Annotated in this window: 45 protein-coding genes (2 of these 45 cut by a window edge); 28 read left to right on the top strand and 17 right to left on the bottom strand. The window is 67.7% G+C overall.

Features of this window, described 5'->3' with window-relative positions; genetic code table 11:
* The 12 genes from cpaB to AC07O3_RS03915 form a co-directional block, all read right to left on the bottom strand.
* On the bottom strand, positions 1–742 hold the 5' portion of the coding sequence (gene cpaB, locus AC07O3_RS03970) for a Flp pilus assembly protein CpaB (protein ID WP_093058368.1). Its footprint begins 101 nt before the window's first position; only the first 742 of its 843 coding nucleotides appear in the window; it begins with the start codon at positions 740–742; its stop codon lies beyond the left edge, outside the window.
* A 33-nt stretch (positions 743–775) separates the two neighbouring features.
* A complete protein-coding gene (locus tag AC07O3_RS03965) occupies positions 776–1,360 on the bottom strand; it encodes an A24 family peptidase (RefSeq protein ID WP_489012872.1) in 585 nt (194 codons plus the stop codon).
* Positions 1,361–1,375: 15 nt separating this feature from the next.
* The gene (locus tag AC07O3_RS03960; RefSeq protein WP_176928961.1) at positions 1,376–1,522 is read right to left on the bottom strand and encodes a hypothetical protein; all 147 of its coding nucleotides are present in this window, start codon (positions 1,520–1,522) and stop codon (positions 1,376–1,378) included.
* Positions 1,523–1,732: 210 nt separating this feature from the next.
* Positions 1,733–3,475, bottom strand: a complete 1,743-nt coding sequence (locus AC07O3_RS03955) for a Mur ligase (protein WP_495338630.1) — start codon at positions 3,473–3,475, stop codon at positions 1,733–1,735.
* Positions 3,472–4,497 carry a hypothetical protein gene (locus tag AC07O3_RS03950; RefSeq protein WP_495338629.1) on the bottom strand — a complete coding sequence of 342 codons (1,026 nt, stop codon included), beginning with the start codon at positions 4,495–4,497 and terminating at the stop codon, positions 3,472–3,474. Before AC07O3_RS03950 ends, AC07O3_RS03955 begins: the two co-directional genes overlap by 4 nt.
* A 6-nt stretch (positions 4,498–4,503) precedes the next feature.
* The gene (locus AC07O3_RS03945) at positions 4,504–5,169 is read right to left on the bottom strand and encodes an aspartyl/asparaginyl beta-hydroxylase domain-containing protein (RefSeq protein WP_307614184.1); all 666 of its coding nucleotides are present in this window, start codon (positions 5,167–5,169) and stop codon (positions 4,504–4,506) included.
* A gap of 77 nt (positions 5,170–5,246) precedes the next feature.
* Positions 5,247–5,525, bottom strand: coding sequence for a hypothetical protein (locus AC07O3_RS03940; protein ID WP_495338628.1), 279 nt, complete (start codon positions 5,523–5,525; stop codon positions 5,247–5,249).
* Positions 5,526–5,658: 133 nt separating this feature from the next.
* On the bottom strand, positions 5,659–8,286 hold the full coding sequence (locus AC07O3_RS03935) for an AAA family ATPase (protein WP_495338627.1): 2,628 nt from the start codon (positions 8,284–8,286) through the stop codon (positions 5,659–5,661).
* A complete protein-coding gene (locus tag AC07O3_RS03930) occupies positions 8,283–9,395 on the bottom strand; it encodes a metallophosphoesterase family protein (protein ID WP_495338626.1) in 1,113 nt (370 codons plus the stop codon). The genes AC07O3_RS03935 and AC07O3_RS03930 overlap by 4 nt, the downstream gene beginning before the upstream one ends.
* A 99-nt stretch (positions 9,396–9,494) precedes the next feature.
* Complete coding sequence (locus tag AC07O3_RS03925) at positions 9,495–9,677, bottom strand: hypothetical protein (RefSeq protein ID WP_495338625.1); 183 nt, start codon at positions 9,675–9,677, stop codon at positions 9,495–9,497.
* 105 nt (positions 9,678–9,782) lie between these two features.
* Positions 9,783–10,517, bottom strand: coding sequence for a peptidoglycan DD-metalloendopeptidase family protein (locus tag AC07O3_RS03920; RefSeq protein ID WP_307614180.1), 735 nt, complete (start codon positions 10,515–10,517; stop codon positions 9,783–9,785).
* A 96-nt stretch (positions 10,518–10,613) separates the two neighbouring features.
* On the bottom strand, positions 10,614–11,411 hold the full coding sequence (locus AC07O3_RS03915; protein WP_495338624.1) for a class I SAM-dependent methyltransferase: 798 nt from the start codon (positions 11,409–11,411) through the stop codon (positions 10,614–10,616).
* Between the two features lie 629 nt (positions 11,412–12,040).
* Between AC07O3_RS03915 and AC07O3_RS03910 the strand changes: the two genes are divergently transcribed.
* The 19 genes from AC07O3_RS03910 to AC07O3_RS03820 all read left to right on the top strand — a co-directional run bounded on the left by AC07O3_RS03910 (position 12,041) and on the right by AC07O3_RS03820 (position 43,740).
* Complete coding sequence (locus tag AC07O3_RS03910; protein WP_495338623.1) at positions 12,041–19,357, top strand: hybrid non-ribosomal peptide synthetase/type I polyketide synthase; 7,317 nt, start codon at positions 12,041–12,043, stop codon at positions 19,355–19,357.
* Positions 19,354–24,351, top strand: coding sequence for an amino acid adenylation domain-containing protein (locus AC07O3_RS03905; protein WP_495338622.1), 4,998 nt, complete (start codon positions 19,354–19,356; stop codon positions 24,349–24,351). Before AC07O3_RS03910 ends, AC07O3_RS03905 begins: the two co-directional genes overlap by 4 nt.
* Positions 24,352–24,356: 5 nt before the next feature.
* Positions 24,357–25,130: a 4'-phosphopantetheinyl transferase family protein gene (locus tag AC07O3_RS03900; RefSeq protein ID WP_256330727.1), complete on the top strand. Its 774-nt coding sequence runs from the start codon at positions 24,357–24,359 to the stop codon at positions 25,128–25,130.
* Positions 25,127–25,948, top strand: a complete 822-nt coding sequence (locus AC07O3_RS03895) for a serine aminopeptidase domain-containing protein (RefSeq protein ID WP_495338621.1) — start codon at positions 25,127–25,129, stop codon at positions 25,946–25,948. The genes AC07O3_RS03900 and AC07O3_RS03895 overlap by 4 nt, the downstream gene beginning before the upstream one ends.
* Before the next feature lies 1 nt (position 25,949).
* On the top strand, positions 25,950–26,882 hold the full coding sequence (locus AC07O3_RS03890) for an alpha/beta hydrolase family protein (protein ID WP_495338620.1): 933 nt from the start codon (positions 25,950–25,952) through the stop codon (positions 26,880–26,882).
* A 67-nt stretch (positions 26,883–26,949) separates the two neighbouring features.
* Complete coding sequence (locus AC07O3_RS03885) at positions 26,950–28,161, top strand: polysaccharide biosynthesis/export family protein (protein WP_426393096.1); 1,212 nt, start codon at positions 26,950–26,952, stop codon at positions 28,159–28,161.
* 36 nt (positions 28,162–28,197) lie between these two features.
* Positions 28,198–30,531 carry a polysaccharide biosynthesis tyrosine autokinase gene (locus AC07O3_RS03880; RefSeq protein WP_495338619.1) on the top strand — a complete coding sequence of 778 codons (2,334 nt, stop codon included), beginning with the start codon at positions 28,198–28,200 and terminating at the stop codon, positions 30,529–30,531.
* Positions 30,528–31,232: a sugar transferase gene (locus AC07O3_RS03875; protein WP_440531494.1), complete on the top strand. Its 705-nt coding sequence runs from the start codon at positions 30,528–30,530 to the stop codon at positions 31,230–31,232. Before AC07O3_RS03880 ends, AC07O3_RS03875 begins: the two co-directional genes overlap by 4 nt.
* Before the next feature lie 29 nt (positions 31,233–31,261).
* Positions 31,262–32,239, top strand: a complete 978-nt coding sequence (locus AC07O3_RS03870) for a GDP-L-fucose synthase family protein (protein WP_495338618.1) — start codon at positions 31,262–31,264, stop codon at positions 32,237–32,239.
* Positions 32,232–33,356, top strand: a complete 1,125-nt coding sequence (gene gmd / locus AC07O3_RS03865) for a GDP-mannose 4,6-dehydratase (protein ID WP_495338617.1) — start codon at positions 32,232–32,234, stop codon at positions 33,354–33,356. Before AC07O3_RS03870 ends, gmd begins: the two co-directional genes overlap by 8 nt.
* 41 nt (positions 33,357–33,397) lie before the next feature.
* Complete coding sequence (locus tag AC07O3_RS03860; RefSeq protein ID WP_495338616.1) at positions 33,398–34,723, top strand: hypothetical protein; 1,326 nt, start codon at positions 33,398–33,400, stop codon at positions 34,721–34,723.
* Between the two features lie 11 nt (positions 34,724–34,734).
* Positions 34,735–35,832, top strand: coding sequence for a glycosyltransferase (locus AC07O3_RS03855; protein WP_495338615.1), 1,098 nt, complete (start codon positions 34,735–34,737; stop codon positions 35,830–35,832).
* Entirely contained in the window at positions 35,829–36,788 is a 960-nt protein-coding gene (locus tag AC07O3_RS03850) for a hypothetical protein (RefSeq protein WP_495338614.1), read from the top strand. Before AC07O3_RS03855 ends, AC07O3_RS03850 begins: the two co-directional genes overlap by 4 nt.
* A gap of 45 nt (positions 36,789–36,833) precedes the next feature.
* Positions 36,834–37,766, top strand: coding sequence for a hypothetical protein (locus AC07O3_RS03845; RefSeq protein WP_440531491.1), 933 nt, complete (start codon positions 36,834–36,836; stop codon positions 37,764–37,766).
* A 20-nt stretch (positions 37,767–37,786) separates the two neighbouring features.
* On the top strand, positions 37,787–39,046 hold the full coding sequence (locus AC07O3_RS03840) for a lipopolysaccharide biosynthesis protein (protein ID WP_426393093.1): 1,260 nt from the start codon (positions 37,787–37,789) through the stop codon (positions 39,044–39,046).
* On the top strand, positions 39,043–40,290 hold the full coding sequence (locus tag AC07O3_RS03835) for a glycosyltransferase WbuB (protein ID WP_307614170.1): 1,248 nt from the start codon (positions 39,043–39,045) through the stop codon (positions 40,288–40,290). The genes AC07O3_RS03840 and AC07O3_RS03835 overlap by 4 nt, the downstream gene beginning before the upstream one ends.
* Before the next feature lie 28 nt (positions 40,291–40,318).
* The gene (gene galE / locus AC07O3_RS03830) at positions 40,319–41,443 is read left to right on the top strand and encodes a UDP-glucose 4-epimerase GalE (protein WP_495338613.1); all 1,125 of its coding nucleotides are present in this window, start codon (positions 40,319–40,321) and stop codon (positions 41,441–41,443) included.
* Entirely contained in the window at positions 41,436–42,215 is a 780-nt protein-coding gene (locus tag AC07O3_RS03825) for a LuxR C-terminal-related transcriptional regulator (RefSeq protein ID WP_093058343.1), read from the top strand. Before galE ends, AC07O3_RS03825 begins: the two co-directional genes overlap by 8 nt.
* Before the next feature lie 28 nt (positions 42,216–42,243).
* Positions 42,244–43,740, top strand: a complete 1,497-nt coding sequence (locus tag AC07O3_RS03820; protein ID WP_093058342.1) for a mannose-1-phosphate guanylyltransferase/mannose-6-phosphate isomerase — start codon at positions 42,244–42,246, stop codon at positions 43,738–43,740.
* Between the two features lie 27 nt (positions 43,741–43,767).
* Here the strand turns inward: AC07O3_RS03820 and AC07O3_RS03815 are convergent, their stop codons facing one another.
* Positions 43,768–44,370 carry a DJ-1/PfpI family protein gene (locus AC07O3_RS03815; RefSeq protein ID WP_093074436.1) on the bottom strand — a complete coding sequence of 201 codons (603 nt, stop codon included), beginning with the start codon at positions 44,368–44,370 and terminating at the stop codon, positions 43,768–43,770.
* A gap of 85 nt (positions 44,371–44,455) precedes the next feature.
* Here AC07O3_RS03815 and AC07O3_RS03810 point away from each other — a divergent pair, with 85 nt between their 5' ends.
* A complete protein-coding gene (locus AC07O3_RS03810; protein ID WP_495338690.1) occupies positions 44,456–45,790 on the top strand; it encodes an aminotransferase-like domain-containing protein in 1,335 nt (444 codons plus the stop codon).
* A 46-nt stretch (positions 45,791–45,836) separates the two neighbouring features.
* Here AC07O3_RS03810 and AC07O3_RS03805 read toward each other — a convergent pair whose 3' ends face one another.
* The 3 genes from AC07O3_RS03805 to AC07O3_RS03795 all read right to left on the bottom strand — a co-directional run bounded on the left by AC07O3_RS03805 (position 45,837) and on the right by AC07O3_RS03795 (position 48,461).
* Positions 45,837–46,493, bottom strand: coding sequence for a dihydrofolate reductase family protein (locus AC07O3_RS03805; protein WP_093058339.1), 657 nt, complete (start codon positions 46,491–46,493; stop codon positions 45,837–45,839).
* 169 nt (positions 46,494–46,662) lie between these two features.
* Positions 46,663–47,799, bottom strand: a complete 1,137-nt coding sequence (locus AC07O3_RS03800) for a DSD1 family PLP-dependent enzyme (protein WP_495338612.1) — start codon at positions 47,797–47,799, stop codon at positions 46,663–46,665.
* A gap of 11 nt (positions 47,800–47,810) precedes the next feature.
* Positions 47,811–48,461 (bottom strand): HAD family hydrolase, encoded by a 651-nt coding sequence (locus tag AC07O3_RS03795; protein WP_495338611.1) that lies wholly within the window; start codon positions 48,459–48,461, stop codon positions 47,811–47,813.
* A gap of 66 nt (positions 48,462–48,527) precedes the next feature.
* Between AC07O3_RS03795 and AC07O3_RS03790 the strand changes: the two genes are divergently transcribed.
* The 6 genes from AC07O3_RS03790 (at position 48,528) to AC07O3_RS03765 (ending at position 53,871) form a co-directional block, all read left to right on the top strand.
* The gene (locus tag AC07O3_RS03790; protein ID WP_495338610.1) at positions 48,528–49,439 is read left to right on the top strand and encodes a LysR family transcriptional regulator; all 912 of its coding nucleotides are present in this window, start codon (positions 48,528–48,530) and stop codon (positions 49,437–49,439) included.
* A gap of 95 nt (positions 49,440–49,534) precedes the next feature.
* Complete coding sequence (locus tag AC07O3_RS03785; protein ID WP_440531483.1) at positions 49,535–50,551, top strand: ABC transporter substrate-binding protein; 1,017 nt, start codon at positions 49,535–49,537, stop codon at positions 50,549–50,551.
* Positions 50,548–51,636 carry an ABC transporter permease gene (locus AC07O3_RS03780; RefSeq protein WP_495338609.1) on the top strand — a complete coding sequence of 363 codons (1,089 nt, stop codon included), beginning with the start codon at positions 50,548–50,550 and terminating at the stop codon, positions 51,634–51,636. The genes AC07O3_RS03785 and AC07O3_RS03780 overlap by 4 nt, the downstream gene beginning before the upstream one ends.
* Positions 51,630–52,433, top strand: coding sequence for an ABC transporter ATP-binding protein (locus tag AC07O3_RS03775; RefSeq protein WP_093058334.1), 804 nt, complete (start codon positions 51,630–51,632; stop codon positions 52,431–52,433). The genes AC07O3_RS03780 and AC07O3_RS03775 overlap by 7 nt, the downstream gene beginning before the upstream one ends.
* Before the next feature lies 1 nt (position 52,434).
* On the top strand, positions 52,435–53,598 hold the full coding sequence (locus AC07O3_RS03770; protein ID WP_495338608.1) for a c-type cytochrome: 1,164 nt from the start codon (positions 52,435–52,437) through the stop codon (positions 53,596–53,598).
* Positions 53,599–53,664: 66 nt separating this feature from the next.
* Entirely contained in the window at positions 53,665–53,871 is a 207-nt protein-coding gene (locus AC07O3_RS03765) for a dodecin (protein WP_093058332.1), read from the top strand.
* Between the two features lie 34 nt (positions 53,872–53,905).
* Here AC07O3_RS03765 and AC07O3_RS03760 read toward each other — a convergent pair whose 3' ends face one another.
* Positions 53,906–54,400 (bottom strand): arsenate-mycothiol transferase ArsC, encoded by a 495-nt coding sequence (locus AC07O3_RS03760; RefSeq protein WP_495338607.1) that lies wholly within the window; start codon positions 54,398–54,400, stop codon positions 53,906–53,908.
* A gap of 101 nt (positions 54,401–54,501) precedes the next feature.
* Between AC07O3_RS03760 and AC07O3_RS03755 the strand changes: the two genes are divergently transcribed.
* A complete protein-coding gene (locus AC07O3_RS03755) occupies positions 54,502–57,204 on the top strand; it encodes a bifunctional acetate--CoA ligase family protein/GNAT family N-acetyltransferase (RefSeq protein WP_495338606.1) in 2,703 nt (900 codons plus the stop codon).
* 59 nt (positions 57,205–57,263) lie between these two features.
* Positions 57,264–57,671: the 5' end (the start) of an Lnb N-terminal periplasmic domain-containing protein gene (locus tag AC07O3_RS03750; RefSeq protein ID WP_093058329.1), read on the top strand. Its footprint extends 624 nt past the window's final position; the window shows 408 of its 1,032 coding nt (coding positions 1–408); the start codon lies at positions 57,264–57,266; its stop codon lies off the right edge, out of view.

Genomic DNA, 57,671 nt, shown 5'->3' with positions numbered 1-57,671 from the left:
GGGCCGGCGCAGCAGCGGTGGAGACTTGCACGATGGCCTTCTCGCCGAACAGCTGGCCCTTGGTGATGCCGCCGGTGGCGACCGTGGTCTTGTCCATCTGGTTGCGAAGCACCAGGGACAGCGTTCCCACGCTGCGTGCCAGGTCGAGCTTTTCCGAGTCCTCGAGCGAGAGTTCGAGCGTCACGGCGCTCACGACCTTGGGCTTGGTGTCGTCGCGGTTGGCCTCCTGTGCCACCGCCAGCACCAGCACTTTCTCGAGTACGGTCTTGCTGATCTGCGACGCCTCCTCGCCACGGCCCTTGTCCTGCTGGGCGTTGACCATCACGTCGACGTAGTTGCCCGGCAGCGCGAAGCCGGCGACGCCGACCACGTCGTTTACGCGCACCGTCATGGCTCGCTTGCCACTGGCGATCACCGCCGACAACCCGCCCTGGGTGCCCACCGGCGCCAGCTTGCCTTCCATGATGGCTTCGCCGCGCAGCACGCCGACCTTCACCACGCGGTCCTCCAGCGCCTTGATGTCGCTGAACGAGCCGTGCGGCGTGGAGCCGCTGGGCCAGTCGACCGTGGACAGCATCTGCGCGTTGACGCGGCTGCCCAGTTCGATGTCGACGGCAGCCACCACGACCTTGTTGGACGCGATGCCGCTTTGCCTGGAGATCCACCCGGCCGCGTAGACCGCGGCCGCCAGCCCCGTCAGAAGGGCCAGAAGGATCAGCCCGATTGCCTTGATGTTCTTCATACGAACCTCCGTCGCAGGTAAAAGATGGGAGGGCTAGACATAGCCCAGTTGATGCGCGAGCACTTCGACCACCGTGCCCGCCGCGATGCAGATGCCGTAGGGCAGCTTTCCCACGGACTGGCTCATGTGAACGTGCCCCGTAGGGCGGATGCCCGCCATGCTCGAGATCGCCATGCCTTGCGCCGCCGTCTTGACGTTGGCCAGCATGTGCGCCAGGCGACGGCGGTGGATGGCGAACACCAGTGCCGCCACGCCTCCGGCAATGAAGGTGAAGAGCACCGCCATCAGCGTCTGCTGCGGGCCGATGAAGGCCCCGGCCATGGCCATGAGCTTCACGTCGCCCGCTCCCATCAATCCCAAGACATAGAACGGCAGCATCGCGGCGAAGCCCACGCCCAGGCCACCGAAAGCGCTCATTGCGCCTGCAGTCGGCGTGCGGGCGGCAAGCGTCCCGTAGATGAGCGCGAAGAGCGCCCCGCCGAAGGTCAGCCAGTTGGGAATGCGGTAGGAGCGCCAATCGCTGACGGCAGCCACTGCGAGCAGTGCGACGAGCGCGAGCATTCGAACGTCTGTAGCCAGCATTGCCAGCAGTTCGAGAACAGCGTCGAGGTCTTGCATGGTTGGCTCCGTGGGTCAGGCGCTGCGCCGGATGGCGAGCAACAGGAGCAGGCACACGACCATCACCAGAGCGCCGATCAGCGCGACCTCCATGAACGACATGCCTGCGTCTTCCCGCAGCAGGTTCATGAAGGTTCTTGGCAGTGGTGCGAGCAGTTCCATGCGTGTTCCCCGTTTGTCGTGACCGGCCCGAATCGCCTGTTTGCCCGGCATGGGCAGAAGCGTTCGGCCTGGGGATGACTTTAGGAATCGCGCTGTCTTCGCACATGAGCGAAGCGCCCCTTTGCAGGGGAGTCAAGCGCCCTGCCCGCTTGGGCTCGGGACCATGACAAACCGCCTACCCGGAGCGTTTCCGGGCGGCAAGAGACACCGCTACGTCTGCGCGAAGGCGGCTGGTGCCGCTTGCCTTGCCTCTTCCTGTTGCGTCAGGAAAGGCCGCCCGCCGCCCTGCAGGTACTTCCAGTACGCGACATAGCCCGACAGGTAGTGCTCCACATCGTCGATGCGCACGCGGTAGCTGTGATGGCGGATGAAGAAGCTGCCCACGATGCGCCCCGGGTTCTTGAAGAACATGGCGATCTCGGGCCAGAAGTGGCCCGTCAGCAGGTAGCGGGCACGCTGCTCCAGGGCCCGGTAGAACTTGTCGATGTCGAAGCCGCGCAGCAGGTGCTCGTGCTGCGGGTCGGCTTGCATGCGCGCGATCATCTTCTGCGCTGCCATCATCAGTTCCAGCAGCGTCGGAAAGGTGGTGATGCGCTCGAGCACGAAGTCCAGATGGTCGCGCACGTTGTCCAGGCCGAAGCGGTAGTAGCGCTCGTCCGATCTGTAGAGCGTGAGTTCGTTGACGCAGTAGCTCAGCCAATGATCGTGGGCCTGCCAGTGTCTGGCTTCGATGAAATGCCCGAATGCTTTCTCCACGGTCTGCAGCCAGCGTGGATCATTGGTCAGCCCGTACAGGCGCATGAGGCCGAAGGCGGCCTCGCCGTCGTAGTAGATGATCCGGTTCTCTTCTTTCACGCTGAGGTCGGGGTGGTTCAGCACATGCACGAAGCGGCCCGAGCCCGGGTCCTGCATGTGCACGATGCCCAGGGCCAGCTGCTCCATCAGCGGCAGGTATTGCCAGTCGCCGGTGAGTTCGGTGTACTTGACCATCGCCAGCAGGCACACGGCGTTGCCGCCCAGCTTGATTTCGTTGTCGTTGTCGACATCCACCAGGAAAGCGCCCTGCTCTCCGCCGGGCAGCGTGGCGCGCTGGATCAGCGTCTGCGTGAGGTAGGCCAGCGCCCGGTCGATCGCGGCCTTGTGCTCGGAGCGCTGCGTCAGCTCCCAGCCTTCGAGCAGCGCGTAGGTGGAACTGGCGTGCCGCAGCGCGTTGTAGGTGGGAATGGGACGGTCGAAGCAGGGAAACCAGCCGTAGTGGTACTGGCCGGTCGGCTTGACCTGCCGTGCGAGGTATGCGGTGCTGGTCGCAACGATGTCGTGCACCTGGCTCGCATCCCAGTTCGGCATGACGCGATGGCCCTTGCCCCGTCCCTGATGCTCGATGGTGTGAAGCTGCCTGCCGTCGGTGAACACTGCCCGCGTGTCGAAGACCCAGATCGGCTGCTGCGCCTGGGTCGGCCACTCCAGCTCCTGCCCGTAGCGGTACTTGCCGTAGAGCTTGAGATTGGCCGCATTGGGTGTCGCTTCTTCGAGTGCGCCGTCGTACAGCACGGCGTGCGCACCAATCTCAGGCTCGAGAATGGCCACGGAAAAATCGGGCTTGAACGCGATGCCATGGCGAAAGTAGTTGCGCTTGGTCGTCGAAAGGCCATGCTTCAGTTCCTGCCAGGACATGGCGTGCACGGTGTGCACCACGTCCACCCGCAGCCAGATTGGCGCGGCGCCCTTCTGCTTGCGCAGCCAGGCATTCAGCAACTGCGCCCCCCTGACCCATGCCTGCTCGAAATTCTTTCCGCGGATGGTGACGACATGGGCCCGCTCCTTCCCGTTGCAGACCGACATGAAGAGCACGCCCGCGGCCTCTGCGTCGATGCCGGCGCTGGCGCTCGTGCATTCATCCCACAAGGTTGCAATCGCGGGCCGGGCCGACGCCAGCAGTTCACCCAGACTCATGGCACATCCTTTTTCACAAGCGCCTCCAGCGCAAGAAATTCTTCCAGTTCGGCCGATCTACGGGCCTTCGAGCGCGCCGCTTCACTCCGCGTCGCCTGGAGCACGCCTTTGAATATCTCAGTGTCGTACGCGGAAGAGCGCTGATCCTCCTCCTTCCAGCCGAATACCGGCCAGCCATTTCGCGCCGCGACCTGCCGGTCGAGCGGGCCTAGCGCCTCCAGCAGCGCCTTGATGAAGGCCGCGCCGTGCAATTGATCGTCCTGGATGACCAGGCTGCCATCGACGTAAGTGGTCTGCACCAGGCCGGACGGCAGCCTGAGCCGGCCGTCGGGGTCGAGCATGCCCGCCAGACGGTTCCACATGCCGCTTGCCCCGTAGGTCTGCGAGAACACCTGCTCGCGCAGTACCGGCAGTGTGGCCGGCAACGGCTGCTGCGGTCCGCTTCCGGGGCGCAGCGCGTATTCCGACCAGCGCGCGGTGCCTTCCAGGAACCAGCGCGCCTTGAACATGGTGTAGCCGTACTGGTACTGATGAAAAAGCTCGTGGATCGGCGTCACGTTCTGGTTCGCGTGGCGGTTGAGCAGATCGATGCGAAGAGCACAGCCGCCGGCCGCTTCGTCGGAGCCCAGCCGGTAGTTCATCACCTCGTCGTAGGACATCCCGTTGCCCTTCTCCATCTTCAGCAGGAATACGTCGATCGAAGTGGCGCGTGCATAGCGTGGCTGGCGCATGGGGTGCGTCAGCCCCATCACATCGGTGAACAGCCTGCGCCCCACGACCAGTTGCGTTGCCACGTCCTGCACCTTGTCGGGTATGCCGTTGCGGTCGAGGTCGCGAATGTCCGGCAGCGCGTGGGCCCCCTCCAGCGTGTAGCGGATGCGGAACTCGTCGCGCACATAGACGCGGTCGAGCTGGGAGAGCGTTGCGCTGCGCTCCACCCGGCAACGGCCGGCCTCGGCTTCCTGCGCAGCGACGGGCAGCACAGCTGCCACCAGGCACACCAGCCATCGGGCATTCTTCATGAGAGCTCAAGCCACCAACTGCTGCTGGAGCACAGGCAACCAGGGCTCAGTCAACATCTCGAAGGATGGATTGGCATCCAGTCCCATCAGCAGATGAACCCGGTTGGACGGCTGCTGGCTTCGATTGACGGCCCTGTGGTTCACATCCACCCGCACCAGCCAGGCCGAGCCGTCGGCGGGCAGATGAACGCTCTCGATGCTGCCGTCGGCGCGCTGCCATTCGAAGAAGCAATTGGGGTTGGTGATGATAGGGATGTGCAGGCGCCAGGTTTCCTTGGCCGCATCGTTGTGCAGCGGCATCTCCTCGCCCTCGCTTTCGAGCTGCATGATCCGGGCCCTGAAGGGCGTCAGGCCATGGCTGCGCAGCGCATTCATCACCCGGGCCAGGTAGCCGCTGCAGGCGTCTGTCGGCGTGACGCCACGCGCATTCTTTGCGGGAATCCGCCGGATGCCGTCTTCCAGCGTGCCGTCGCGGCTTGTGACTGCCCAACCGATGTAGTCCACGCGGTTGTCGCGATATGGCGTCGACGGCAGCGGCTTCACGTGTGCCAGGAAATGCTGCCTCAGCAATTCGGCGTCGATCCTGAAATCGGCCAGCCTGGCAAACATCACGTCACTCGATTGCTCCATGGTTTTTCTCCTCTTCTTCGTCCTCTTGATGGCGATGTGCATCGGACGGCCGCCAATGCCGACGGCGCGAGCACACGCAATGAGCAGGGCCCGCAGGCCCCAGGTCGAAACTGGACGACCTATGCGAAGAAGGAGAGGAGTTGTGGCGGCCGCATGGGCCGTTCGAGAGGCGCGGACGGCAAGACCGTCACGGCAAATTCCAAGGGGGCTTCCGGTCTAAGGACCGGCAGTGAAATCTCGCGCCTTCCGGCGGCAAGGTCCACCTCGTCGGAGTCGATGCCGTTATCCAGGACCGAAGAGCCGGCGTGGCCCTGATGAGGCTCGCAGGCGCTTGCCTGATGCACCTGCGCGACGTTGGCCTGGTGCTGCCCGAAGCCCGCCATGTTCTGGGCAAGCACGGCCAACCCGTGACAGCACAGAAAGGCGATAACTGCGGACGTACAAAGCCAGCGACGCATGACGGCGCAGTTTAGCGACCGGCCGGATATTCTGGATAGTGTGATTGCCGATGGGCGTCGCGGCCCCAAGACGTCACGGGATGCTGCGCGCCACGACCCCGAGATCGCGCCAGGCCTCCGGATGGCAACTGAAGATCAATATCTGGTGCCGCGTTGCCGCGTCGTACAGCACCCGCTTCATCTGCCCCAGGCGCTCTTCGTCGGTGTTCACCAGCGCATCGTCGAGGATGAGCAAGGTCGGCTTGCGCGCTTCCTTCAACAGGTCCGCATAGGCCAGCCGGGCGACGACGCCCATCTGTTCCCGCGCGCCCACGCTGAGCTCTTCGAACGCGCCGCTCTGGGCGCCTCGCAGGCCTTGCCGCGTGATGCGGCCCGGCGAAAGATCGTCGCCGACTTCGACCTGCGCACCGGGGAAAAGAATCTGCAGATAGTGGTCGAGGTGCTTCTGCAGCGGCGCGCGCAGGCGTCGTGCCAGGGCCGAGCGCTTTTCGCGCAGCAGCTTGAGCAGGTGGTCGAGCGCCTTCGCCCGGCGTTCGAGTTCGGCGCAGCGGCGTGTTGCGTGCTCGAGTTCGCGCTGTTTTTCCGACGCAGCTTCTTCCTGGCCCAGCGCGCCCCTGGCTTCGAGTTCGGCTTCAAGTCGGGTGATCTCGTTGGCCCGCTGGCTGTGCGTGGCCTCGGCCTGCTTGACGCTTTGCTCCAGCCGTTCCACGTCCTGTGCGAGCACCGGCAGGTTCGCGGATTGCAACTGCTGCGCCAACTCAGCGATCTTGTCTTGCAGGGCCGACTGCAGCGCCAGCGCATCCGTCAATGCGGTGCCGGCTTCCGTCTTGCGGCTGGCGCGCGTCGGGTCGTTCAGCGTGGCCTTGACCGCCGCGAGTTCGTCTTCGGCGGCCTTGACCTGCTCGCGCGCATTGCCGGCGGCGACCTTGGCGTCGTTGAGCGCCGCGGACGCTGTCTCCAGCGCCGCGCGCGCGGCGCCCTCCTCCGATTCGGCCTGCGCGCTCGACGGCATCGCCGCGTCGGCCGGCGGCATGCCCTGCAGGACCTGCCTTGCTTCAGCCAGTCGGGCCTCGCGCATGGCGATGTCCGCGGCAAGCGCGCTCAGCCCCTTCGGTGCCAGCGCAGCCAGCACGGCCATCGCCGCACCGGCTTCCCCCTTGCGCAACGCCTGCAGCCGCATGCGCTCTTCGACGGCGGCCACGCTCTCCGCGCGCAGGGCCTGCAACAGCCCGGCGAGTTCGTCGCGCGCGCGGTCGCGTTCGATGGCAAGGCTTTCCAGGTCGGCCCCGCCCGGCAGCACCGTGATGCGGCCTACGCCTTCGATCTCGATGTCGGTCCGCGCGATGACGGTCTGGCGCTTCGAGCCTGAAAGCTCGGTGCCGGCGACCTGGACCCGCGCTGTGGGCTGCAGCTCGAACTCCAGGGCCGTCGCCACCGCATCGAGCCGGGCTTGCGCCGTGCGATGCGCATCGGCGCAGCGCTGAAGCCGCTTGAGCTCGCCTTCCGGCACCGCGAGAGCCTGTGCCTCGGCCTGCAGGCGAGTGACCTTGTCCTGCTCGCCCTTTGCCTTCTCGTGGCTCTGTACGAGTGTCTCAAGCTGCTCGGCCAGGCTTTCGACGGTTTTCTCCTGCGCGATGCGGGAGGCCGCCTGCCGCGCCAGGCGGAGGTTGTCGCGCGCGCCGGCATCGGCCTTCGCCGCAGCCGCGTGGCGGGGTTCCCACGCCTGCAGTTCACCTAGCGCCTTGGCCAAGCCTTCTTGTGCCGCCTGCAGATTCTTCTCGCGCAGGACGACCGTGGCTTCCTCGCGCTCCATCGCCTGGAGTTGGGTGCGCCAGGAATTCACCTGAGCGGTGATCTGCCTGAGCGCGGCGTCCTGCGCGGTCTTCCTGTCGTTCAACCCCTTGGCTTCTTCCAGCCGTTGCCGTGCGATGACGAGTTGCTCCCGCAACGCCGTCCAGGGCCGCGCGGCTTCGTCTCGTTGGTGATCGCGGCGCAGGCCTGAGAGGCGGTCCACGCCCGACTGATAGGACTCGATGTCGGCACGCAGCCGTTCGATGTCGGCTTCGAGTTCCGTGCGCAGCCTGACGGCATCCGCGAAGGCGCCGCGCGGTGTTCCGGCGGCAGGCGTGAGCAGTTCGTTGCGCTCGCTCTCAACCGCCTTCAGCACCGCATCGCCGTTGCTGGAGGCCAGCTCGCCCAGCGATTCGCCCAGTGCGTTGCGCAGGTGGTCGCTGGCAAAGCCCACGGCGCTGGCAATGTCGTGCGAGGTGCCCTGTTTGATCCACAGCAGGCCCGGAATGCCCATGTGCTCCGGCGTGCTGGCACCCTTGCCCGGAAAGCGAAAGCCCAGCAGTGCCGCCAGGTGGTCTTCGGCCACCGCACCGTCCATGGACTTGCCGTCGATGACCAGCTCGCAGCGCTTCTTGCCGAGGAAGGCCTTGGTGAGCCGGCATGGCTTGCCGTCGAGTTCGAAGTCGACCTCGACGGTGGGCGTTGCCGAGCTTTCCCCCCATGGCCGCAGATGCTCGACCGCGCTGGAGCGATGCCGCTCGAAGAAGGCGGCGCGAATGGCCTCGGCGACGGTGGACTTGCCCGACTCATTGGGCGCCGCGAAGAGATTCAGTCCGTCGGTGAAGCCGTCTATTTCGAGCGGTGCGCGGAACAGCTTGAAGTTCTCGATGCGAAGACGCTGCAACTTCATGCGGCGGCTCCCTGCGCGTCGAGGATGCGGGCGAGCGTGAGCAGCGCGTCGCGGGCGAGTTCAGCATCGGCATCGCCCTGCTGCGCGCGCAACTCCTGAAGCGCCTCGCCGACAAAGCCGTCGGCGTGCAGCGCCTGGATGTCGTCTTCCGTGGGCTCCAGCCGCAGCGCTTCGCCGTCCCACACCAGCGCACGGGCGCGAGCGCGGGCGGCGTCCAGCGCGGTGCTCAGCCTGTTGTGGCCGTTGAGGTCGCAAGTGCCCTGCGCGCGAAGTTGCAGCACGTCGCTGCTGCTCACCTGCTCCAGCTTTTCGACCAGTTCGTCGATGTCGGAAGGCACCGCAAGGCGCGGCTCCCATTGCTGCCAATCGAACTGGCCTGTGCGAAGTGCTTCGACCGTCGGCACCGCCCCGGCACCGGCGATGCCGACCAGCAGCGCCTGCCCGGAATCGTTGGCCCTGAAGCGGTCGGTCTCGGGCGTGCCCGCGTACCAGGTGCGGTCGTCGATCTGCCGCGTGCCGTGCCAGTCGCCCAACGCGAGGTAGTCGAGCCGAGCCTGCGCCGCACGCCCGGTCGCGATGGGATTGGCCGAGTCGATGTCTTCGGACAGGATGCCCTGCACGCAGCCGTGCGCCAGTCCGATGCGGGGCAGCCCCTCTTCGCTTGGCGCCGTGGCAAACCAGTCGGTGAGGTCGCCGTAGGTATGGCGCTGCGTGAGCGGTGCGGGCAGCAGCGTGAACTTGCCCGCCACCGTGTGGGGCTTCGGCTCTAGGCAGCAGACGATGTTCGGTGCAATGGCGCCCAGCCGCTGCGCACGGCTCCAGACCGATTCGCTCAGCGCCGAATCGTGGTTGCCCGGAATCAGCAGCCAGGGGCCGGAAAAGCCCTGCATGGCGTTGAACATGCGCCGGATGGTCTTGTCCGACACGGTCTGCAGGTCGAACACATCACCCGCGACCAGCACGGCATCGACCTTGCGTTCGGCCGCAATGGCGGCCAGCCGCTCGACCACCTTGAAACGCGCCTCGAACAGTGCCGCGGCGTCGTCGGGCTCGAACTGCGAGAACACGCGGCCTATCTGCCAGTCCGCGGTGTGGAGCAAAGAAATCATGCGTGGCCCTCCCTTTGCCTCTCGCGTCTTCACGTCATCCAGAAAGAGCGAGCATCTTAGAGGGCCTGCGGCGGCAGGCGGGCCGAACCGGCCGGGAGGCTAGCGCCTGGCGTCCATTCCCGATGCGCACTCTTCGAGCAGCGCGACCGACTGCGTGACCTGTTCGGTGATCTGGTCGCGCAGCGGCTTCCACTCGAGGCTGAACGGTGCAAGAAGGCACCACTGCGTGGTGAGCGCCAACGCGATGCCAAAAATGATGAACAGCCAATGCACGAGTTCCATTACCGCCCCTTTTTTTCAGACCAAGGGTGAGAGTCTGCGCATTTCACGGGCACCGCGATATCGCCAATTTGGGGGATGCCTTTCGCCAGAGGCCGCCCCGTCCGGTCACCTCGCAGGCAGGTACTGGCGCGGATCGACCGCATTGCCGCGGTAGCGGATCTCGAAGTGGAGGCTGGCGCGCCCACCGTCCGCGCCGCCGATCTCGGCGATCTTCTGGCCCTGCTTCACCTGCTGGCCCTGTTTCACCAGCACCGTACGCACATTGGTGTAGACCGACATATAAGAGCCGCCGTGGTCGACCATCAGCACGCTGCCGTAGCCGCGCAGCGTTTCCGTCACGGCCACCTTGCCGGCGCCGATGGACATCACCGGCTCACCGACGCTGCCGCCGATGTCGACGCCCTTGTTGCTGGTGCCGTTGAAGCCCGCGATGACCTGGCCTTGCGCGGGCCAGGCCCAGTCGCTGCGCCGCGACGCCGGCGGTGCGACGGGCTCGGGCGCCGCGGCCCGGGGCGGCCTTGAACGCTCGGGGCGTTCCGGACGCTCGGCACCTGAGCTCCTGGGAGGAGGCGGCTCGGACGATGCGCCGCCACCGGGCGGCACCACGCGCAGCACCTGCCCTGCTTCGAGCTTGTCGGGGTCCTGCAGATTGCTCCATCGGGCAATGTCGCCCGGCGAACGCCCGGTCTTCGACGCGATGCGATAGAGCGTGTCGCCCGGCTGGACGACGTACTCGCCCGGCCCTGCCACTGGCGCCTTGGGGGAGGTGGAGCACGCTGCCACCATCAATGCCGCGGTCAGCGCAATGCCCGCGCGCCAGTTCCTTCCTGTCACAACCACTACCGGATTCCTTCCTGGATAACTGAATCTCGCGCTCCCGGATGCCCGGGGCCGCGCTCGAAGAATCCGGGAAGGCTACCAGCAGTCGCCTGGCGTTCAGTTGGCCTGCAGTTTTTCTGCGGTCTTGCGCCTTGCAACGCACATCAGCGACAGCGCGCTCGCGGGGGCTTTCGGGTCGCGGCCCGAGAGCACATTGCCCATGCGGTATTTCCATTGCGCCGGCCCAACGTCGCCGGCCAGCGCCTGCGCTCCTATCTGGTGGTTGTGCGGGTGCACGCGAACCTCGAAGCCCAGCGGCTCCAGCGTGGATTCGAAGAGCTCCTTCGTCACGCCGTCGCCGGGCCGGTGATGCACTTCGGTTCTCAGCCCCCACAACTGCTGACTGTCCGTCTTGTGAAAACCGTGCCCCGTCGCGCGGTAGACCCACAGCCGCGCATCCCACATCAGCCTGGCCAGGCCCTTGTAGTCCCAGGCTGTGAGTTGCGGATCGTGGTCGGTAATAAGTAAGCCATTGGGCTTAACGAGGCGAGCGCCTTCCTGCAGCACCGCTTTCATGTCGTCGCAGTGGTGCAGCGATGCATTGATTGCCACGATGTCCGCAACCTGCGAGCGGAACGGCGTGTGCGCCGCATCCGCCAGTACTGCCGTGTAGCCCAGGCCCGCAGCCAGTTCCAGCGAGCCTCCGGCCACGTCGACGCCGATCAGCAGCCTGGGCCTGCCGCCCAGCGTGGCGAAGAGGTTACCCGGCCCGCAACCCAGGTCGATAACGACCTTGTCCGTCCAATCGCCCCCGGCGGCGAGCCAGCGGCTGCGGAAATGCGCATCGCGGTGGCAGTAGTCCAGATATTCCTTGGCCCACGTCGCATTGCCGAAGTATGTAGCGTTGGCTGTCAATGCATCTGAATTGTTCGGAAGAATCGATTCCAAATAGTAATCACAGCGCGTGAGAACTACATCGGGTAATAGGATGTCGCGGAGCATTTTTACCCTCGGAAGATTTGAAGCCGATAACTCTTTCAGTCTTTGCGATTTTCAGGTTTTGTACAGTTATTTTTTATACGGTTACAGACTAATCCAATTCATAACAGTCGCGCCCGGAAGGATGTTTCACTTTTCGACAGTGATGCCAGTGCGTTTTCCGCATGACTCCCCGGCGTAGCGCGCGATCCGAGGTGGTCGTGCCCAGAAAGCGGTCGACAGCGAATTTCCCCCTGTGCGCCGCCTGTTTCTCCCCAGGAGTACCCCGCTTCAGCAGGCTCTTTCGGGCGCTTGGAAGGCCCGCGCGGCGGGCTTTTTCCTCCAAATCACGCATCAGTTACCTCGAACGGGACGATTCGGGTAGTACGTTTTCGAAATAACCTTATCCAGTTGTAACCGAGGCCTAAAGTGCACACATTGGCCAAGGGAAACCTCCTAGGATGAAGACACGAAAAGAACGCAAGTCAGCTTCCTCCTCCTTAATTGGGTGAATGGAATTTCCATTCACCCAATTGCTTCCATTGTATTTCTTTTGGGATATTTACATGGAAATTCAAACTGTTTCGCAAGCACTCGGTGCTCCGGACCTCGCTCTGGAAGACCTGTTCGTGCCGCGATCCAATTCGGAGGGATCGGCCGGCCGTCGCAGCGCTGCGGTGGCACTCGAACTCCGCTTCGCCCAGCGTTGGACCCAGTGGTTCGCCACCACCGGCCAGCTGCCGGACACCCTCTTCGCGGGCGCGTGGCTGCTGCTGCAGTCGCGCTGGCTCGGAGGCCTCTGGCCCGTGCTGCATGAGGCAGGCGCCGCGCCGATGCGCTGCTCGACCACCGTCGCCTTCGACGCCACCAAGGCCGCTGGCGCCTGGCTGGCCGAGCTGGACCTCGGTCGCCGTTCGGCATCGCAAGCAACGGCACAGCCCACCTCCCTCTGGCTGCGCGAAGAAGTTGCCGCCGATGCTCCGCTGCGGCTGCGCTTCGACGCTGCTTCGGCGGCCCTCTATATAGATGCAGCCGCAAGCCTGATGGATGCCGCCGCGATCGATCAGCTGCTCGCAGCCCTCGTCGACACCGCCGAAGACCTGCTGCAGCACCCCGATGCGGCCCTGAACGACATCCACACGCTGCCGCGCGCCGACCAGGCCGCTCAGCTCGTCGAATGGAACACCGCCCTCGCCCCGGTGAGCCCTGCCCTCACGGTGCCCGGTATGTTCGCGCGCCAGGCGATGGCCACCCCCGACGCCATCGCCCTCGCGCAAGGCGACGCGCAGATGAGCTACGGCGAACTCGATCGTCGTTCCGACGAACTCGCGAAGCGCCTTCAGGGCCTGGGCGTTCGCAGCGGCGACGGCGTCGGCCTGCTGCTCGACCGCTCGATGGCGGCCATCGTCGCCCAACTCGGCATCCTCAAGGCCGGCGGCGCCTATGTGCCGGTGCCTACGGATTTCCCGCCCGAGCGCGTCGCCTACATGCTCGGCGAGGCCGGCGCGCACCACGTGCTCACGACACAGGCGCACCAGTACCTCATCCCCCCCCATCACGGCGTTTTGTTGCTCGACGAATACGAAGACAACACAAATCGCACTGCATGGAATCCTCCGGCCCTCGATGCCGAATCGGTGGCCTATGTCATGTACACCTCGGGCTCGACGGGCACGCCGAAGGGCATAGAGATCTGCCATCGCTCGATCCTGCGGCTCGTGGTGGGTGTGGACTACGTCGAGCTCGCTCCCGGCCTCGCCATGCTGCATGCGGCGCCGCTCGGCTTCGACGCGGCCACGCTCGAAATCTGGGGCCCGCTGCTCAACGGCGGCTGCTGCGTCATCCATGAAGAGCGCGTGCCGACCGGCACCGGCCTGGCGCACACCATCGCGCGCCACCACGTGCACACGGCATGGCTCACCGCCGCGCTCTTCAACGCCGTGGTCGACGACGACCCCGCCCACCTCTCGGGCCTGCGGCATCTCTTCACCGGCGGCGAAGCGCTGTCGGTGCCGCATGTGCGGCGTGCGCTGGCCGCCCTGCCTGGCCTCACGCTGAGCAACGGCTACGGCCCGACCGAGTGCACGACCTTCGCAGCCACGCATCGCATCGAGTCACCGTTGCCCGAAGACCTGCGTTCCGTCCCCCTCGGTCGCCCCATCAAGGACACCGTGCTGCGCGTGCTGAGCCCCTCGATGGCACTGCTGCCGACCGGCTTCGTGGGCGAGCTCTGCATCGGCGGCCACGGGCTGGCCCGCGGCTATCTGCGGCAGCCCGCGCTCAGCGCCGAGCGCTTCGTGCCCGATCCCTTTGGCGGCCCCGATGACCGGCTCTACCGCACCGGCGACCTCGCACGCTGGCTGCCCGACGGCACCGTCGAATTCATCGGCCGCCGCGACGGGCAGGTGAAGATCCACGGCCACCGCATCGAGACCGGCGAGGTCGAGGCGGCCATCCTCGCGCACCCTGCCGTGCAGTCCTGCGCAGTGGTCGCGCGGCCCGACGAAAGCGGGCAGCTGCGCCTGGTGGCCTATCTGGTCGCACGCTCGGAAAAGATCTCGTGGGATGCCCTGCGCGCCCACCTCGGCGCCCGCCTGCCTGCCGCGCTGATTCCCACCGCGCAGGTGTGGCTCGCACAACTCCCAGTCACGCCCAACGGCAAGCTCGACCGCAAGGCGCTGCCCGAGCCGGCCGGCGAGCGTCCCGAACTCGCTCAGCCCTTCGAAGAAGCGCGCGACACCATCGAACAGCGGGTGTGCGACGCCTTCGCCCGCGCGCTGCGCATTTCGAAGGTCGGGCGCAACGACAACTTCTTCGACCTCGGCGGCGATTCGCTGCTGGTGCTGCAGGTGCTTGCCGACCTGCAGCGCGGCACCGAACTGCCGCTGTCGACCAATCTTTTCTTCCGCAATCCCACGCCAAAAGCAATGGGCGAGCGGATGCAGCCGGCGGGCGATCAGCCCGCCATGGCCGCTGCGGCCGGTTCCAAGGATCGACCGACCGCAGCGGCCACCTTTTCGGCACGGCCAGGCAGCGGCATCGATGACGCCGTTGCCCTGGTCGGCACCGCAGGCCGCTTCCCCGGCGCAGCCGACGTGGAGCAGTTCTGGGACAACCTCGTCGCAGGCCGCGACACCATCAGCTTCTTCGACGACGCCACGCTCGACGCCGGGGTCAGCCAGGCCCTGCGCAGCGACCCGGCCTATGTGCGTGCACGCGGCGTGATCGACGGCATCGAAGACTTCGACGCCGCCTTCTTCGGCATCGGCCCGAAAGAAGCGCAGCTCATGGACCCGCAGCAACGCGTGTTCCTCGAGATCTGCTGGGAATGCCTGGAACGCGCCGGCTACGTGCCCGACGAAGCGCCGGGCCCGGTCGGCGTGTACGCCGGCATGTACAACGCCACCTACTTCCAGCGCCACGTGAGCACCCGGCCCGACCTGGTGGAGCCGGTCGGCGAGTTCCAGGTGATGCTGGCCAACGAGAAGGACTACATCACCACGCGGGTGGCGAACCGGCTCAACCTCACCGGCCCGGCCGTCAGCGTGCACACCGCCTGCTCGACCTCGCTGGTGGCCGTGGCCCAGGCCTTCCATGCGCTGCGTACGGGCCAGTGCTACATGGCGCTCGCGGGCGGCGCCTCGGTCACCTGCCCGCCGCGCAGCGGCTATCTCTACAACGAGGGCTCGATGCTCTCGCCCGACGGCCGTACGCGCAGCTTCGATGCAAAGGCCCAGGGCACCGTCTTCAGCGACGGCGCGGCCGTGGTGCTGCTCAAGCGGCTGGCCGATGCACAGGCCGACGGCGACACCATCTACGCCGTGCTGCGCAGCGCCTGCGTGAACAACGACGGCGGCTCCAAGGCCAGCTTCACGGCGCCCAGCGTCGACGGCCAGGCCGCGGTGATCCGCGCCGCGCTGGCTGCGGCCGATGTCGATGCGGGCAGCATCTCATACGTCGAGGCGCACGGCACCGCCACGCCGATGGGCGACCCGATCGAAGTCGAGGCGCTGGCCGTGGCCTACGCCGAGCACACCGATGCGCTCGGCTACTGCACGCTCGGCTCGCTGAAGAGCAACGTGGGCCACATGGTCACGGCGGCGGGCGCGGCCGGTCTCATCAAGACGGCGCTGGCACTGCACCACGAACAGATTCCGCCGACCGCGCATTTCAGCGCGCCGAACCCGTCGATCGACTTCGCGCGCACGCCCTTCCACGTTACCGCCAGCCTGCAGCCTTGGCCCCGCGCCGACCTGCCGCGCCGCGCGGGCGTCAGCTCCTTCGGCGTCGGCGGCACCAATGCGCACGTCATCGTCGAAGAGGCACCGCCGCGGCCGGCCTCGCCGTTCGCAATGGGTGACCAGCTCCTGTCGCTGTCGGCACGCTCCGAGGCCGCGCTCGCGCTGGCCACCGAGCAGCTCGCGGCGCATCTCGAAGCCCACGCCGAACTGCCGCTGGCCGACGTGGCCCACACCCTCGCGGTCGGCCGCAAGGCCCACGCCTTCCGCCGCGCTGTCGTGGCCGGCAACACCGCCGAGGCCATCGCCGCCCTGCGCAATGCCGACTCGCCCCGCCGCGTCAGCGGGCGCATCGCCTCGCGCGCACCGCAGCTCGTGCTGATGTTCCCCGGGCAAGGCGCGCAGTACGCCGGCATGGGCAAGAACCTCCGTGCGAACGACCCGGTGTTCGCGGCAGCGTTCGACGACTGCATGGCCGCCTTCGAAGGTGCGACCGATTTCGACCTGCGCGAGCGCATGTTCTCGGACGACCCGCAATCGCTGGCGCCCACCGCCGCCACGCAGCCCGCGATCTTCACGCTCGAATACGCCCTCGCGCGGCGGCTGCTGGCGCTCGGCGCGCGGCCGCATGCACTGATCGGCCACAGCGTCGGCGAATTCGTCGCGGCCGTGCTCGCTGGCGTGATGCGGCTCGAAGACGCCGCCAAGCTCGTCGCCCGCCGTGGCGCTCTCATGCAGGCCCAGCCGGCCGGCGCGATGCTGTCGGTGCGCATGGGCGCGGCAGAGTTGCTCGACAGGCTCGGCCCGCAGATTTCGCTCGCCGCCGAGAACGGCCCCACGGCCTGCGTCGCCGCCGGCTCCTTCGACGCCATTGCGGCGCTGCAGGCAGCGCTGGAAGCAGACGGCATTCCGAGCCGCCCGCTGCAGACCTCGCACGCTTTCCATTCCGCCATGATGGACGCGGCCGTCGCGCCCTTCGAGGCGCTGGTCGGCAAGGTGACGCTGCGCGCACCGCAGACGCCGATCTACTCGACGCTGACCGGCCAGCCGCTAGAAGACGCCGAAGCCACCAGCCCTGCCTACTGGGCCCGGCATCTGCGCGGCACCGTGCGCTTCTCGCCGGCCGTGCGCTGCGCGATGGAGCAGGTGACCAACCCGCTGTTCGTCGAATCAGGCCCGCGAAACATGCTCGCCACGCTGGTGCGCCAGCACGGCGCGAGCGGCGTCGTGTCGCTGCTGCAGGGTGAGCCGGTCGACGAGGCCCGCACCCTGCACCTGGCGCTGGGCCGCCTCTGGACCTGCGGCGCCGATGTCGAGCTGTCGCGCCTCGTCTCACGCATCGGCGCGCAACGCGTGCGCCTGCCCACCACGCCATTCGAGCGCAAGCGCTTCTGGGTCGACATCGCCGCCGTCCCGCCCATCGCCACCGTGGCCGCGCCCGCCGCCGCCCCGGCCCCTTCCTTCGTCCCTCTTGTTTCACCTACCGCTCTGGAGTCGATCGTGACAGCAGCAACGCCCTCGCCTCTTCATCCTCCCGCTTCGAACGTGGATGCGCGCCTGCGCAGCCTGTTCGAGGACATCTCCGGCCTAGACATGGCGCAGGCGGAGGGGCACGCGCCCTTCGGCGAACTGGGCCTGGACTCGCTCACGCTGACCCAGGCCGCCACGCAGATCAAGAAGCACTTCAAGGTCAACCTCAGTTTCCGCCAGCTGATGGAAAGCTACCGCAGCTTCGACGCGCTCTCGACCTTCCTGCGCGAAAGCCTGCCGCCCGAGGCAGCGCCTGCATCGGTACCTGCCCCTGCCGTTGTGGCCGCGCCAGTCGAAAACGCAGTCTCCGTACCGCAGGCCGCGCTGCGCCAGCAGATGCCGGTGTACATGCCGATGCAAGGCAGCAATGCGGGCGACGCCCAGCTGTCGCAGCTGATCTCGCAGCAAATGGAATTGATGCGCCAGCAGCTCGCATTGCTGTCGGGCACCGTTCCGTCCGCACCAATCGTCACGCTGCAGGCCATGCCAGCCCAGGCCGCCCCCGCGCCTGCCACACCTGCGGCCGCGGCCCCCGCTGAAGACCCCGCGCAACCCGTGCGCTACGACGTGAACAAGGCCTTCGGCGCCATCGCCCGCATCCATACGCAGCGCAACGCCGAGCCAAGCGGCCGGCAGAAGGCCCGGCTCGCCGCCTTCATCCGGCGCTATGTGGAACGCACGCAGAAGAGCAAGCAGTTCACCGAAGCCAACCGCGCCCACATGGCCGACCCGCGCGTGGTCAACGGCTTCCGTCCGGTCACCAAAGAGATCACCTACCAGATCGTCATCGAGCGCTCCAAGGGTTCGAAGATGTGGGATCTCGACGGCAACGAGTACGTCGATGCGCTCAACGGCTTCGGCATGAACATGTTCGGCTGGCAGCCCGACTTCGTGCAGGATGCCGTGCGCAAGCAGCTCGACGACGGCTACGAGATCGGCCCGCAGCACCCGCTGGCAGCCGAAGTCACGGCGCTGATCTGCGAGCTCACCGGCAGCGACCGCGCGGGCCTGTGCAACACCGGCTCCGAAGCAGTGATGGCCGCGCTGCGCATCGCGCGCACCGTCACCGGCCGCAGCACGGTGGTGGTGTTCACCGGCTCCTACCACGGCACCTTCGACGAAGTGCTGGTGCGCGCCGGCAAGGGCGGCAAGGGCCTGTCGGCTGCGCCGGGCGTGATGAGCGGCATGTTCGGCGACATCCGCGTGCTCGACTACGGCACGCCCGAGGCGCTGGACTTCATCCGCGAGAACGCAGACGACCTGGCCGCCGTGCTGGCCGAGCCAGTGCAAAGCCGCCGCCCCGACTTCCAGCCGCGCGAGTTCTTGCACGAGGTGCGCGACATCACCGCCAAGAGCGGCTGCTGCCTGATCTTCGACGAGGTCATCACCGGCTTTCGTACGGCGCTGGGCGGCGCGCAGGAGCTGTTCGGCGTGCGCGCCGACCTCGCCACCTACGGCAAGGTGATCGGCGGCGGCTTTCCGGTCGGCGTGATCGCGGGCAAGCGCGAATTCATGGACGCGCTCGACGGCGGCCCCTGGCAGTACGGCGACGACTCGATCCCGGGCGTGGGCGTGACCTACTTCGCGGGCACCTTCGTGCGTCATCCGCTGGCGCTGGCCGCAGCCAAGGCCTCGCTCACGCATCTGAAAGAGGCAGGGCCCGCGCTGCAGGCCGGGCTCACGGGCAACACCGCCGCCATGGCAGCCGAGCTTTCAGGCTGGTGCAAGGAAGTCGGCGCGCCCATCGAGATCCGCCATTTCGCTTCGCTGTGGCGCGTGAGCTGGCTCGAAGACCACCCGCTGCAGGACCTGCTGTTCGCAATGATGCGCAGCCGCGGCGTGCACATCCTGGACAACTTCCCGTGCTTCCTCACGAGCGCGCACAGCGCCGAGGACATCGCCTTCATCCAGCGCGCCTTCAAGGACTCGGTCGCCGAGATGCAGGAGTCCGGCTTCCTGCCGCGCCGCGCTCCCGCCCCCACCCGCTTCGACGTGCGCAAGCCCGTCGAGGACGGCTGCGTCCTGGCCCGCGACATCGACGGCCAGCCCTTCTGGTACGTGCCCGAGGACGCCGCCTCCCATCAACACCTCATCAATGGAAAGGCCGCAGCATGAACGCCGTCCTCAAGCCCACCGCCAGCGGTGGTGTCATCGAATGCATCATTCCGACGACGGAATCGCAGCGCGAAGTCTGGCTCGGCGCAGCCTTGAGCACAGAAGCCTCGATGGCCTACAACGAGTCGGTCGTGCTGCGCCTGCGCGGCGCGCTGGACTGCCCGGCCCTGGCGCGTGCCATGGCCCGGCTGCTCGAGCGCCACCAGGCGCTGCGCGCCACCATCTCGCCCGACGGCACCTACATGCTGGTCAGCCCTCCCGGCGAGAACCTGCTGCTGGAGCAGGACCTGGGCAGTCTCGAGCCGGAAGCCCGCGCGCAGGCACTGCGCGACGCCCACGACGATGCGGTGTGCACGCCCTTCTCGCTGGAGCATGGCCCGCTGTTCCGGGCCGCGCTGTACCGCCTGGACGACGCCGAGCACGAACTCGTGATGTCGGCGCACCACGTGGTGTGCGACGGCTGGTCGTGGGCTGTCATCACCGAGCAACTGGGCCACCTCTATGCCGAGGAAACCGGCATTGGCTTGAAGCTCAAGCCCGCGCCGCTCTTCGCCGACTTTGCCGCCGAGGAAGCCGCCGCTGCCGCGAGTGCCGACATGCAGCCGCACATCGACTACTGGCTGGGCCGCTTCTCCGGCAGCACGCTGCCGGTGCTCGACCTGCCGCTGGACCGCCCGCGTCCGGCTGTTCGCACCTTCAATTCGCGCCGCGCCGAGCGCCTGCTCGACAAGCGCCTGGTCAGTGCCGTGCGCACGGCGAGCACCAGGGCCGGCGTCAGCCTTTTCACGGGCCTGCTCAGCGGCTTCGTTGCCACGCTGCACCGCCTCACCAGTCATGAAGACATCGTCGTCGGCATTCCGGCGTCGGGCCAGCTCGCGCACGACATGCCCGGCCTGGTCGGCCACTGCGTGAACCTGCTGCCACTGCGTATCGCCACTCATTCGGGCATGCGCTTCGACGCGCTGATGGACGAATGCAGCACCGCCGTGCTCGACGCCTTCGACCACCAGGCGCTGACTTACGGCGCACTGCTGGGCCAGCTGTCGCTGGAGCGCGACCCGAGCCGGCTGCCGCTGGTGAGCGTGGCCTTCAACGTCGACCCCGACGTGGCGAGCAGCGCACAGGCATTCACGACCCTCGACGTCGTGCAGGACACGATCGCCCGCCAGTACGAGAACTTCGAACTGTTCGTCAACCTGCGCCCGCTCGATGGCGGTCTGCAAGTGGAGGTTCAGTACAACACCGACCTGTTCGACGAGGTCAGCGTGCAGCGCTGGCTCGGCATGTTCGAGTGCGTACTGCAGTCGGCCTCGCACAAGCCCGACGAAACGGTCGGCCGGCTCGAAGTGCTGTCCAGCACCGCCGCGCGTTCGCTGCTGGCGCTGCAGCCCGCGCGCGTTCCGCTGGTCGGCGAACCGCTGGCGCACGCCGGCTTTCTTGCACGCGTGCCGCGGCAACCCAACCACCCGGCTGTGCGCGACGGCGCGCGAAGCTGCAGCTACGGCGAGCTCGACGCGCAGTCCAACCGCCTGGCGCGTGCACTGCGCATGCGCGGCGTGGGCCGCGGCCAGCGCGTGGGGCTGTGCCTGGAACGCAGCCTGGAGATGGTCGTCGCGATGCTCGGCATTCTCAAGGCGGGTGCGTCCTATGTGCCGCTCGACACCGCGTTTCCGCAGGCGCGGCTGGACCACTACGCGACCGACGCCAGCCTCAGCCAGATGCTGACCACGTCGGACATCGCGGCGGCGCCGCGCGGCTGGCGTGCCGACGCGGCCCTGCGGGTCTTCGAGATCGACCGCGACACCGCCTGGCTCAAGCTGTCCGGCGATGCGCTGCCGCCGAGCACCGACGACCCGGGGCCCGAAGACGCCGCCTATGTGATCTACACCTCCGGCTCGACCGGTTTGCCCAAGGGCGTCATCGCCCATCACCGGGGCGTGGCGCACCTGCTGCAGTGGATGCAGCGCGAATCGGGCATCGGCCCGGCCGACCGCATCGCCGCCGTCACGACCCTGTCGTTCGACATGGCCGTGCCCGACCTGCTGCTGCCGTTGGCGGCGGGCGCCGAACTCGTGATGGTGAAGCGCGAAGTCGCCATGGACGGCAATCGCCTCTCAAAAGCGCTCGACGAAGAACAGATCACGCTCCTGCAAGCCACCCCCGGCATGTGGCAGCTGCTGCTTGATGCCCAGTGGGCTGGCGGCGCGCCCGGCTTTCGCGGATGGACCGGCGGCGAAGCGCTGCGCCCCAGCATGGCGCTGGCGCTGTGCGAGCGCATGGAAGGCCTGTGGAACGGCTACGGCCCGACCGAAACAACGGTGTACTCCACGGCCTGGCACGTTCGCCCCGAAGAAATCGCATCGCGCGGCGTGTCGATCGGCAAACCCGTCGACAACACCGAGATCTGGATCCTCGACGCCAACCTGCAGCCCTGCCCCATCGGTGTGCCGGGCGAAATCTGCATCGCGGGCGAAGGCGTGTCGCTGGGCTACCTCGACCGCCCCGAACTGACCGCCGAGCGCTTCGTCACGGTGCGCATCTTCGGCACCGCGAAGAAGGTGTACCGCTCGGGCGACCGCGGCCGCTGGCGCAACGACGGGCTGCTGGACCACCTCGGCCGGCTCGACTTCCAGGTGAAGGTGCGCGGCTACCGCATCGAGCCCGGCGAGATCGAGGTGCGCTGCTGCGAGGTGGCCGGCGTCTCGCGCAGCGTGGTCGTGGCCCGCGAAGACAACCCCGGCGACGTGCGCCTGGTGGCCTACCTCGCGCTCGCCCAGGGCGCCGGCTTCGACCTCGATGCGCTGATGGTGCATCTGCGCAAGCACCTGCCAGCTTTCATGCTGCCGCAGCACGTGGTGACGCTCGACGCACTGCCGACCCTGCCGAACGGAAAGATCGACCGCGTCTCGCTGCCGCCGCCGCAAGCGGTTGCGCGCAACGAGGTACGGCGCGGCGCCGCCCCGCGCAACGAGCACGAACGCAAGGTGCTCGCCGTCATGGAAAAGGTGCTGAGCCTGCCGGGCCTCGACATGCACGACAACTTCTTCACCATGGGCGGCCACTCGCTGCTGGCTGCGCGGCTCACCACGCTGCTGAGCCGCGAGTTCCAGGTCACGCTGCCGCTGCGCACCCTGTTCGAGGCGCCTACAGCCGAGAAGCTGGCCGCGGCCATCCAGGGCCTGCAGGGCGCAGGCGTCGGCCTGGAGGCGCCGATTGCCTGCCGCAGCGAGCGCCGCAGCGCGCCGCTCACGCTTGCGCAGGAACGCATCCGCTTCATGGAGCAGCTGCACCCGGGCCGCTCGGTCTACAACGCGCCCTCGGCACAGCGCCTGACCGGGCAGCTCGATGCGGCGCGCTTCGAAGGCGCGCTGCGCGAAATGATCCGCCGCCAGCCCTCGCTGCGCACTTCCATCGGCATCGATGCGCAGAGCGGCAAGCCGATGCAAATGATCGCGGAGTCTGTGGAATTCGCTCTGCCGCTGGTCGACCTGCGCGGCCTGCCCGCTGACCAGCGCGAAGCCGAGCTGGCCGAACGCATGCAAGAGCTGTCGGACCGGCCGATCGACATCCATCGCGCGCCGATGATGAACACGACGCTGTTCCAGCTCGACGACAACGAGCACGTCTTCCTGTTCGTGCCGCATCACCTGATCTGGGACGGCTGGTCTTTCGACCTGATGCAGCGCGAGCTGGGCGCGCTCTACGACGCCGCCGAACGCGGCCGTCCGCACAACCTGCCCGCGCTCGCCACCACCCACGGCGACTATGCCGAGTGGCTGGAAAAGTGGCTGACGGAGCCTGCCTGCGAAGAGCAGCTCGCGTTCTGGCGCGGCCGGCTCGAAGGCGCAAAGGCCGTGCGCCCGCCAAAGACAGACATGCCCCGTCGCGCGGGCAAGAGCGGCCAGGGCGGCGCGCACTGGATCCATGTCGACCTGCAGAGCACGCAGCATCTGCGCGAGATCGCACGCGACATGGACGTGACGCTCAGCATGCTGACCTTCGGCATCTACGCGCTGACCATGGCGCAGGTAACGGGCAACGACACCATCGTCATCGCCAACCCGGTGCGCGGACGCCAGCAGGCCGAGACGGAAGACGTCATGGGCTTCTTCAACAACGTGCTGCCGGTCTCGCTCGCGATCGACCAGTCGCTGCCGCTGCCCGCCTTCATGCGCTACGTGAAGCAGGAGCTGCTGTCGATGATGAACAACCAGCAGGTGCCGTTCGAGCGCCTGATGGCCGAGCCGGGCTACGCGGGGCAGATCAAGACTTCCGGCCCCTACCAGGCGATGTTCTCGTTCCAGGATGCGCGCGAACGCGCCCGCAGCGTCGGCAGCCTGCAGACCCGCCAGATGCACGTGATGCAGCACGGCGCCACCGACGACATCGGCGTGTGGCTGATGGACAAGCCGCACGGCCTTGAAGGCGCACTGATCTACAACGCCGACGTGTACCTGCGCGAGACCGGCGCCCAGCTGCGCGAGCGCTATCTCGAAGTGCTGCGCCGCGTTGCCGACGATCCCGCCGCCACGCTTGCGCAGATCGCCAGCACCGAAGACTCGACCAGCGCGGCCTACCTGCGCAAGCTGGCAGCCGCGGATGCCGACAAGAGCGCACCGGCCGATGCCATCAATGGCAACGGGCACAAGGCGCCACAGAGCCTGCTCAACCCCGAGCAGGCGCAGCTCGCCCAGATCTGGGCCGGCGTGATCGGCATCGACGTCAGCGACATCCGCGCCAGCGACAACTTCTTCGACCTCGGCGGCGACTCGCTGCTGGTGCTGCGCGCGGTGCAGCAGGCCGCGCAGATGCTGGGGCACCGCGTGGAGCCGCGCCGCTATCTATTCGAGAACCTCGGGCAGATCGCCTCTTCGGCCCACGCCGCGCCGCAGGGCGTGCCGTCGGACCTCGCGGAACTGGCCGCCGGCACGGCCGCGCAAGCACAGCGCGGCGGGCTGTTCGGCGCCCTCGGCCACTGGCTGCGCAAGGGGTGAAGAGCATGAACAGCTCCGCCTACGCACTTTCCATCGACGCGCCGGTCTGCCGGTACGTCGATCTGGACAGCTTCACCGACCTGCTGCCCGCCCAGGTGCTCTCCGAAGAAGAATGCGCGCGCGCCGAGAACCTGCGCTCTCCCATCGACCGCCAGCGCTTCGTGGCTGCGCACATCGCGCTGCGGCAGGCGCTCAGCGAGTACACGGGCCTGCACAACGCCGCGCTGCAACTGTCCACCGGCTCCTTCGGCAGGCCCTCGCTGTCGGGTCACACGCGCACCCAGTTCTCGCTGAGCCACAGCCAGGGCCTGGCATTGATCGCCATCGGCGGGCGCGGCCCGCTGGGCGCCGACGTCGAACTGCTGCGCCCGGTGCCGGATGCCGCGGTGCTCGCGGCGGAATACTTCACCCATCGCGAACAGGAAGCGCTGGCCGCCCTGCCCGCGCATGAACGTGACCGTGCCTTCCTGACCTGCTGGAGCCGCAAGGAGGCCTGCCTGAAGGCCATCGGCGTGGGCCTGCTGGTGTCGTCGCAGACCTTCGAGGTGGGCCTGGCGCCGGAGCGCCGCAGCGTCGAGCTGTCGGTGGCCGGCCGCATCCTGTGGCTGGTGGTGGGGCCAGCGCCCGAGCGGCTCGACTGCGTGGGCTCGCTCGCCGAATGGCGCCAGACCGAAGCCCGCGCCCAGTCGTTCGGGTCGGATGACGGCGGCACACACATGAGCCGGTCGACCGCTCCCAAGACGAGCACTGCAGCGCGCTACGCAGGGGCCACGCAATGACCCGCTTCACGCCGCTCATGTTCGGGCCGGCCTCGCGCCAGGTCTTCGGCGTGTTCCATGCCGCCGACGAAGACCGGGCGGAGAAAACCGCGGTGCTCCTGTGCCCGCCCTTCGGGCAGGAGGGCCTGCGCACCCATCGATTCTTCAAGGTGCTGGCCGAACGCCTCTCGCGCGCCGGCATCGCCACGCTGCGCTTCGATTTCTACGGATCGGGCGACTCGCCCGGCGACGAGAGCGAAGGCGAGTTCGACGGCTGGCGCCGCGACCTGTGCTCGGCGCACGAAGAACTGCGCCGGCGCGCGCCGGGCGCCTCCATCGTGTGGATCGGCGCGCGGCTCGGCGCCACGCTGGCCGTGCTGGCCGCGCGTGGCGGACGCTGCGACCCCGTACGGCTGGTGCTGTGGGAGCCGGTGATCGACGGACGCCGCTATGCGCGGCTGCTGCGCGAACAACACGTGGCCGCCATCGACACGACCTTCTGCATTCCCGACCTGGCCTGGCGCCGCGGCCTCGTGCAGGAGCCCGACGCGCTGCCCGAGGAGGCCCTGGGCACCGCGCTCTCGCCCGCGCTGCGCGCACAGCTCGCGGCGCTGGTTCCGGAGTCGCTGCCGCTCACCGCCCTGCACGACACGCTGGTGCTGGCCGAGCCCGACGACGAGCGCACCGCGCAATGGGCCGCCGACCAGCAGTCGCGCCACATGCCGGTTCGCCTCGCGTACTTCAAGCACCAGCTCGACTGGGCCTCCGACCCGTATCCCAACAGCGCGATGGTCCCGGCCGATGCGCTCAACCGCCTCCAGGGGGCTCTTCATGAATGACATGACGACAGCAAGAGCAACGCAGACGCCGATGCGCTTCGGCCCCGGCGAGGCGCTGGTGGGCATGCTCACGGCACCCGCGCAGCAGGCGCCGGGCGGCATTGCCTGCCTCATGTTCAACATGGGCGCCAACCACCGCGTGGGTCCGCGCCGCATCAACGTGAAGCTGGCGCACGTGCTGGCCGCGCGCGGCGTGAGCAGCCTGCGCTTCGACCTGGGCGGCGTGGGCGACAGCGACGCGCTCGACACCTCGCCCGACCTGCAGGCGCGTGCCGTGCACAGCCTGCAGGCGGCCATGGACATCGCCGAACGCATGCTGGGGGCCCGGCAGTTCGTGATCGTCGCCATGTGCTCGGGAGTGGAACATGCCATGTCGGCGGCCCTGGCCGACACGCGCGTGGTGGCGGTGTCGCTGTTCGACGGCTTCGCCTTCCCCGAGCGGCGCGCCCGCTGGGAGCGCAACCTGCGCCGCGCGCTGGCTGCACCCGCGCACCCGTCTTTTCCCGGCAAGGCAAGGCGCTGGCTGCAGCGCCACTTTTCGCGCAGCCACTCGACGACGGCGCTGCCTGGTTTCTTCGCGGAGAAGCGCGCGCCCGAAGTCAATGCGGCCTGGTTCGGCACTGCGCTGCAGAGCCTGGTCGAACGCAAGGTGGCGGTGCAGCTTCTGTATTCGGGCTCGCTGCATGTATGCGACCGCGGCCGCGACCAGCTCGGCGCCTTCGCCCGCCTGCCCTACACGCAGGCAGTGCAGTACGAGTTCATGGGCGAGGTCGATCACACCGTCTGCACGGAGAAGGGGCAGCGGCTGTTCCTCCAGTGTGTTGGCGATTGGGTCACCGACCGCTGCTTCGGCGCCAGCACCGAACGACGCAGCCAGAGCCGCCCGCTCGCGGGCGCCGAACACGCCATGCCCACCACCTGGGCCGCGCCCTGAGGCGCGCCTTTTCACCCTTTCATTCACCCCGAGCACCCACCTTCAACCGGCCGTCAAGGAGATCACCATGCAACGCAAAGATCCAGCGACGCAGTCATGCGGAACGCGCCCTCTCGCAGTCCGTGCCCAGGCACAGGTGGAGTCTCGCTTGCGATGGCTTGGCCTGGCCATGCTGCTTTCGCTCGGGCTGGTCGTGCTTTCGGGCTGCGCGCCGGGCTTCGGCTCGGTGGGGCCACTGGGCCTCGACAGCTCCACCGGTGACAGCACGGCCTCCGCCGGCAGCGGCAAGGTCATTGCGATCACGCCCGACCTGATCCGCGCGCAGATCGCGCAGAAGCCCAAGAGCGTGCCCGACAGCATCAAGCGCCTGTTCGCCGCGCCGCCGACCTACACCATCGGGCCGGGAGACGTGGTCGGCATCATCGTGTACGACCACCCCGAGCTGCTGCCGAACGCCGGCGCGGTGATCGCGCAGCAGTCCGACCCGACCGGCGTGACCGTCGCGCCCGGCTTCATCGTCGATGCCAAGGGCGAGATCTTCTTCCCCTACATCGGGCGTGCCAAGCTGCAGGGCCTGACGGAGAGCGGCGCGTCGGAGCTGGTCGCGAAGCGCATCAAGGCCTTCGTGAAAGACCCGCAGGTTTCGGTGCGCATCCAGTCGTTCCGCAGCCAGCGCGCCTACGTGCAAGGCGAGGTGCGCACGCCCGGCCTGCAGATCTTCACCGACGTGCCGATGACGCTGTCGGAGGCCATCAGCCGCGCCGGCAGCTTCACGCAGGCCGGAGACCGTTCGCGCATCACGCTGACGCGCGGCGGTGTCTCGACGGAGATCAACCTGCCGGCGCTCCAGGCCCTGGGCGCCGACGGCAACAACATCCCGCTACGCAACGGCGACGTGGTGAACGTCGGCACCCGCGAGGACAGCCGGGTCTACGTGATGGGCGAAGTCAAGGCCCCGTCGGCGCTGCAGATGCGCAACAACGGCCGGCTGAGCCTGAACGAGGCGCTGGGCGACGCGGGCGGACCTGACCTGGCCACCTCCGACCCCGGCCAGATCTACGTGGTGCGCAATTCGCCCGACAACCTCGACGTGCAGCAGGTCTACAACCTCAACGCGAAAAACCCGGTGGCGCTCGCGCTGGCCGACCGCTTCGAGCTGCAGCCGCGCGACGTGGTGTACGTCGACCGCGTGCCGCTGGTCAGCCTGAGCCGCGTGTTCGGCCTGATTCTGCCGGCCGCCCAGGTCATCAACCTTGCCCGCGACACCGCACGCCGGTAAGCGCCTAGCACCCCGCAACAGGAAAAGGTGAATCCCATGAACGCGCGTTGGCAACCTACGCTTCCCGCACCCGCGGCCGCACCCGTGACGGTGCTCGAGACCACCGCCTGGACCCGGGAATCCCGGTTCCATGAATACCTCGACATCCTGATCGACAGCCGCTGGCTGATTGCCATCATCGCGGCGCTGGCCCTGCTGGTGGGCGTGGGCTATGCGCTGTTCGGCCAGCGCATGTACGAGGCCAACATCCTCATCCAGGTCGAGGATCCCGATCGCTCGGGCGGCAACTTCCCTGGCGACGCCAACGGCGGCGGGGGCATCAGCGTGAAGACGTCGACCGCCGGCGAGACCGAGATCCTGCGCTCGCGCATGGTGCTCGGCCAGGCCATGGAGAACACCAAGCTCTTCATCAGCGCCAAGCCGCTCTACACGCCGGTGGTGGGCGAGTTCCTCGCGCGGCATTCGAGCCATCTCTCCACGCCCGGCATCTTCGGCATGGGCAACTACGTCTCGGGCACCGAGCAGATCGCCGTGGCGCAGATGGACGTGCCGAGCGCGTTCGAGGGCAAGAAGTTCACGCTGATCGCGGGCGAAGGCGGCAACTACACGCTGACCAACCCGGACCTGGAAACGCCGCTGACTGGCAAGGCCGGCGTGCCGCTCGACGCCACCGTGCCCGGCGGCGCACTGCACCTGCTGGTGGGCTCGTTCGAGGCCCAGCCCGGCGGCGCCTTCGAGCTGGTGCGCCATTCGAAGCAGCTCACCCTGCTGGGGCTGCAGAAAGACCTGCGCGTGGTCGAGAAAGGCAAGCAGTCCGGCGTGATGGACGTCAGCCTGCAGGCCGAGAACCGCGGCCAGCTGGCCAACGTGCTCAACGAGATCTCGCGGCTGTACGTGCGCCAGAACATCGACCAGAAGACGGTGCAGGCCGAGCGCGCGCTGTCCTTCCTGGGCACCGAGCTGCCCAAGTTCAAGCAGCAGCTGGAGCAATCGGAAGACGCCTACAACCAGTACCGCAACCAGAACGGCACCATCAACCTGGACGACGAGGCCCGCAATGCCCTGGCGCAGAACGTGGACCTGCAGGCCAAGCTGCTCGATGCAAAGCAGAAGCGGCTGGACCTGGTGGGCCGCTTCACTTCCGCGCACCCGATGGTGCAGACGCTGGATTCGCAGATCGCTTCGCTGAAGAAAGAGCTCGGCGCGGTCGACGGCCGCATCCGCCGCATGCCCATGCTGCAGCAGAACTCGCTGCGCATGCAGCGCGACATCAAGGTCAACACAGACCTCTACGCGACGCTTCTGAACAGCTCGCTGCAGATGCGGCTGGCCAAGGAAGGCAAGGTTGCCAACGTGCGCGTGCTCGACCAGGCCCTGCTGGCCGAGAAGCCCGTGCGGCCGAAGCCGCTGATCGTCATCGCACTGGCGCTGGCGGGAGGCCTGTTCCTCGGCGGCGCTGCGGCGCTGGCACGCAAGAACCTGAAGCGCTCCATCGGCAGCCCCGAGGACATCGAGGCCGTCACCGGCCTGAGCGTGTACAGCACGATTCCGCTGAGCACCCAGCAGCGCGTGCTCGACCGCGCCATCCGCACCGGCAAGCCCGGCGTCAAGGTGCTGGCGGCGCTGCACGTGGAAGACCCGGCGCTGGAAGGCCTGCGCCGCCTGCGCACCACGCTGCAGTACGCGATGCTGGGCGCGCCCAACAACCGGGTGCTCATCTCCAGCGCCACGGCCGGCGCGGGCAAGACATTCGTGTCGTCGAACTTCGCCACGCTGCTCGCATCCTCGGGCAAGCGCGTGCTGCTGATCGACGGCGACCTGCGCCGCGGCAGCCTGAGCGAGGAGTTCGGCCTGCAGCGCAAGAACGGCCTGTCCGACGTGCTCGCCGGCGGCGTGCCGCTCGAGCAGGGCATCCACCACCGCGTGCTGCTGAACCTGGACGTGATGAGCGCGGGCACGCTGCATCCCGACCCCGCCGGCCTGATGGCCAGCGATGCCTTCGAGCACACGCTGGCAACGCTGTCCGCACGCTACGACGTGGTGATCGTCGATGCGCCCCCCACCCTGCTGGCATCGGAGACCGCCGCGATGGCGCCGAACATGGGCACGCTGCTGCTGGTGGCCCGGGCTGACAGCAGCGAGATGGGCGAGCTGGTGGAAAGCGCCAAGCGCCTGGCCCACGTGGGCGCGGCCTTCCACGGTGTGGTGTTCAACGCGGTGGACACCTCGCGGCGCCAGCACCGCAGCTACGGCTACGGCTACTACGGCTATGCCCCGGCCACGACAACACGCAGCGAACCCCACTACGCGCTGGACACGGCCGACACCGTCATGCCCAAACGCATCGAACCGGAGCACGCAACATCATGAGCACGCTTCGATCGACCACCCCCGCAGGGCGAGGAACAGGCAGCGCGGCGGCCAACACTGCCGCGTACGGTCCGCTCGGCGGCTCGCCCTGGCTGCGCCATGCCAAGCGCGCGGCCGACATCCTGATGGCCGGCTCGTTCTTCGTTTTCTTCGGCTGGGCCTACGCGCTCATCTGGCTCGGCGTGCTCTACACCTCGGGCGGCCCGGCCATCTACATGCAGCCGCGCTACGGCAAGGACGGCCGCGTCTTCAAGTTCTACAAGTTCCGCTCGATGGTGGCCGACGCCGACGCAGTGCTGGCGCGCCACCTGCGCGAGAACGAGGCCGCGCGGCGCGAATGGGCCATTTACCAGAAGCTGGTGCACGACCCGCGCATCACCCGCTTCGGCGCCTTCCTGCGCAAGTACAGCATCGACGAGTTCCCGCAGTTCTGGAACGTGCTCAAGGGCGACATGAGCATGGTCGGCCCGCGCCCCTGCATGTTCACGCAGAAGGACCTGTACGGCGACTACTGGGACCACTACTGCGCCGTGCGCCCGGGCATCACGGGCCTGTGGCAGATCAGCGGGCGCAACGAGATCAGCTACCGCCGCCGCGCCGCGATGGACGCGGAGTACGTGGCCCACCTGTCGCTGTGGCGCGACTTCGCGATCCTGCTGAAGACCTTCGGCGTGGTGACCGGTGCGCGCGGGTCGCGCTAGCCAATTTCAACTTCCCATCGAAAGAACATATGCGAATCTTTGTTGCGGGGCATCTCGGCATGGTTGGCCAGACACTGGCGAGTCGTCTCGGCGGGCTGGGCCATGAAGTCGTCACCCGACATCACGCGGCACTCGACCTCCTGGACCAAGCGGCCGTCAGGCGCTTCTTCGCGGATGAGTCGATCGATCAGGTCTATCTGGCGGCCGCCCGGGTCGGCGGCATCCATGCCAACACGATCTATCCCGCGCAGTTCATCTACGAGAACCTGATGATCGCGGCGAACGTGACGCACCAGGCTTTCCTTGCAGGCATCAGGCAGATGCTTTTCCTCGGTTCGAGCTGCATCTATCCGCGGTTGGCCAAGCAACCGATCCGCGAGGAATACCTGCTCGACGGCAAGCTCGAACCGACCAACGAGCCTTACGCGATCGCGAAGATCGCGGGCCTCAAGCTCTGCGAAAGCTACAACCGGCAGTACGGAGCGACCCATGGCATCGACTACCGCAGCGTGATGCCGACAAATCTCTATGGGCCTGGCGACAACTACCACCCCGAGAACAGCCACGTCGTGCCGGCGCTGATCCGCCGCTTTCACCAGGCGAAGCTCGACAACGCGCCCAGCGTGCTGATCTGGGGCAGTGGCCAGGTACGGCGCGAATTCCTCTATGTCGACGACATGGTCGAGGGATGCATTGGCGTGATGAACCTGTCGCGTGCCGTCTACGGGCAACAGACCGATCCGATGTGCAGCCACATCAACCTCGGTACGGGTGAAGACGTATCGATCGCTGAACTCGCGGAACTCATCCGCGATGTCGTCGGCTATGCGGGCGACATCCGCTACGACCACGCAAAGCCTGACGGCACGCCACGCAAGTTGCTGGATGTGTCCCGCGCCGCCTCCATCGGCTGGAGAGCCCGGATGCCGCTCGCCGAGGGGCTTCGCCGCACCTATTCCGCCTATCAAGCATCTACCCGCCATATCAAGGAGGCCGAACATGTCTAAGCGCGCACTGATCACCGGCATCACCGGCCAGGACGGCTCCTATCTTGCCGAGCTGCTGATCGAGAAAGGCTACGAGGTGCACGGCATCAAACGCCGGACCTCGCAGTTCAGTACAGGGCGCATCGACCATCTCTATTCGGACGTCCATTCGAAATCGCATCGCCACCTGCATCTGCACCACGGCGATCTGGCTGACGGCAGCAACCTCACGCGGATCATGCAGGAGGTGCAACCCGATGAGGTCTACAACCTTGGCGCGCAAAGCCACGTCGCCGTCAGCTTCGAAAGCCCCGAATACACGGCAGACATCAACGCCCTGGGCGCGCTGCGGCTACTCGAAGCCATCCGGCTACTGGGCCTGAAATCGAAGACGCGCTTCTACCAGGCCAGCACCAGCGAACTCTACGGGCAGGTGCAGGAACCCCGACAAAGCGAATCGACGCCTTTCTATCCGCGCAGCCCGTACGGCGTGGCGAAGCTCTTTGCCTACTGGATCACCAAGAACTACCGGGAGGCCTATGGCTTCTACGCATGCAACGGGATCCTGTTCAACCACGAGAGTCCCCGGCGTGGCGAGACCTTCGTGACCCGCAAGGTCACGCGGGGGCTGGCCAACGTGGCGCAGGGACTGGAGCAGTGCCTTTTTCTCGGAAACATGAACGCGCTGCGGGACTGGGGCCATGCCAGGGACTACGTGCGCATGCAGTGGCTGATGCTCCAGCAGCCCACGGCCGTCGACTATGTGATTGCGACGGGGTCGCAGTACAGCATCAGAGACTTCGTTACCCGCGCGGCGCGGCGGCTCGGCATCTCGCTGGTCTTCGAAGGCAACGGCCTCGAGGAGGTAGCGATCGCTGCCGATGTCACCGGTGACGATGCACCCGCCGTCTGCCCGGGCGACGTACTGGTTCGCGTGGATCCGCGCTACTTCCGCCCCTCGGAGGTCGAAACGCTGTGCGGCAACCCTTCGAAGGCGGCCGACGACCTGGGCTGGGTGCCTGAAACCTCCCTCGACCAGATGATCGCCGAGATGGTTGCCAGTGACCTCGAACTGGCCAAGCGCCGGGCGCTGCTGCAGCGCCACGGTTATCACACCCCGCAGAGCATCGAGGCCTGAGAGCAGGTCACGCGCTCACCCACCCGAACAGCAGGCCCACCATGCGCATCCTCTCCTTCTGGTCCGGCATCGTCTGCGCCATGCTGTGCGGCCTGGTCGACCCCGTGTGGGGCTATGCGGCGGTGTGCGCGCTGTCGCTGATCCAGCTCTCGCTGCTGGGGTCCTCGGGCTCCAGCGTGTTCCTTCTGATCCACTACGCGACGATCCTCACGTACTTCTCGATCGCGCCGGCGATGCAGATCTCGCACGACGTGGAGTTCTGGGAGGCAGGCGTGATGAGCACGGCGGCGCACACGCAGGCACTGATGCTCCTGCTGCTGTACATGGCCGGCGTGGAGGCCGCGCGGCTGGGCGTGCCCGACGTACCCGCGCACCTGCCCGGGGGGCACGACCGGCGGCTGGTCGGCGTGGCCCACCCTCTTCTTCTGCTGCTGAGCTGCTCGCTCGCGGCCTTCGCCACGCTGTTCATCAAGCCCGAGCTCAACTTCGTGGCGCGCGGCCTCACTGGCACCAGCGGCGGCGAAGAGAACGTGCCGATCGACTTCATCTTCTATTCCACGCTGCCCAAGCTGGTAGTGCTGATGTGCTTCGTGGCCCTGGCCATCCACGCTGTGCGCCGTCGCACGCTGTGGTCCTGGTGCGCGGCGGGCCTGGCGTTCGGCCTGGCGCTGGCTGCGGCCAACCCGGTGAACACGGCGCGGCAGGTCTTGCTGATCGGGCTGCTGCCTCTGCTCATCCACGCCCTGGGGCGCAGCCGGCGCTGGCTGCTCGGCAGCGTGATCTTCGGCTCCATCGCGGGCCTGGGCCCGGTGCTGAACCTGATCTCGCGCGGCAGCGTCTGGGGCGAGGAGCTCACGACCTTTCCGTTCAGCCAGGACTTCGACGCCATGTTCGTGGTCGCGGGCATCCTGGAGCGCGCACCCATTCCCGATCTCGGCTGGGGTCGCTACCTGCTCTCGGCGTTCTCGTTCTTCCTGCCGCGCGACCTGAAGATGTTCCCGGACTTCGACCCGCTCGGCTGGTCGGCCATCCTGGGCAACTTCTCGCAGAGCAACCTGTCGCTGCCGCCCTTCACCACGGCGTATTTCGACTTCGGACTGGCAGGGCCGGCACTGTTCGGCTATGCGATCTCGGCGGGCTTTCGCGTTGTCGACCGCGCCATCGATCCGAACCGGCCGCTGTCGGGCTCCTACCTGTCGGCGCTGGTGCTGCTCGCCGCCTACGTGCCGTTCATGCGCGGCCCGATCCTGGGCTGGGGACCGTTCGCGGTCTCGGGCCTGATCGCCGCCGTCATTGCCGGCGCCCTGAGTTCCCGTGCCCGCCGGCCGCTGCCGCGCGCGGTGCGGCACGGCCTTCCGAGTGCGTGAGGACGTCGCTCATGGCCACCTACCTCTACTACGACACCGTGCGCCTGAACAAAGCTGCCGGCGGCGTGCTCAACGTGTCCGAGGTGCTGCTGCGCCACATGCGGATGTCGCAGGACGACCGCGTCGAGCCGGTCAGCGAGCGGCATCCGCGCATCTACGCGCTGGCGCAGCGCCTGAAGATCAGCCGCTTCGTGCTCGACACGCTGCTCTACAACTTCCACTACCTGCGCGCGCTGCTCACGGGCGAGCAGCTGTTCTCGGTGTTTCCCAACTACTTCCTGCCGGTGACGCCGTTCGGACGGCATCGCGATTCGATCGTCATCGTCCATGACCTGCAGTACAAGGCCTACCCGCAGTACTTCAAGCGCAGCAAGCGGCTCTTCCTGGACTGGAGCCTCTGGCGCGCGGCGCACAGCGCGGCGGATGTGGTCTTCATCAGCCGCAGCAGCCAGCTGGACTTCGAGCGCCATTTCGGCCACTGCGAGCATTCGGCCGTGATCTTCAACCCGGTGGACGCGCCCCGGGTCGCGGCGGCACCCACTACACCGGGTGCGGCAACGAATGCGGCACCGGGCGAGCGCTACCTCATCGCGGCCTACCACTACTACCCGCACAAGAACTTCGGCGGCATCCTCACCCTCTTCGAGCGCATGAAGCGCGCGGGCCTGGTCGACTACCTCGACATCACCGGCAACGGCGCCGCCGATGTCGAGCGCATGGTGGCCGCGCTGGCGCCCGAGGTGCGTGGCTCGGTGCGGCACCGGGGGCTGGTGTCGCGCGACGAGCTGCTGCGGCTGTACCAGGGCGCCACCGCGTTCATCTCGCTGTCTACCTTCGAAGGCTTCAACCTCTCGGCCGCCGAGGCGGCAACGCTGGGCGTGCCGCTGCTGCTGTCGGACATTCCGGTGCACCGCGAGCTGTTCACGGACTACGCCTTCTTCGTGGGCAGCGCTGCCAGCGACCCGTACCGGCTGGCCAAGCACCTCGCGCGCCACGAGCGCACGCATCCGGTGTGGGCCCATGCCACCGCCTGCGCGCCCGCGGCGGTCGCGGGACGCTATCTCATGCTCAAGCGCGGCGCGCTGTCGCTCGCCCGGGCCATGCCATGACGAAATGGCCGTTCCCCGCGATGCGTTTTCTTGCAGCGCTGCTGTTGCTGGCAGTGATGCCGCTGGCCGGCCGCGCACAACCCGCGGTCACATCGGCGGGCGCCCCGATGCCGGGCTTCGGCGTGATGGTGCATTACCTGCCCGACAAGCAATCGATCAACGAGATCAAGCGCTTCGACGTCGAGGCCTTCGCCTCGACGCTGGCGGACATGCGCGCCTCGCACTTGATCCTGACGCTGGGCCAGAACAACGGCCAGTACATCGCGCCCAATGCCGCGCTCGAAGTGCTCTGCCCGGGCAGCGCCGCGAACCGCTCGCCGCGCGACCTGCCGATGGAGATCGGCCAGGCGCTGCGCAAGCGCGGCATCTCGCTGATCCTCTACCTGCCGTTTCGTGCGCCGCAGGCAGACCCCGCGCTGATGGATTGCCTGGGCGACGTATCCGAGCAGGAGCCGCCGCCCGCGCGCTTCATCGCCGCATGGTCGAGCCTGATCCGTGACTGGTCGGAACGCTACGGCTCGCTCGTGAGCGGCTGGTGGTTCGACGGTACCTACAACACGAAGGGCATCACGCCCGCCGGCTGGGAAATGCTGTGCAGCGCGGCCCGCACGGGCGCCGCCAACCGCTGGCTGGCCTTCAACGCGGGCGAAGGAGCTGAGCGCTTCAGCGCCAAGTCGGCGCCCTGCCAGAACCTGATGGCCGGCGAATACATGCAGCCGCCCGCGCATCTCACCGCCCCGCCGTCGGAGCTGGCGCTGCACGTGCTGACGCCGCTGAGCGCCTCGTGGGGCCGCGAGGCGCCGGCGCGCTTCACGGCGGCGCAGCTGCGCAGCTGGATTTCGGAAGCGGCCGCCGTGCGCGGCCTCTTCACGCTGGACATGCCCATCGACGCCGCCGGCCGCTTTCTTCCCGCGCACGTCGCGCTGATGAAGAGCGTCACCGCGCGCAAGCCCTGAGCACAACGAACGCTGTCACATCCCGTCAACCCTCAACCAAGCGCCATGAACCCAACCCTGCCCTTCATCGTCGTGGAAGACCGCCAGAACAAGACCCTCGCGCTGTGCCGCGAATCGGCGGCACTGGCCGGCGAGCCGCTTTTCGTGCTGTCGGACACCGACGCGGGCCCGGCCTACGAACGCTTCTGCCGGTCCTACGTGCATCTGTCGAGCAACCCGCCGGAGTTCGAGAAAATCTGCTTCCGGCGCTACTTTCTCCTAGCGCAGTTTCTGGAATCCCACCCCGAAGTGCGCGAATTCGTGCTGATCGACAGCGATGTGCTGCTTTTTCAGGGTGCGGCGCCGCATATCGCGCGGCTTGCGGGCAAGTCCGACTTCTCGGGTTCCTGCATGCAGTCCGCGGACGGCTGGAACCCCTGCCAGATCTCGCCGCACGTGAGCTACTGGACCGCGAACGGCCTGCGCCGCTTCGTGGCCTACGTGCTCGACAGCTATGCCACCCCCTCGGGCCGCAGGAAGCTGCGCGACATCGCGGCGCGTTTTGCCGCGCGGGGGGTGCGCGGCGGCGTGTCCGACATGACACTGCTCTACCTCTGGGCCCACGCCACGGGCAACGACGCCCCCATCAACCGGGTGCTCGACGGCACGGTCATCGACCACAACATCAACGGCATGCACAACCTCGTGCGGCGGGAGTTCAAGGTGCTCGGCGGCGCCAAGCGCATTGCGTACCGCGATGGCAAGGCCTGGCTGACGAGCACCGCCGGCGAACTGACGCGCGTGGTGGCACTGCACTTCCAGGGCAGCGCCAAGATGGCCATGCCCTTCGCGCTGCGCGGCCACATGCACACCGTGGCGGCCGTGACCTACGCGCTGCAGATGGCCCGCCGCGCGAAGAACAACGCGTTCCGGGCCGGTGCATTCGTGCGCCGGCTGTTCGACACCGGCCGCGTATCCCGCGCCCCGGTCGGCAAGTAAGCGTGAAGCCAGCCGACGCCATGAAGCACTTCAGCCTGTCACTTGCTCCGCCCGGCGCGCGCATGGCCTGGCTGTCGGGCCTGGGCGCGCTTGCTTCGCGGCTGTATGTGTACCTGTCGGGCTTCCTGGCGATCTTCCTGATGGCGGCGAGCATTTCGCCGGCGCGCTTCGGCGAGTACTCCATCTACCAGTCGGTCATGGAAGTGGCGCTGGTGATGGGCACGCTGGGCAGCTCGCTGCTGTTCTCGCGCAATGCGGCGAGCGTGCCGCCGGGCGTGACGCGCGGCGACGTCGTGCGCACGCTGGCCATCGGCCTGCCGCTGGCCACGGTGCTGGTGACGGTGATCCTCACGGTGCAGCACATGCCCGTGGGCGACGCGCCTTTCCTTCTGCTGGTGGCCACGCTGGCGGTCTTCTCGTTCAACAGCCTGCGTCTCTCGTTCAGTCGCGGCCTCGGCCACGCGGGGCTGCTCAACCTGGAGGCCGGCATCCGCGCGACCATCCTGGTCGTGGGCATAGGCCTGTGCGTGGCGGTGCGCTTCGACCTGGGCGTGGCGCACCTGCTGCTCATCAACCTGTTCGCCGTCGTGGTGGTGTGCGTGGCCGTCGGCCTGCCGGGCAATGGCGCAGCGCCACCGGTCGGGCGGGCCGCGCTCGGGCTGGCATCGCAGGCCGGAGCGACGGTGTATTCGCTGCTCATGTTCCTGCTGCGCAAGTCGGACCTGCTCATCGTGGCGTACTTCATGCCGCTGAGCTACGTGGGGGCCTTCAAGCTCGCGTTCCTGCTGGCCGAAGCGCCGTCGCAGTTCGTGCAGGCCTTCCTGGTCACGAAGACGCCCGCGATGCTGGAAACGGACGCAGGCAATTTCACTGCGGCCAAGCTGCGCCTGGCGAAGCATTCCTTCCTGCTGGGCTGCGGGCTCTTCGTCGGGCTGGCTGCCCTCATCTCGGTGGCCGCGCCGCTGCTCAAGCTGGGCAACGAGGCGCGCACCATCTTCATGTGCATTGCGCCGTACTTCCTGCTGCGCACCTACACGATCCACCACGAGATGGTGCTGTCGCTGAAGACCTCGATGGGCTCGCTCGGCGCCTGGGCGCTGGTGGAGGTTGCGCTGCGGCTGGCGTCATACGGCGCGGTGGTGATGGTCTTTCCGGACAGGCCGCACTACGTGTTCTTCATTGCCTGCGTGACCGACTTCGTGCTGTACGAGACACGCATGCGCCTGCAATTCGGCTTCTTCCCGATCGTGCGCCTGCTGACGCGGAGGCAGGCATCGTGAAGATCCTCGTCTACTCGATGAACTTCGCTCCCGAGCTGGCCGGCATCGGCAAGTACTCGGGCGAGATGGCCGAGTGGCTGCACGCCCGCGGGCATGAGGTGCGGGTGATTGCGTCGCCGCCCTTCTTTCCGCAGTGGTCGGTGCTCGAGGGCTACTCGGCATGGGCCTACCGCAAGACCGACTGGAACGGCGTGACGGTCTGCCGCGCGCCCACCTGGGTGCCGGCCAAGCCTCGTGCGCTGGGGCGCATCGGTCACCTGCTGTCTTTCACGCTGTCGAGCATTCCGCTGCTGCTGGCGCAATTGCGCTGGAAGCCTGACGTGGTGTTCGTGGTGGAGCCGCCCATCTCCTGCGCGCCGGCCGCGCTGTGCTTCGCGAAGCTGCTCGGCATCCGCTCCTGGCTGCACGTGCAGGACTACGAAGTGGATGCGGCATTCGGCCTCGGCTGGTTGCGCGGCGAGCGTGTGCGGCGCTTCGCCCTGGCCGCCGAGCGCTGGCTGATGCGCAAGTTCGACCGGGTGTCATCCATCTCTTCCACGATGTGCACCAAGGCGCTGGAGAAAGGCGTGGACGAATCGCGGCTGGTGCTGTTTCCGAACTGGGTCGACGTGGAAGCCATCCAGCCCGTTGCGCGACCGCCGGTGGCCGAAGGCGTGCCGGCGCAGGGCTTCCGGGCGGAGCTGAACATTCCCGCCGGCGCGGTGGTCGTGCTCTACGCTGGCAGCCTCGGCAGCAAGCAGGGCATCGAGCTGCTGGCCGAAGCGGCGCGCCTGCTGGTGTGCTCCCACAACATCCACTTCGTGTTCTGCGGCAACGGCCCGAGCCGGGCCTCGCTGATGGACGCCTGCACCCGGCTGGGCAACACGCATTTTCTCGATCTGCAGCCTGCCGAAAGGCTCAACGAGCTGCTGGGCATGGCCGACATCCACGTGCTGCCCCAGCGCGCGGATGCCGCCGACCTCGTCATGCCGTCGAAGCTGGGCGGCATGCTCGCAAGCGGCCGCGCCGTGATCGTGACCGCGCACGCCGGCACCGCGCTCAGCGAGGCCGTGTGGGGCCGCGGCGTGGTGGTCGAGCCGGGCGATGCGGCGGCGCTAGCCGATGCCATCGAACAGCTCTCGATGTCGCCCGAAACGCGCGAGCTGCTGGGCTCGGCCGGCCGCCGCTTCGCCGAGGCCGAACTTGACCGCAACGCAATCCTGCAGCGCCTCGAAGAGGAACTGCAGCGCTGCATCGCCGGCTGACGCGGCACCCCACACGAGGACCACGACCATGCCCAAGTCCACATCCGCACCCAGGGTCCTAGTGACCGGCGGCGCCGGCTTCATCGGCAGCCACACCTGCGTGGCGCTGATCGCCGCGGGCTACCTGCCGGTGGTGCTCGACTCGCTCGTCAACAGCGACGCGCGTTCGCTGCACCGGGTGGCGTGCATCACGGGCGTCGAACCCGTTCTCGTGCGCGGCGACGTGCGCGACGCGGCGGCGCTCGACCGCGTGTTCGCGGCACACGGGATCGAGGCGGTCGTGCATCTCGCGGGGCTGAAGGCGGTCGGCGAATCGGTGGCCGACCCGGTGAGCTACTACGACGTCAACCTGGCTGGAACCCTGGCGCTGGTGCAGGCCATGGGCCGTGCGGGCGTGCGCACGCTGGTGTTCTCCTCATCGGCCACTGTGTACGGCGACTCGCAGCCCTCGCCCATTGCGGAGAGCGCACCTTACGGCGCGGTCAACCCCTACGGCCGCACCAAGGCCATGGTCGAGACCGTGCTGGCCGACCTGGCGCAGGCCGATGCGCGCTGGGGCATTGCCTGCCTGCGCTACTTCAACCCCGTCGGTGCGCACGAAAGCGGCCTGCTCGGCGAGCGCCCGCACGGGCCACCCAACAACCTGATGCCCTACATCTCGCAGGTCGCGGCCGGCGAGCGTGAATGCCTGGTGGTGCACGGCGACGATTACGAAACGATCGACGGCACCGGCGTGCGCGACTACGTGCACGTGATGGACGTGGCCGAAGGCCATGTGGCGGCACTGCGCCATGCAGTGCGCCACAGCGGCATTCTCATGACCAACCTCGGCACCGGCCGTGGCGCCTCGGTGCTCGAAGTGGTGTCGGCCTTCGAGCGCGCAAGCGGCCGCCGCATTGCCCTGCGCATCGGGCCGCGCCGCCCCGGGGACGCACCTGCCTACTGGGCCGACGCGCGCAGCGCCTTCCTCGCCTTCGGCTGGCGCGCGCGCCGCGACCTCGACCAGATGTGCGCGGACAGCTGGCGCTGGCAGGCCGCGAACCCGCACGGCTTCGACGACCCGGCGCCCGCCTTTACCGCGGACCTCCCGCGCTTTCAGAGCAACGGCACCAGCACCCACATCAACTCCAACCTGGGACACACCCATGTCTGACAACCCATCCCCCTTTCTTGGCGAGCAGGCCGATGGCCGCTCGGGGTTTCCACCGGGCATCGTTCCGCCTGTTGCGCCGCTGTGGCCCGGCTTCCTGACGGGGCAGGAGGATGCACCCGTGCGCGTCCTGCTCGTGGATGACGACGAATTCATGCGCCGGGTGATAGCGCAGGAGCTGCTGTCGGACCTGCGCATCCAGCTCGAAGGCCAGGCAGGCAGCCTGCGCGACGGCCGCCGTCTGCTGGCCACGCACGAGTTCGACGTGCTGATGGTCGACCTGCGGCTTGGCGACGGCACCGGCTTCGACCTGATCCAGGAAGCCCGAGAGCAACATCGCACAGGAGAAATCATCGTGATCTCCGCGCTCGAGGACGAGTCGCACGTGCTGCATGCCTTCGAGCTGGGCGCCACCGGTTACCTGCTGAAGGACGCGTGGCTCCAGAGCTTCGCGCAGGCCGTGCTGCAGGTGGTCAACGGCGGCGCGGCCATCACGCCGCGGCTGGCGCGGCGACTGCTCTCGCGGCTGAGCCACCGGCCCGACAGCCGCACGCCGCCGTCGGTGGAGCCGCCTCCGCGCGAAGCGACGCTGACGGCGCGCGAGTGCGAGATCCTGCGCTTCGTGGCGCGCGGCCACGTCACCGAGGAGATCGGCGTCAAGCTGGGCATCTCGGGGCAGACCGTCAACGCCCACATCAAGAACATCTACAAGAAATTGCACGTGCATTCGCGTGCCCAGGCCGTGAGCTATGCGGCGTACTCCGGCCTGATCTGAACCCCGCCCCACCACAACGCAAACGATCATGAACACCCCCCTCATCCATCCCGTGGTCCTGTGCGGCGGCAGCGGCACGCGGCTGTGGCCTTTGTCGCGCAAGGCGCTGCCCAAGCAGTTCGCGCCGCTGGTCGGCGGCAAGAGCCTGCTGCACCTCACGCTCGAACGGCTGGCGGTGCTGAATGCCGATATCACCTGCGTCACGTCTGAAGACCATCGCTTCCTGGTGAAGGAAGCGGTGGAAAACGCGCACGCCACGGGCCGGCAGATCCTCGAGCCGGTGGCGCGCAACACCGCTGCCGCCATGGCCTCGGCCGCGCTGCTGGCCGAGCCCGACGACCTGCTGCTGTTCGCGCCCTCCGACCACCACATTCCCGACGCCGCGCTGTTCGCCCGCACCGTGCGCACCGGCGTCGAGGCCGCATTGGCCGGCAAGATCGTCACCTTCGGCGTGGTGCCGAGTTTTCCGAGCACCGCCTACGGCTACATCGAAGCCGGCGAGCCCTCGGCCGACGGGCGCAGCCAGGCCGTGGTGCGCTTTGTCGAAAAGCCGACGGCAGCGGTGGCTGAACAGCTGATCCTGCATGGCGGCTACAGCTGGAACGCGGGCATCTTCCTCGTGCAGGCGCGCACGCTGATCGCAGCGCTGCGCGGGCATGCACCCGACATCCTGCTGGCCTGCGAGCGCGCCACTGCCGCCGTTGCAACCGACGGCAGCTTCCTGCGGCTGGACCGCGCAGCCTTCGAGGATTGCCGAGCCGACAGCATCGACTACGCCGTGCTCGAAAAGCACAAGGACATCGCAGTCGTGAAGTTCGAAGGCCTGTGGAGCGACGTCGGCAGCTGGAACGCGGTTGCCAGCCTGCACCCGGCGGACGACGCGGGCAACCGGCTGAGCGGCAAGGCCAGCGCGCTGAACTCGCGCAACACCTTCATCCACGCGCCGCACCGGCCGGTGGTGGCGCTGGGCACCGAAAACCTGATCATCGTGGACACGCCCGACGCCGTACTGGTGGCCGGCGCGGGCTGCGCCGAGCAGGTGGCCGACGTTGTGCGCAAGCTCTCGCTGGAGGGCTGCGCCGAGGCCACCGAGCACCGCCGCGTGGTGCGGCCCTGGGGCGCGTACGACAGCATCGACCTGGGCGAGCGCTTCCAGGTCAAGCGCCTGACCGTGAAGCCCGGCGGCAAACTGTCGCTGCAGATGCACCACCACCGCGCCGAGCACTGGATCGTGGTGAAGGGCACGGCGCGCGCCACCTGCAACGGCGAAGTCACGCTGGTGCGCGAGAACGAATCGATCTACCTGCCCTCGGGCGCCATCCACCGGCTGGAGAACCCGGGCAAGACCGTGCTCGAAGTGATCGAGGTGCAGACCGGCGGATACCTGGGCGAAGACGACATCGTGCGCTTCGACGACACCTACGGGCGCTGCGGCCCGGTCAGGACACTGGCCGACGCATCGCCGACGCAGGCTTCGGCCGGGTCGGGGGCGAATGCGGTGCTGCATGCGCCCATAAGGCGCTGAGCTGTCGATTCAGCCCGCACAAAGAGGTCATTGCGGCAGGTACGGCGTGATGTTCCCGAGTGCGTTGGCCACGTAGGCTTCCTTCTCGCCCACCGGGGCGACGTAGTGAAGCGCTGCGGCGGCAGCCTCCAGCCCTTCGGTGCGGGCGATGATCCAGCCGGCCAGGTAGGGCGCAGCAAAGCAGCCACCCGCAGTTGCGACATTGCCACGCGCATAGAAGGGCTGGTTCAAGACCTCCACGCCGGCCTCCTGCACCCAGGGCTTGGTGGTCAGGTCAGTGCAGGCCGGTATGCCGCCCACGAGGCCGAGCTTGGCCAGGATCAAAGTACCGGAGCACTGCGCTGCGATCAACTGGCGGGCCGGATCGAGCGCGAGGCGCCCCATCAGCTCGGGGCTGGCGACGACCTCCCGCGTCTTCACCCCGCTGCCGACGACGACGGCATCCGCGAGGCGCGCATCCTCCAGCAACGACTGGGCGCGTACGGTCACGCCGTTCATGGACGTGACTTCAGGGGTCGGACAACACAGGCTCACGCGCCAATCCGGCTTCTTGATACGGTTGAGCACGCCCAGCGCGATGAGCGAGTCCAGTTCGTTGAAGCCGTCGAAGGTGAGGATCGCGATGTGCATAGGATTCGTGCGTGAGGGCTGAGATGCGCTCATCGTAGGCCGGGCGATCAATACAATCAAAAAATTGTCATGCATACATCGCACGATGGCCGAAGCCCGCTACAAGCAACTGGTCGATGAACTCGCCGCCGAGATCCGCGCGGGACGCCTGCAGCCGGGCACCCGCCTGCCTACGCACCGGCGGCTGGCCGAGCGCCACGGCCTGGCGCTGGTTACTGCTTCGCGCGTCTATGCGGAACTGGAGGCGATGGGACTGGTCAGCGGCGAAGTCGGTCGCGGCACCTTCGTGCGCGAAGCGGCGATGCACGGCGGTGTTGGCGTCGATCAGCGGACCATGGCACCGGACCTGGTGGACCTGAACTTCAACTACCCATCGCTGCCCGGACAGGCCGAGCTGCTTCGCGCCGCACTACGGCAGCTCGCCGCCGGTGGTGAACTGGACGCCATGCTGCGCTATGCACCCCATGGCGGCCGAATGCATGAACGCGCCTGCGTCGCCCGGCATCTCGCGTCGCGAGGACTGGCGGCCGAGCCGTCGAGCGTGCTGCTCGTCGACGGCGCACAGCACGGGCTGGCAGTAACGGTGATGGCGCTGCTGCAACCGGGCGACGTGGTCGCCGTCGACGCCCTCACCTACCCCGGCTTCAAGGTGCTCGCCGAGGCACACCGGCTGGAACTGGCGCCCATACCGGCATCCGGACAGGGGCCGGACCTGGACGCGCTGGAACGCCTGTGCGCGCGCCGCCGCGTGAAGGCCATCTACGCGATGCCGACCCTGCACAACCCGCTGGGCTGGGTGATGAGCGCAAGCCGGCGCCGCCGGCTGGCCGCCATCGCAAGGCGGCATGGCCTGCTCATCATCGAAGACGCCGCCTACGCCTTTCTGGCCGATGACCCGCCGCCGCCGCTGGCAACGCTGGCACCGGAGACGACGGTATATGTCTCGGGTCTTTCCAAGAGCGTGGCGACCGGGCTGCGCGTGGGCTTCGTCGCCGCGCCCGATGTGTTGGTGCCCAAGCTCGAACGCGCAATCCGGGCCACGACCTGGTGCACGCCGGGCGTGACCACGGCCATCGCCTGCGCGTGGCTGGAAGACGGCACGGTCAACCGCCTCGAGGCGAAGAAACGGCAGGACGCGGCGGCGCGGCAAGTCGTCGCCAGCGAGGAGCTTGCCGGACTGCGGTGCGTGCGGCACCCTTCGTCGTACTTCGTCTGGTTGTCCATGCCGGACGAAACCCGCGCCGACTTGGTTGCGGCGGCGCTGATGCGCGATAGCGTCTCGGTGTCCACTGCCGAGCCCTTCGCGACGTCACAGCACGTGCCGCATGCGCTGCGCCTCGCGCTGGGGTCGGTCGGGCTGGACGCGCTGCGCAGTGCGCTACGGACGGTGCGACGGGTGATCGGGGAGCGGTCGTTCTGAGATGACGTGGCAGGATCCTGTCGATATTTGAGCCACTCTTCCCATGTCAAGGCGCGCTGCGGCGCAGGAACATATGCGTGGCGCGCTCGCCTGCCACCTGTCGTTCGCAGCTGTAGCCCATCGCCGGCAGGTCCAGGCCTGCGAACAGCGCCTCGCCTTTGCCCAACAGCACCGGACGCACGGCCAGGTGCAGTTCGTCGATCAGCCTGGCCTTCAAGTATTCGCGTACGGTGGCCACGCCGCCGCCCACGCGCACATTGCGCGCACCCGCGGCGACCTGTGCCTGTGCCAGCGCTTCGCGGATGCCGCCGGTGACGAAGTAGAAAGTAGTGCCACCCTGCATCGTCAGCGGCGCGCGGGCATGGTGGGTCAGCACGAAGACCGGCACGTGGTACGGGGGCTCATCGCCCCACCAGCCTTTCCAGCTCTCGTCCGGCCAGGGACCGCGCACCGGCCCGAACATGTTGCGTCCGAGGATCCAGGCACCTATTTCGGCGAAGCCTTGTTCGGCGATCTCGTTATCGATGCCGGTCTCGCCGTTGGCCTCGCCCGTCTTGTGCATCTGCTGCCAGACGCGCGTGGGAAAGAACCAGTCCATGAGTTCAGGACCACGAACGCCCAGCGGGTGCTCCAGGCTCTGGTCTGGGCCAGCGGCGAAGCCGTCGAGCGAAACGCTGAAGCTGCGCACCAGTACTCGGGTCATGGGGCTGTCTCCTGAAAAAAGAGAGGCCACATCCTAGCGCGGTCGGCCTCCTCCGAGGCGACAAGGCTGGTGGCAAGATTCAGGAACCCTCCACGCGCACCCTGCTGCTGCGGCTCGACTTGGCTGACCGAAACGAGGCCGCTCTCGCTCAAGCGCCGACGCTGTGCACTCACCAGCCGTGGAACCGCCCCCAGGTTTCCAGCGAGCCGTCTTCAGACAGCGCCTGATATTCGGGAAACTGCGCGCCAGTCGCACAAGCGTGGTTCGGCAATATGCGCAGCCGCGTCCCGATGGGAAAACGCGCCGCAATGCCCGTGTCCGGCGCGCCTTCGCGCGAGAGGATGCCGTGCTCCTGGTTGGCACCGCTGAGCACATAGCCGTCGAGCACCTTGCCATTCACATCGCAGACCTGCCCATAGCCGAAGTCACGCTTCTGCTTCTGCGTGCCACGGTCGCGGCTCATCGCCATCCAGCCTGAGTCGACGATAGCCCAGCCCTTGTCGGCCTGGTGGCCGATCACCGTGGTGAGCACGCTCAGGGCGATGTCGTCCTCGGTGCACACGCCGATGTTGCGCATCACGAGGTCGAAGAACACGTAGACGCCGGCCCGCACCTCGGTAACGCCCTCGAGCGCCTCGGCCATCAGCGCCGTGGGCGTCGAGCCCACGCTGACCACCGGGCACGGCAGGCCCGCGTCGCGCAGCCGCTGGGCAGCGCGCACGCAGCCCGAGCGCTCCTGTTCGGCCATGGCTCGCAGGGCTTCGGGCGTATCGAGCTCGTAGCTGGAGCCGGCATGCGTCATCACGCCGCCGAGGCGCATGCCGCCGTCGTGCAGCACGTGCGCCACTTCGAGCAGCGCGTCTTCTTCGGGCCGGATGCCGGAGCGATGGCCGTCGGTGTCGACCTCGATCAGCACGTCGAACACCTCGCTGTTCGCGCGGCCGAACTCCACGATCGCGCGCGCCGACTCGACACCATCCGTGAGGATGCCCAGCGCGCAGCCTCTACGGCGCAGATCCATCGCATGCTGCAGCCGGTGCGGCGCCATGCCGACGGCATAGAGGATGTCGGTGAAGCCCTCGGCAAAGAACTGCTCGGCCTCCTTCAGCGTGGAGACGGTGATGCCCTGCGCGCCCCCATCACGCTGTGCCTTGGCAACGGCGATGCACTTGCTGGTCTTCACGTGCGGGCGAAAGCGCACGCCGAGTTCGTTCATGCGCTGCTGCATGCGCGCAATGTTGCGCTGCATGCGCGAGCGCTCGATGAGGGCGGCGGGTGTGTCGATGGTGGCGAGGGTGTTGTTCATGAGCAAGCTCGTCATTTGCTGAAGGATTGCAGCCAGGGCAGCGTGGGTGCCAGCGTTGCCGCCTGCAGTTCGGGCGTCGGAGCACCCTGCGGCAGCGCCAGCCCGACGCGGTTATGCCAGTAGGTGCGCAGCCCGACCGCCGATGTGCCGAACATGTCGTAGCCCGAACCGGCAACGAAAGCCGCTTCTTCAGCCTTCACACCCAGCCGGTCGAGCGCCAAGCGATACGGACGTGGATCGGGCTTGTAGAAGCCGGCCTCCTCCGAAGTGACGACCACGTCCCAGTCGACGCCCAGCCGCGCCGCCGCACGATGGCCGAGCCGCTTCGAGCAGTTGGTGACCACCGCGAGCTTGCAGTGCGGCTTCAGCGCCAGCAGCAGTTCGCGTGCGCCGTCCCACACGGGCAGGGTGTCCCATTGGGCTTCGAGTGCGTCAGGTGCGGAGTCGGCCGTGCCGGTCTGGCGCGCGGCGTCTTTCACCAGCTGCTCGTAGGGCACGTAGGCACCGCAGCCGTAAGTGAGCCGCAGGTACTCGGCGCGCCAGGCGCGGCCTTTTTCTTCGGAACCTGCGGCGGTGTTCCAGACGGTCCAGGAATCGAGCAGCGCCGTGAGCAGGTCGAAAAGCACGGCGCGTGGATAGGCGTTGTGGGCTTGCATGGGCATCGACTGTACGTTTCAAGGCCATGCTTGTGCTTCAATGCACGGTCATCAATCGTTAAGTACAAGTTAATGATCCAGATCGAAGACATGCAGCTTGCGGCCGCCCTGCTGCGCGAACCTTCGCTGAGCGCCGCGGCGCGCGCGCTCGACGTCACACCGCCCGCGCTGTCGATGCGGCTGCGCAAGCTCGAAGCCACGCTGGGCCTGTCGCTCGCCACCCGCACCGCGCGACGGCTGAGCCTCACGCCCGAGGGCGAGCGCTTCGCGCGCGAAGCGGCTGCGCTGCTCGGCCAGATCGAGGGGCTGCGCGAATCGATGCAGCGCGACGACCAGCGGCTCACCGGCACGCTGCGCATCGCCGCGCCCTTCGGCTACGGCCGGCAGTACATAGCGCCCATGCTCGCGCGCTTCGCCCGGCTGCACCCGGGGCTGAGCGTGCAGCTCGACCTGCGCGAAACCCCATGGCCCGACCGGCACGACGCCGACGCGGTGATTCACATCGGCACGGTGCGCGACTCGTCGTGGGTGGCGCGCACGCTGAGCGCCAACGAGCGCTGGCTGTGCGCGAGCCCGGAATACCTGCGCCTGCACGGCGTGCCTCGCGTGCCGCGCGACGTGATGGCGCACGGCTGCATCAGCATCCGCGAGAACGACGAGGACGTGACGCTATGGCATGTGCGCCCGGCCGGCCGCGTAGCCGCCAAGGCCAAACCCCAGACCCTGCGCATCTCGCCCGCCTACGTTACCAACGACGGCGGCGTGGCCCGCCAGTGGGCCGAACAGGGCATGGGCTTGGTGCTGCGCTCCGAATGGGACGCGGCCGACGCCGTGGCACGCGGCACGCTGGTGCGCGTGCTGGCCGACTGGCAGTTCGACAGCGCGCCGGTCACGCTGCTGGTGCCCAGCCGCAAGGGGCGCACGGCGCGGGTGCAGGCCATCGTCGAATTCCTGGCGGAGAGCTTCGGCGCCAGGGAAAAGTAGTTGCGCGCATATCCATAGCCGCATTCATTCGTTGGCCGCGCGGGCCTCGCGCGCCAACACTCGCTGCTTCCAATTTTTCGGTGGAGAAGCTTGCGATGACCGTTCCTCTCGATCACTTACCGCCTTCGCGCCGCAGCGTGCTGCAGGCCGGGGCGGCGGCAGCCATCGTGGGCTCCGGTGCCCTGCTCGCCACCGTGGCACGCTCGCAGCCGCGCAAGCTCACCTTCGCCTGGAGCCAGGCCGGCTTCTGCCTGGCCCCAGTGCCAGTGGCACTGGAGCGGGGTTTCTTCGAGAAGAACGGGCTCGACGTCGAGCTGCTCAACTGGGCGGGCTCGTCCGACCAGATGCTGGAGGCACTGGCGACCGCCAAGGCCGACGTGGGCGTGGGCCTGATCCACCGCTGGGTGAAGCCGCTGGAGGCGGGCTTCGACGTCAAGGTGGTGGGCAGCGTGCACGGCGGCTGCCTGCGGCTGGTGGGGGCCAAGGCCTCGGGGGTGACGACCGACCTTGCCAGCCTCAAGGGCAAGACCATCGGCGTATCGGACCAGAACAGCCCGGCCAGGCAGTTCTATGCCATTCATCTCGCGAAGAAAGGCATCGACATCGAGAAGGACGTCGACTGGCGCGTCTACCCCGCAGACCTGCTCGACGTGGCCGTGAAAAAGGGCGAGATCCACGCGATTGCCGACGGCGACCCGAACGTGTTTCTCATCGAGAAGCGCAACCCCGGCGTCTTCACCGAGATCGCCAACAGCGCCAAGGGCGAATACGCCGAGCGTCTGTGCTGCATCGTCGGTGCTCGCGGCGAACTGGCGCGTAACGACAAGCCACGCGCCGCCGCAGTGGTGCGCGCGCTCGCGCAGGCCTCCGACTACGTGTCGGAGAACCCGAACGAAGCCGCCAGGATCTATTCGAAATACGCGCCCAAGGTGCCGCTCGAAGACCTGCAGAAGCTGCTGGCCGAGCTCACCTACAAGCACCATCCGGCCGGCAAGGCGTTGCGCAACGAGGTGGAAGCTTTCGCCGCCGACTTCCGCAACGCCGGCATCCTGAAGAAAAGCACTGACGTGACGCGCTTCGCCAATCACGTGTCGCTGGACGTTCTCGCATGACCACCGCTGAACAGGTTCTGGACTCGCCGCTCGGGTTGCAGGGCAATGCGCCCGCTCATCACGCACCGCGGCAGAAAACCCCGCAGACGGTTGCGCTGCGCCCTCCCGCCCCCACCGGCATCTGGCCCACCGGCATCTGGCCCACCGGCCTGCTCGCTGCAGCCGCCTGGGTCGCGCTGGGCCTTCTCACGCTGCTGTGGCCGAACAAGGAAGTCGGCTTCAACGACTGGGCCTTCACGCGCGAGTTCGGCATTGCCACGCTGGTGGTCGCCGCCCTACTCTTCGCAATTTCGCTGCTGGGCCACCGCGCGGGCAAGCTGGCGCGAACGCTGCGGCCGGCCGGGCAATGGCTGGTCGCGCTGGCCGTGGTGCTTGCGCTGTGGGAGATCGGCACCGCCAAGCTCGGCGTGCTGCCTTCGCCTTTCTTCGCTCCGCCGCAGAGCCTGATCGACGTGGTTCATGAAGACTGGCAACGCCTGGGCCTGTCGACCGCGTATTCGCTGCGCCTGCTGGCCAATGGTTTCGTGCTGGGCGCGCTGATCGGCTTTGTCACGGGCGTGTCGATCGGCTGGTCGCGCATCGCGGGGTATTGGGTGCATCCGCTGCTGCGCTTCCTGGGGCCGGTGCCGGCGTCGGCACTGCTGCCGCTGGCCTTCTTCTTTGCGCCGTCGAGCTATTCGGCCGCCGTGTTCCTCGTGGGGCTGGCCACCTTCTTCCCGGTGGCGGTGCTCACCTGGTCGGGCGTGGCCTCGGTGCACAAGAGCTACTACGACGTGGCGCGCACGCTGGGTGCGTCGGAACGCTTCCTGGTGCTGCGGGTGGCGATTCCGGCTGCCCTGCCGCAGGTGTTCGTCGGCCTGTTCATGGGCCTTGGCGCCTCGTTCTCGGTGCTGATCACGGCCGAGATGATGGGTGTGAAGGCCGGGCTCGGCTGGTATCTGCAGTGGGCCCAGGGCTGGGCTGCATACGCCAACATGTACGCGGCGTTGTTCGTCATGGCCGCGCTGTGCTCGGGCCTCATCACGCTGCTCTTCAAGGTGCGCGACCGCGTGCTGTCCTGGCAGAAAGGAACCGTCAAATGGTGAATGCAGTGCTTCCTCGCGCGCCCGCGCCGACCCAGACCACCGGCGGCGCCCACATCGACATCCGCGGCGTCAGCCACTGGTTCGAGGTGTCCGGCGGCGTGCTGCAGGTGCTCGACGGCGTCGACCTGCAGGTTCGCCCCGGCGAGTTCGTCGCGCTGCTGGGGCCCAGCGGTTGCGGCAAGTCGACCCTGCTGCGGCTGGTGGCCGGGCTCGAACCCGCAACCGCCGGCGCCATCACGCAGAACGGCGAAGCCATCACGCGGCCCGATCCGTCGCGCATCGTCGTGTTCCAGGACCCGACGCTCTACCCATGGCGCAGCGTGTGGGACAACGTGGCGCTGGGCCTGCAGGCGCGCGGCGTGCTGAAGGAACAGCGCGCCCGCGTCGACGAAGCGCTCAAGCTCGTGGGCCTCACCGAATTCGCGAAGGCCTTTCCGCATCACCTTTCCGGCGGCATGGCGCAGCGCGTGGCGCTGGCGCGTGCGCTCGTCAACGACCCTCAGCTGCTGGTGCTCGACGAGCCGCTGGGCAAGCTCGATTCGCTCACGCGCATCGCGATGCAGAGCGAGTTGGTCAACCTGTGGCAACGCGCCGGCTTCTCGGCGCTGCTGGTCACGCACGACGTGGAAGAGGCGCTGTTCCTGGCCAACCGCGTGATCGTGCTGAGCGACCGGCCGGCGCGCATTGCGGCGGAACTGGTGGTCGATCTGCCTTACCCGCGCCATCGTGGCGACCCGCGGCTGGCCGAATTGCGGCACGAGGCGCTCAAGCACCTGGGACTCGACGCCACGTGGTGACATGAGCGTTTTGCCCGAGGCCGGTTGGCTCAACCTGCTGATCGGCCTGCTGCAGGGCGCGCAACTGCAGCTGTTGCGCCTGCTCGATGCGCTGGGGCTGGTCTCGCACGCGCACGGCCAGCCGGCATGGCCGTGGGCACTGCGGTTGTCGGGCGAGAACCTGCTGATCGATCTCGGCCAGGCGCGACGGCTCGGGCTCACGGTGGTCGTGCTTGCAGTGGCGGTGCTGACGCTGCTGCTCGCCGCGCTCTGGCGTCGTCGCCGCGTGTGGCTCGTTGCGGCGGCCGCGTTGCTGGTCGCGCTGGCGCCCTGGCCCGAAGCCAACGTGGTGCTGGTACCCGCGTACCCGACCAGCTTCCAGACATCGCCCACGGGTTTCACCGCAGACAGCATCGAGCGCGGGCGCGTGCTGTATGCGGCGCAGTGCGTGGCCTGCCATGGCACCGATGGGCGTGGACAAGGACCGCTGGCGGCTTCACAACCCGTGTGGCCGCCCAATCTCGGCGGGCCGCTGCTGTGGCGACGTGCCGACGGCGATGTGCTCTGGCATGTGATGAACGGCATGCACGACCGGCGCGGCGCTCCGACGATGCCCGGCTTCGGCGGTGTACTGCGCGACGCGGACGCCTGGGCGCTGATCGACTTCATGAAAGCGCAGGGCGCGGGTGAGAGCCTGCGTGCGGCCGGACTGTGGACTCAGCCGATCGCACCGCCCGATGTGGCTGTGCAATGCAAGGGTAAGCCGCCACGCAGTCTGAACAGTTGGCGCGGGCAGCGCTTGCGGATCGTGGCTGCGGGTGCGAGCGTGCCGCCGCTGCTCGACGACCCGCGCCTCGTCACCGTGTTCCTTGCGCCAGATGCCACCACAGCCGTATCGCAGGCCGGTGACTGCATCGCCGCTTCATCCGCCGCATGGGCCGCCTTCTCGCTGGTCGCCGCGACCTCGCAGCTCGCCGGCACGCAGCTGATCGTGGACCGCGACGGCTGGCTTCGCGCGCGCGGCGAACCCGGCAAAGGCGCGTGGAGTGACGACGACCTGCTGTGCCGCACCGAGCAGCCTGCATCGGCTGGCACGCGGCCGTTGGCGCCGGACGGCCTGGGCGCACTCATCGCGCGCATGGACGCCGAACCCGTGCGCTTCGTCAAGGGCGGATTCGTCCACTGACGCCCGCAACAGGACTACGATGTTTTCCGGGCCCATCGCCCATCAACCCTGAAGGAGACAGACCTCATGTCCAACCACGTCTACAAATCGCTGGAGCTGACGGGCTCCTCCTCGACCGGCATCGAAGACGCCGTGCAAACCGCCATCGCCAAGGCGCACGAAACGCTGCGCAACATCCAGTGGTTCACCGTCACCGAGACGCGCGGGCACGTGGTGGACGGCAAGGTCGCGCACTGGCAGGTGACGCTGAAGATCGGCTTCACGCTGGAGTGAGCCGAACGCGGGGGCGTTCGAGCCAGGACCTCTGCTAACGCATGTATCCCAGGTCCCGCACATCGGAGCGAACGGCCGAGCGGTCCGCCCCCTGCATCGGCAGGCTCACCAGCAGTTCGAGCCGGCGGCGCAGCGAGAACAGCATCTGGATGGCGTCGTGCGCGGTCTTCTCCAGGTCGTCGCCGCCGGCGATGTCGGGGTAGGCCCACAGCGCCGCGTCGGGCTGGCCGGGCCATGACGGCTGGCGGGATGCGCTGGCCGCGTCCAGCGTGATGACGAAGTCCGCCGGGGAGGCATTCGCGCGCACCAATTCGTCCCAGCTGCGCGGCGGCCGTTCGGGAGGGGGAATGCTGGCGCTCGTCAATGCGGCAACGGCCGCGGGATGGAACTCACGGGCAATGTGCCCGGGTTGACCGCAGGAAGATACCGAGAACCGCTTCGGGTCCAGGTGCGCGAGGCACGCTTCGGCAAGGATGCTGCGCAATGAATTTCGTCGCGAGACGAAGATCACGCCAATACGTTTTTGCATGGAGCCTTGAATATAGCCAAGCGCGCTGACCACGTCATGACTTAGGTCAAGACCCTGCGCAACTGCCCCCGAACGGTGCGGAACGGTGCAGACTTGGGGGCATGGACACGCATTTCCTGACCCCGCTTTTCGCACCCGCCTCCATCGTGGCCTTCGTCGGCCACGCCGACGACCCGGGCGGCCAGACCCCTGCGGGCCGCACGCTGCGCGAGGCCTTCCGTGCCGACCGTTTCGACGGCACCCTGCGCTTTCTGGACGTGCGCACCAAGGGCACGCTCGAAGAACTGGCCCAGACCCATGCCGATCTCGCGCTGATCGCGCTGGCGCCGCGCGACGTGGCGGCCGCGCTTGAAATCGCGGGGCGCATCGGCTGCAAGGCGGCGGTGGTTCTTTCGAGTGGCATCGGCGCCGACGAGGCAGCGCAGTGGCGCAAGATCGCGCGCCGCGAAGGCGTGCACCTGCTGGGGCCGAATTCGCTGGGCTTCCAGCGGCCGCTGCTGCACCTGAATGCCGGCGTGGCCGGGCCACTGGCCAGACCGGGGCCGCTCGCGCTGGTGGCGCAGTCCGGCGCACTCACGGCCTCGATGCTCGACTGGGCGCGCCAGAACGGCGTCGGCTTTTCGAGCGTGGTGTCGCTGGGCCCGCACACCTCGGTCGACATTCCGCAGGTGCTCGACTTCCTGGCCAACGACCAGGCCACGCACAGCATCATCGTGTACCTCGAAGGCATTGCCGATGCGCGGCGCTTCATGAGCGCGCTGCGCTCGGCCTCGCATGCCAAGCCGGTGGTGGTGCTCAAGGCCGGGCGCAAGCCGGCGGGCAACGAGGCCGCGCAGACGCACAGCGCCGCCATCGTGGGCAGCGACGACGTGTTCGATGCCGCGCTGCGCCGCGCGGGCGCGGTGCGGGTCCGCTCCTTCGTCGAGCTGTTCTCTGCCGCCAAGTGCCTGGCCTCGCGCTACCGGCCGGTGGGCAAGCGCCTGGCCGTGGTCACCAACGGCGGCGGGCCCGGCGTGCTGGCGGCCGACTGGATCAACGAGATCGGCCTCCACCTGGGCAAGCTTTCGCCGCCCGCGCAGAAGCTGCTGCAGCCCACCCTGCCCCCGCTCGCATCGTTGAACGACCTGATCGATCTTTCCGAAGAGGCCCTGCCCGCGCATTACCGCGCCGCCATCGATGCCGCCTCGGCCGACAGCCAGGTCGACGGCGTGCTCGCCATCTTCTCTCCCAAGGCCGGCGCCGACGCAGCTGCCACCGCGAAAGCGCTGGCCGACATTCCCCGGCCGATGAACAAGCCGCTGCTGGCCTGCTGGATGGGCGATTCGTCGGTCGGCAAGGCTCGCTCGGTACTGGCCGACGCCACCATTCCGAGCTTTCGCACGCCTGAAGCCGCGGTGGGCGCCTTCGGCAACATCGCGGCCTTCTATCAGAACCAGCAGTTGCTGCAGCAGACGCCGCCGCCGCTGTCGGCACTGGCCAAGCCCGACATCGAGGGCGCGCGCCTGATCATCGAAAGCGTGCTGGCCGAACGACGCCATGTGCTGACGGAGATGGAGTCGAAGTCGCTGCTGTCGTCCTTCCACATTCCGATCACGCGCACGCTGCTCGCGCGCAGCGCCAGCGAGGCCATGATGATCGCGACGCAGCTGGGCTTTCCGGTGGCGCTGAAGATCGACTCGCCCGACATCGCGCACAAGTCCGACGTGGAAGGCGTGGCGCTCAATGTGCTGAACGGCACCAGCGCGCGCGACACCTACGTCGAGATGATGGAGCGCGTTGCCCGCCTCGCGCCCGAGGCCCGCATCAACGGCGTGACCGTGCAGAAGATGGTGCGCGCGCGGCGCGGGCGCGAGATCTACGTGGGCATGGTCACCGACCAGCCTTTCGGCCCCGTCATCGTTTTCGGCGCGGGGGGCACCATGATCGAGCTGCTGAACGACCGCGCCATGGAGCTGCCGCCGCTCAACCAGTTTCTTGCGCACCGGCTCATCGAGCGCTCGCGCGTGGCCGAGACGCTGGGCGAATGGCGCGGCGCTCATGCAGTGAACATGGAAGCACTCGAAGACGTGCTGCTGCGCGTGTCCGAAATGGTGTGCGAGCTGCCCGAGCTGCGCGAGATGGACATCAACCCCATCATCGTGGACGAGTCGGGCGCCATTTCGGTCGACGCGCGCATCGTGGTCGGCAGCACCACGCAGGCGGTGGCGGCCCACGTCAGCAACGCGGTCAACGGCTACCAGCACCTGGCCATCATGCCGTACCCCGCGCGCTACCGGCGTGAATGGCCGCTGCCCGGTGGCGGTACGTACATCGTGCGGCCGGTTCACCCCAACGACGCGCAGATGCTGCAGGCGCTGGTGCAGGGCCTGTCGCCCGAGAGCCGCTGGTTCCGCTTTGTCTCGCGCTTCCACGAGCTGCCGCCCTCGATGCTGTCGCGCTTCACGCTGATCGACTACGACCGCGAGATGGCGCTGGTGGCGGTGGTGATGGAGCGCAGCGTGTCGCCCGACGGCACCGTGCTCGAAAGCGAGCACATCGTGGGCGTGTCGCGCTATATCACCAACCCCGACCAGACCAGCTGCGAGTTCTCGCTGGTGGTGGCCGACGAGTTCAGCGGCAAGGGCATCGGCTCGCGGCTGATGGAAAGCATCATCGACGTGGCGCGCGACAAGGGCCTGGCCGAGATCGACGGGCTGGTGCTGGCCAACAACCCCGACATGCTGAAGCTGGTGCGCAGGCTTGGCTTCACCGTGAAGCCCTTCCCCGAAGACCCGGACTTCAAGCTCGTGACGTACATGCTGTAGAGGCCCCGGGGCGCCCGGGTCGGGCGGAGATAATCGCGCCTCACTCTCCGATGACCTGAATGTTCCTGCGCTTCCTCGGCCGCTTCGCGGCATCGCTAGTCGTATTGCTGTCAGCGATGTGGGCCTGCATGGCACTTTGGTATCAGTTGCCGGGGCCTTCCTTCGTGAAGATCGGCGCAGGCGTGCTGTGGGCCGGCTTCGGCCTTGCCGCCATCGCGCTGCTGTGGCGCGGCAAGGCAGCGCGCGCCCTGCTCTCCTACGTGGTTGGCTTCGCATTGCTGATGGGCTGGTGGGGCACCATCCTGCCCTCGCAGAACCGCCTGTGGGCCGATGACGTGTCCCGCCAGTTGCACGCCCATGTCGACGGCAGCATCGTGACGATGGACAACGTGCGCAACTTCGAATGGCGCAGCGACACCGACTACACCCAGCGCTGGGAAACGCGCAGCTACGACCTCGACCGCCTG

The organism is Variovorax sp. GW821-FHT09D05 (assembly GCF_059416325.1).
This window is presented reverse-complemented; position numbering and strand designations above follow the sequence as displayed.

What these genes read in the sequence shown, in the direction of transcription:
- AC07O3_RS03755 (WP_495338606.1), top strand. Translation starts at nt 54,502, where the DNA reads ATGGACACGCATTTCCTGACCCCGCTTTTCGCACCCGCCTCCATCGTG.
- AC07O3_RS03765 (WP_093058332.1), top strand. Translation starts at nt 53,665, where the DNA reads ATGTCCAACCACGTCTACAAATCGCTGGAGCTGACGGGCTCCTCCTCG.
- AC07O3_RS03935 (WP_495338627.1), bottom strand. Translation starts at nt 8,286, where the DNA reads ATGAAGTTGCAGCGTCTTCGCATCGAGAACTTCAAGCTGTTCCGCGCA.
- AC07O3_RS03795 (WP_495338611.1), bottom strand. Translation starts at nt 48,461, where the DNA reads ATGCCCATGCAAGCCCACAACGCCTATCCACGCGCCGTGCTTTTCGAC.
- AC07O3_RS03905 (WP_495338622.1), top strand. Translation starts at nt 19,354, where the DNA reads ATGAACGCCGTCCTCAAGCCCACCGCCAGCGGTGGTGTCATCGAATGC.
- AC07O3_RS03855 (WP_495338615.1), top strand. Translation starts at nt 34,735, where the DNA reads ATGGCCACCTACCTCTACTACGACACCGTGCGCCTGAACAAAGCTGCC.
- AC07O3_RS03910 (WP_495338623.1), top strand. Translation starts at nt 12,041, where the DNA reads ATGGAAATTCAAACTGTTTCGCAAGCACTCGGTGCTCCGGACCTCGCT.
- AC07O3_RS03965 (WP_489012872.1), bottom strand. Translation starts at nt 1,360, where the DNA reads ATGCAAGACCTCGACGCTGTTCTCGAACTGCTGGCAATGCTGGCTACA.
- AC07O3_RS03895 (WP_495338621.1), top strand. Translation starts at nt 25,127, where the DNA reads ATGACCCGCTTCACGCCGCTCATGTTCGGGCCGGCCTCGCGCCAGGTC.
- AC07O3_RS03840 (WP_426393093.1), top strand. Translation starts at nt 37,787, where the DNA reads ATGAAGCACTTCAGCCTGTCACTTGCTCCGCCCGGCGCGCGCATGGCC.
- AC07O3_RS03800 (WP_495338612.1), bottom strand. Translation starts at nt 47,799, where the DNA reads ATGAACAACACCCTCGCCACCATCGACACACCCGCCGCCCTCATCGAG.
- AC07O3_RS03770 (WP_495338608.1), top strand. Translation starts at nt 52,435, where the DNA reads ATGAGCGTTTTGCCCGAGGCCGGTTGGCTCAACCTGCTGATCGGCCTG.
- AC07O3_RS03780 (WP_495338609.1), top strand. Translation starts at nt 50,548, where the DNA reads ATGACCACCGCTGAACAGGTTCTGGACTCGCCGCTCGGGTTGCAGGGC.
- gmd (WP_495338617.1), top strand. Translation starts at nt 32,232, where the DNA reads ATGTCTAAGCGCGCACTGATCACCGGCATCACCGGCCAGGACGGCTCC.
- AC07O3_RS03775 (WP_093058334.1), top strand. Translation starts at nt 51,630, where the DNA reads ATGGTGAATGCAGTGCTTCCTCGCGCGCCCGCGCCGACCCAGACCACC.
- AC07O3_RS03845 (WP_440531491.1), top strand. Translation starts at nt 36,834, where the DNA reads ATGAACCCAACCCTGCCCTTCATCGTCGTGGAAGACCGCCAGAACAAG.
- AC07O3_RS03805 (WP_093058339.1), bottom strand. Translation starts at nt 46,493, where the DNA reads ATGACCCGAGTACTGGTGCGCAGCTTCAGCGTTTCGCTCGACGGCTTC.
- AC07O3_RS03850 (WP_495338614.1), top strand. Translation starts at nt 35,829, where the DNA reads ATGACGAAATGGCCGTTCCCCGCGATGCGTTTTCTTGCAGCGCTGCTG.
- galE (WP_495338613.1), top strand. Translation starts at nt 40,319, where the DNA reads ATGCCCAAGTCCACATCCGCACCCAGGGTCCTAGTGACCGGCGGCGCC.
- AC07O3_RS03790 (WP_495338610.1), top strand. Translation starts at nt 48,528, where the DNA reads ATGATCCAGATCGAAGACATGCAGCTTGCGGCCGCCCTGCTGCGCGAA.
- AC07O3_RS03815 (WP_093074436.1), bottom strand. Translation starts at nt 44,370, where the DNA reads ATGCACATCGCGATCCTCACCTTCGACGGCTTCAACGAACTGGACTCG.
- AC07O3_RS03900 (WP_256330727.1), top strand. Translation starts at nt 24,357, where the DNA reads ATGAACAGCTCCGCCTACGCACTTTCCATCGACGCGCCGGTCTGCCGG.
- AC07O3_RS03925 (WP_495338625.1), bottom strand. Translation starts at nt 9,677, where the DNA reads ATGGAACTCGTGCATTGGCTGTTCATCATTTTTGGCATCGCGTTGGCG.
- AC07O3_RS03860 (WP_495338616.1), top strand. Translation starts at nt 33,398, where the DNA reads ATGCGCATCCTCTCCTTCTGGTCCGGCATCGTCTGCGCCATGCTGTGC.
- AC07O3_RS03820 (WP_093058342.1), top strand. Translation starts at nt 42,244, where the DNA reads ATGAACACCCCCCTCATCCATCCCGTGGTCCTGTGCGGCGGCAGCGGC.
- AC07O3_RS03785 (WP_440531483.1), top strand. Translation starts at nt 49,535, where the DNA reads ATGACCGTTCCTCTCGATCACTTACCGCCTTCGCGCCGCAGCGTGCTG.
- AC07O3_RS03870 (WP_495338618.1), top strand. Translation starts at nt 31,262, where the DNA reads ATGCGAATCTTTGTTGCGGGGCATCTCGGCATGGTTGGCCAGACACTG.
- AC07O3_RS03810 (WP_495338690.1), top strand. Translation starts at nt 44,456, where the DNA reads ATGGCCGAAGCCCGCTACAAGCAACTGGTCGATGAACTCGCCGCCGAG.
- AC07O3_RS03955 (WP_495338630.1), bottom strand. Translation starts at nt 3,475, where the DNA reads ATGAGTCTGGGTGAACTGCTGGCGTCGGCCCGGCCCGCGATTGCAACC.
- AC07O3_RS03960 (WP_176928961.1), bottom strand. Translation starts at nt 1,522, where the DNA reads ATGGAACTGCTCGCACCACTGCCAAGAACCTTCATGAACCTGCTGCGG.
- AC07O3_RS03760 (WP_495338607.1), bottom strand. Translation starts at nt 54,400, where the DNA reads ATGCAAAAACGTATTGGCGTGATCTTCGTCTCGCGACGAAATTCATTG.
- AC07O3_RS03885 (WP_426393096.1), top strand. Translation starts at nt 26,950, where the DNA reads ATGCAACGCAAAGATCCAGCGACGCAGTCATGCGGAACGCGCCCTCTC.
- AC07O3_RS03930 (WP_495338626.1), bottom strand. Translation starts at nt 9,395, where the DNA reads ATGATTTCTTTGCTCCACACCGCGGACTGGCAGATAGGCCGCGTGTTC.
- AC07O3_RS03890 (WP_495338620.1), top strand. Translation starts at nt 25,950, where the DNA reads ATGACGACAGCAAGAGCAACGCAGACGCCGATGCGCTTCGGCCCCGGC.
- AC07O3_RS03875 (WP_440531494.1), top strand. Translation starts at nt 30,528, where the DNA reads ATGAGCACGCTTCGATCGACCACCCCCGCAGGGCGAGGAACAGGCAGC.
- AC07O3_RS03825 (WP_093058343.1), top strand. Translation starts at nt 41,436, where the DNA reads ATGTCTGACAACCCATCCCCCTTTCTTGGCGAGCAGGCCGATGGCCGC.
- AC07O3_RS03950 (WP_495338629.1), bottom strand. Translation starts at nt 4,497, where the DNA reads ATGAAGAATGCCCGATGGCTGGTGTGCCTGGTGGCAGCTGTGCTGCCC.
- AC07O3_RS03880 (WP_495338619.1), top strand. Translation starts at nt 28,198, where the DNA reads ATGAACGCGCGTTGGCAACCTACGCTTCCCGCACCCGCGGCCGCACCC.
- AC07O3_RS03945 (WP_307614184.1), bottom strand. Translation starts at nt 5,169, where the DNA reads ATGCACATCGCCATCAAGAGGACGAAGAAGAGGAGAAAAACCATGGAG.